Source organism: Halomonas citrativorans (assembly GCF_900163645.1).
Taxonomy (GTDB): Bacteria; Pseudomonadota; Gammaproteobacteria; order Pseudomonadales; family Halomonadaceae; genus Vreelandella; species Vreelandella citrativorans.
On record NZ_FUKM01000048.1, the window covers coordinates 57,672 to 115,342 of the forward strand.

The following is a 57,671-nucleotide window of genomic DNA, read 5'->3' on the forward strand; positions in this document are numbered from 1 at the left end:
AAGACACCTCGGGGGGCTGGTTCCTGTATCACGCTGAAAACCAGCAGGTGGTTGTCGGGCTGATTATGGATCTTTCCTATCAGAACCCCTGGCTTTCGCCGTTTGATGAATTTCAGCGCATGAAGCATCACCCCGCGCTTAGCCAATATCTGGAAGGCGGTAAGCGCGTGGCTTACGGCGCCCGGGCACTCACCAAAGGAGGCTTTAACTGCCTGCCTAAAATGACGTTTGCAGGCGGCCTACTGATTGGCTGTGATGCAGGAACCCTTAATTTCTCCAAAATCAAAGGCCTGCATACCGCCATGAAGTCAGGCCTGGTGGCCGCTGAAAGCGTTTTTGAAGCCCTAAAAGCGGGTGATGAAGGCGCTCAAGAGCTCACTAGTTTTACCCAAAAGTGGGAAGCCAGCTGGGCTTACGAAGAACTGAAAGAGAGCGCAAGTTTTGGACCCGCCATGCATAAGTACGGCACCGTGGGTGGCGGCGCTTACAACTTTGTTAATCAGTTGCTGGGCAACAAGCTGCCCAATGTTCACGACACGACCACTGATTACGGCGCTCTAAAACCGGCGGCAGAGTTTGAAAAAATCAATTATCCCAAGCCTGACGGAAAGCTCTCGTTTGATAAGTCGTCTTCGGTGTTTCTCTCCAACACCAATCACGAAGAGGACCAGCCATGCCACTTGCGCCTGGACGATCCTGACATTCCGATTAAGCACAACTTACCCAAGTACGCCGAGCCGGCCCAGCGTTACTGCCCCGCTGGCGTGTATGAAGTGGTAGAGGATGATGCTGGGCAGCCACGTTTTCAGATCAACTTCCAGAACTGCGTGCACTGCAAAACTTGTGACATTAAGGACCCGGCCCAGAATATTACCTGGGTAGCGCCTGAAGGCGGCGGTGGGCCCAACTATCCCAATATGTAAGCTGTAAACGACAGCGGCAAAAGAGCCACTTGCACCGCCTAATTGTTAGGCGGATTGCACAGGTGGCTCTAATCGCTCAATGGGTGCGCGGCGAGCAATTAAACGTCGCCTGCCTGCTTGAACAAAACGCACATCAATGACCGGGTCAGAGGGATTACCTTCTACCGAGGCAATCTCTCCCTCACCAAAAACGGCGTGATGCAGGCGTTGACCGGGGTAAAAGTGCTCCCCAGGCGCATAAGCGGCTTGGGGCTCCTTCATCTCGGGCACCGTTAACGTAATATCTTCACGTCCTAACCGCTCAAGATAGCGTTTTACAATCGCTGGCGAAGCCGCTTGTAACGCAGCGCTTGTGGGTTCGCTCTTCGCCAAACACTCGGCAATATGCATGCTGTCTTGCCAGGCGCTTTCAGCAATAAAGCGACTTGGACGATGCGAGCCACCATCGTGCATGACCAGAAGCTGCTCTTCTGCGCGAGTAATCGCGACATAAAAGAGTCGGCGTTCTTCTTCAAGACGCTCATCGCTAAGCGGCGTATCCCGGCTATAATGCGGGAAGTCTTCCTCATTGACGCCAGCGACTACCACAAGCGGCCACTCCAACCCTTTGGCACCATGCACGGTTGAAATCAGGACACCCTCGGCCTGGTTTTCAACCGGACGCTCTAATAACGCTATAAAGGCGTCAGGATCAGGCACGCTTTGAGCCTGTTCGATCAGCACATCCAAAAGGCGGACGTCCTCCTCACCTTTATCTCGCCGGGCTGCGGCACGCTTTAACGTTTTTTCAGCGTCGATGCTTTCCACTACATGGCTAAGTAATTTAGCGGATGGCCATGCACTTAGCTTGGGAAGCTCACACAATAACGCCCAGCGTTTTTTTAACGTACGCCGTTGAAGCGGCTTTAGCTCAGTAAGCACGGGGTCATGCCGTTCTGGCCAGTCTTGCGTAGTGGCCAACTGGTAGGCCAAGCGCTGTAGGCGTTCCCGTGCAACAAAAGGGGTCGGCTGAGAGAGTAGTAACAGCAAGTGCTCCGGGTCGTGGAGAAGCTCAGGACGGCGAGATAGTTTTAAGTAACCCACCAACGCCTGCACCAGCGGTAAGCGAAAGACAAAACGATCTTCACGTAGTAAGCGAAAGGGGATGCCGGCCTGCAATAACGCCAGTTGGAACGGCACGGAAAGTGCCCAACTGCGCACTAACAGGCTGACCTGGTAAAAAGCGCGTCCCTGCGCACTCCAATCCATCAAGGTATCCAGCAGGACAGCACTTCCCTGCCCGACCGATACCCGCGTGTCCGGATTATTTGCCGCCGCTAAACAGAGCTGATCGGGACGTCGTTGATTGGCAACAATCGCGTGATTCGCTGTTAATGCCAGCGCATGCCCATGGCGAAACGTCGTTGATAGTGGGTAATCGGTGGGCTGCCCGAAGGTCGCGGTAAAATCCTCCAGCATGGTGTCCGGCCGCGCACCACGCCACTCGTAAATACACTGATTGGCATCCCCTACCGCCATAACCGCAGCCGTGCTTCCCGCTAATACCGCAAGGAGGCGTTGCTGAGCCGCGTTGATATCCTGATACTCATCAATAATAACGTGATCCAAAAAGCCCTCCACGCGCTGGCGTAGCGCACGGTCAGCTTCCAGCGCCAAGAGTGGCCGATAAAGCAAATCGGCGTAGGTCATAAGACCTTCATCCGCTAGCATTCGCTCTGCTTCGTTAAACGCGCCGGGGAAATAATCGGTGTCCGGCTCGTAGTTAAGCCGCTCATAAAGTGCTTGAGGTTCGGCCATTTCTGCTTTGACCAGATTACAAAAATGCGCCAGCGCCTCCAGGCGCTCGCCCTCAATGGCCGCATCGCGCCGCTCAACGCTTTCATGCAGTACATTTAAACTTGCCTGGCGAAGCAAGCGCTCCAACTGCCAGTCAGCCGACAGCAATCGGCGTGATGCGAGCACTCCCCAACGGCACAGACTTTGGGTTAATCGATGCCCCAGCGAGTGAAAAGTACGCACCGCAGGCAGCGCCTGCCCGGAAGGAGCCATGCTTACCAAGCGTTGATGAAAATCATCCCGTGCCGAGCGGTTAAACATCAATATCAGCATCCGCTTGGGCGCAACCCCACCGGCCAGCAGGTGCAGTACTCGTGCTGCCATAGTGGTGGTTTTACCCGCACCGGCGACTGCCGCTACTCTGGCATGGCCGTTTTCATGATGGACAACAGCAAGTTGTTCTGCGGTTAACTTCACAAAGCCTCACTCGGTGCGCCATTACCGCCACCAGCACCGTCCTCAGCATCCACACAGCCGAGTGGAAACCATTCACCGGCACTCCACACACCGACTTCACACTGGCCATTAACCAGCGTTTTCATACTTGCCGCGTCAACCAACTGATAAAAAACATGGCGATGTAATCGGGCGGATAACCCATAACGGACAGCAATTTCCGGCAGCATCTCGCCACCCGGGGTCTCGCTGAACGCCAGAGGGTGTGTCGCGTCAAGGCGCACGACATCTTCAAACTGGGTCGTAAACCACCAGGCATCATCATGAAAGTCGGCCTCAACAGCCACAAAGGGCAAATCGTCTACCTGGAGACACCAACGCTCAACAGGTGTAACCAGGCAGTAGCCTTCCGGGTCGTGGCGCAACAGCGAGGATAGCAAACGCACAACATCAGGACGGGCAAACGGTTGTCCTTCGTGTAACCAGGTGCCGTCTGCTTGAATCACAATATTGATATCGCCAGACAGCGCTGGCTGCCATTGATCCACAGGCGGAATAGTGGCCACACTTTGACGCTGCTGCAGGAGTCGATCAATATTCATTGCATCCGCCTTGCGCTAATACCGCTTAACGTGAAGACACGAGCCCAGACTGCGCCAGGGCCTGTTTAACATGCGCAGGCGCATCCGGCACGGCCGCTTTAAAAAGCTGAAAGAAGTTGGCCGTCGTTTGCATGGCCACTTCGTCGACACTGATACCCCGCGCTTTGGCGATGCACTCTGCCACCTCAACGACCCACGCAGGTTCGTTGGGTTTGCCACGGTAAGGCACAGGGGCCAAGTAAGGACTATCGGTTTCAACAAGAAGACGATCCAGCGGCAGTTGACGGGCCAATTCACGCAGCGACGCCGCGTTATTAAAGGTAATAATACCGGACAACGAAATATAGAAGCCAAGCCGCACCGCTTCACGCGCCATGTCCAAGTCTTCAGTAAAGCAGTGGAGCACACCACCGACGCGTGGATCGCTATATTCTCGCAACAAGGCAAGCGTGTCTTCCTTGGCTTCCCGGGTATGTACGATAACTGGCAACTCAAGCTCGCGGGCAGCAATCAAGTGCTGCTTAAAGCGCTCATGCTGCACCGCAACCAGCACGCTTTCCTGATAGTGATAATCCAGCCCGGTTTCACCAATGGCAATGGCGCCGTACTGCTCTGCGGCTTCTTGAATATCACTCGCCAATGGCTCTTGAACAGGCGTATGCAGCGGATGAAGGCCCGCCGAAATAGCGACGTCGCTATGCTCACGAGCAATCGCAGCGAGGCCTGGCATATCCTCAAGGGTCACTGAAATCGCCAAAAACTGGCTAACGTTTGCAGCTCTCGCCGCGTTTAGCGTGGCGGCGATATCACCACCGTGTGTGTGCTCCGACAAACGATCCAAATGACAGTGCGAATCAACAAACATGAACGTCTCATCAACCAAAAAGAGAAATAAAAAAGGCAGGATAACGCTAAAGCGTCAATGAGGGAGCCGTATGGTCATCAGCTTCCAGCAGCATTTCGATGCGCTCGCGCAGAGCGCTATCCTTGAAGCTAAAGTGAACACCAATTCCCGCGACACGCTGACTACTTACCTCGTCAGGCGATATCCATACGACATCACCCGAAACCGTCAGGCGTTCACACTCACCCGGCAACGTGAGCAATAAAGTGACCTGATCACCCAGCGCATAGGGCGTTTTGGTAGGTACAAACAGACCTCCACGCTCCAAAAACGGCATATAAGCTGAAAATAGCGTAGACGTATCAGGTACGGTGAGGGCAAGGGCTTTCTGAACACTCATATCAACCTCACTCGCCGGTAAACCCATGACCACAGTCGTAAATACATAACTAGAGGTTGATGGTTGAAATCCATAGCCAACGCAATAACGCTATGAGCGCAGTAGCGCTGCCCAACGCACTAACCATGCTTCAAGCACCAACTGCGGGTTTGGGTTGGCCCCAACCGCTAACAGGCGCCGCTGTTCTCGGGCGTAATCCAGCAAACGGAACCAATCCTGTGCACGGCCGTTTTTGACCGCCTGGCGGTAAAGGGGCTCTAAATCGGGATTATGTAGTACGCTTGCTTCACCTGAAATACCCAAACGAATTAAGTCTTCAAGCCACGCGATACCGTACCACAAGATAGCGTCAATCGCTTGGCGGTCCAGCCGTGCGGCCTCCGACACCGGCTCAGCGCCCCGCACCAGTTGCTCAAAGCAGTCATGAATCTGGTGGCGTAATGCCCGCTCTTCAGGCGAGGCTAATTCAGCCGCCAAAAGCGGTAATCCACCCGATACCTGCCACCAAAAGTGCGCCTCTTCCTCACCGCCCAACTTTTCGATTAACCAGCTGCGACACGCAGTGAAAGGTACACTGGGCAACGACCACTGCTGGCACCGGGAGCGAATAGTCGCCAACATGCGAGATGGCACATCAGACAGCAGAATAAACAGCGTTTTAGCACCAGGCTCTTCCAGACTTTTAAGCAACGCATTGGCCGCGGCGATGTTCATGCTCTCTGCCGGTGAAATAACAATCACGCGATAGCCGCCCTGCTGAGCGGTCTGTGAGACAAACCGATTAACATCGCGGATAGGGTCAATACGTATCTGGCGCTTGCCTTCTTCAGGCGAAACCCGCAACAGGTCCGGATGATAACCCGACGCCAGCATGGAACAGCTGTGACACTGGCCGCATGCCAGCCCATTCGGGTTTGCGCACAACATGCGGGCAATTAGCACCTCTGCCAGCTGCTGCTTACCCACGCCGTGAGCGCCGCTTAACAAAATGGCATGGGGCATACGCCCCTCATCTGACAGCCGCACCAACTGCTGCCATGTGGCCTCATGCCAAGGCAGTAGGCCGCTTAACGCCATAGGGCTATCCGTTCGGCGAGCGCACCCAGTATATCGGCTTGCACGCTGGCCAGCGGCTGATGGGCATTAATGAGCGCAAAGCGCTCAGGCTCAGCACTAGCACGCGCCAGGTAGGCGTCACGGACGGCGTGAAAGAACTCGCCCCGCTCCTGCTCAAAGCGGTCACGCTGTTCATTGCGGCTGTTAAGCCGCGACTCCAGGCGCGACTGCGCCGCAGTTAACGGCATATCGAGCAGTAACGTCAGGTCTGGCGTTAGCCCCTTCTGCACAAAGGCTTCAAGCTGGGCAATACGCTCAACCGACATACCACGCCCGCCGCCCTGATAGGCAAAGGTTGCATCAGTAAAACGGTCGCATACCACCCATGCACCGCGCTCCAATGCAGGTACTATTTTTTCGGCCAGATGCTGCGCTCGCGCGGCAAACATGAGTAACAGCTCGGCATCGGCGTGCAATGGCTCTTGGGGAGCAGGGTCCAGCAGTAGCGCGCGGATCGCCTCGGCGCGCGGCGTTCCCCCTGGTTCGCGGGTGCTCACCACGTCAAGACCTTGCGCTTCCAGCGATGCGACCACAAAAGCCATATTGGTGGATTTACCTACGCCCTCACCGCCTTCAAGCGTAATAAAGCGTCCCCGCTTGGTCATTGCCATCCCTTAATCAACGCTTGCATCGTTGAGATCAACTTCATGAAAAACCAACACTTTGGATCAGCGGTTGCGAATATAGCGATTAACTGCATTATTGTGCTCACGCAGCGTACGCGAAAAGTGGTGTGTGCCGTCACCCTTGGATACGAAATAGAGCGTCTCGCCAGGCAGGGGATCGACCGCTGCTTCAAGCGACGCTCGCCCCGGCATGGCAATCGGCGTAGGCGGCATGCCATCAATCACATAGGTATTGTAAGGCGTGGCTTCACGCAGATCGGCATAGGTAATGCGCCCTTGATACCGGTCGCCCATACCATAAATCACGGTCGGATCAGTTTGTAGGCGCATGCCCTGCTCCGTCCGGCGCTTAAAGACACCGGCGATCTCACGCCTCTCTTCAGGCGCGCCTGTTTCACGCTCAATCAGCGATGCCATAATAAGCGCCTCATAAGGCGTCTCAATGGTCAGGTCATCGGAACGTGCGGCCCATACCTTTTCTAAAATGTTTTCCATCCGCACCAACGCTTGGCGCAAAATATCGACGTCACTCATACCCAGGTGGTAGCGGTACGTATCGGGGAAAAACCAGCCCTCTGGAAAGGTGCCTTCTCTATCCAGCAAGGTCATTATTTCTTCATCGCTCAACTCCGCCGTGCGATGCTCCAGCTTGGGCGCGTTATTGAGTAGATCGCGTAGTTGACTGAATGAGCGTCCTTCTGGAAGCGTCAACGGATACGTCACCACTCGGTTACTGCCTAACAGCCCCAGCATTTCAAGCCCATTCATACCGGGCGTTAACTCATATTCGCCCACACGAAGACGGGGAATACGTTCCGGCTGAACCCGAGCCAATACTTGAAAAGCCCAGGCATCCTCAAGAATCCCTTGCGCCTCCAACTGCGCAACCACCTGATTAAAGCCTGCTCCAGCAGGCACCTGATATAAAACAGGGACTTCTAAAGCAAGAGGAGCGTCTAATCGGCTTTGCCAATAAAAATAGCTGCCTGCGACGCCAACGACGCCCAATACCAGAATAATTCCAACAGCGGCCAGTAACCGTTTCAACGTATCACCTCAACAAAATAGGTCAGGGCTTGCGGTATAAGTTGACGCATAGCCAAGCAGACGATGCGCCTGTGTTTGGAACTTATCGGGCTGATTAATCGGCCAACGCTGCAGACAATCCGCATCTTCAGACAATAACGTCGCCACTGGCCATACCCCCTGTACGGAGTTCGCCACCCAAGCGCGCTCAACGGCGGGTAAGGCTTCAAGGGTTAGATTGGCTTCGCGCACAGCGCCTTCAGCAATTAACGCGGCACGCAATGTACCGGCCACGCCACATGTATCGAGTGGCGGCGTAAACAGTTCACCGTGTTGCTGCCAAAACAGGTTCATGCTGGTCGCCTCGATCAACTGCCCTTGAGCGTCCGCCAGCAAACCTTCGGCAATCGACACATCCTGCCACTCTTGTCGTGCCATTACATTTTCGAGGCGGTTCAAATGCTTGATACCAGCCAAAGCCGGTTGGTGAGCCAAGCGTATGCGACAGATACGCACCGTCACGCCGCTTTTCCAGCGCTCAACCATAGGGGCGAAAGAAGTCCGCCGACTTAGTAAACGGGGTGTTGGTGTATCAGGTAATGCATACCCCCTTCCACCACTACCCCGTGTAACAATCAGTTTTAATACTTCAAGCGGTGCTGTGGCGCTTCCCTGCCAAGTGGCATCTATCGCCTCTTGGCAAGGAACTGGAATGCCGAGCCGCTGACACCCCTTCACCAACCGCGCTACGTGGTATGCCCACAGCACCGGTTTACCGTTACGCAGCAGTACCGTTTCGAACACGCCGTCCCCATACGCCAGCCCGCGATCATCAAACGGCACCTGAGGTAGGGTCATCTTGCGTTATACCTTTTTAAACAGCAGCGAGCCGTTGGTGCCGCCAAACCCAAACGAGTTGGACAAGGCAACATCAATGCGCATGTTACGCGCCGTGTGCGGCACATAATCCAGATTGCAGCCTTCCTGAGGGTTATCCAGGTTAATGGTTGGAGGTGCCACCTGATCACGAATGGCCAGGATGCTAAACACCGCTTCAACAGCGCCAGCAGCTCCTAACAAATGGCCAATCATGGACTTGGTAGAACTTACCGCCACATCCTGAGCGGCACTGCCCATTACCCGTTCAACAGCACGGCTTTCTGCAAGGTCGCCAGCGGCCGTGGAGGTTCCATGCGCGTTAATATAGTGCACTTCGGAAGGGTCCATTTGAGCATCTTTAATCGCATTGCTCATGGAAAGCGCAGCCCCGCGACCATCTGCAGGCGGTGCCGTCATGTGATAGGCATCATCACTCATACCAAACCCGACAAGCTCGGCATAGATATTCGCGCCACGTGCTTTGGCATGCTCGTACTCTTCAAGTACCAGTACACCGGCACCATCCGAGAGAACAAAGCCATCGCGATCTTTATCCCAAGGACGGCTTGCTGCTTCGGGATTATCATTACGCGTTGAAAGCGCTCGGGCGGCAGAGAAGCCTCCTAGGCCAAGTGGCGTCGTTGCCATTTCAGCACCACCGCAGATCATGACATCCGCATCACCATAGGCAATCGTACGTGCACTATAGCCAATATTGTGCGTACCGCTGGTACATGCGGTGGTAATAGCGATGTTAGGGCCTTGAAAGCCATGTTGAATCGCCAAATTGCCCGAGATCATATTGATGATGGAGCCCGGCACGAAAAAAGGTGATACGCGACGAGCGCCGCCCTTATTAAGCGCATTGTGGTTATGCTCGATCATGGGCAGGCCACCAATGCCTGACCCCATGGCCACCCCGATACGCGGTGCATTCTCTTCTGTACAGGTAATACCAGCATCCTGAATTGCCTGCGCGCCAGCCGCCATGCCGTACTGAATGAACAGGTCCATTTTGCGGGCTTCTTTGGGATTCAGATAAGAGCTAATATCAAAATTCTTAACCGAACCACCAAAGCGTGTATTGAAGCTACTTGTATCAAAGTGCTCAATGGGCGCTATGCCGCTCTTACCGGCCGTAATATTCGCCCACGTTTCATCCACGCTATTGCCCACTGGGGTCACCAGGCCTAACCCAGTTACCACTACCCTTCTTCGCGCCATTAGCTTTCCTCCAGGCATCCATGGTGACTCGACCCATCCGGGTCATTTTCAGCAGAAATTAGGTGCCTAGTATAACGGAGATTGAACGTTATGTTTACGGTGAAGCACAAAGCAAAAAAGCCGCCCGTTAAAAGGGCGGCTTTTAAGGGGGGTGCTAGCACCACACCCTCGTTTGATGCATCAACTTGCCCTTACTGGTGGGCGTTTACGTAGTCGATGGCTTCCTGAACTGTCGTAATTTTTTCCGCCTCTTCATCAGGAATTTCAGTATCGAATTCCTCTTCCAAAGCCATTACCAGCTCAACAGTGTCAAGCGAGTCAGCACCCAAGTCTTCAGTGAAAGAAGAGCTGTTCTGGATGTCTTCTTCTTTAACGTTCAGGCGCTCTGCTACAACTTTCTTAACGCGCTCTTCAATAGTACTCATTAACGTACTCCAGTCGTTCACATTAGCCGTTTTGGATAACCAGCTATTTGGAAACCGCAAGCCAAAAGCTGCGGGGTAGTTTATAGACGCCCTTAGGCAGACGCAACCGCTAAGCCTAAGGCCATCAACGCATATTCATGCCGCCATTCACATGCAGCGTCTCACCGGTAATGTAACCTGCAGCATCACTGGTAAGAAAACCGACAGCGGCGGCTATCTCTTCCGGGCCGCCCAGACGAGCCAACGGAATTTGCTTCAGCAGCATTTCATGCTGTGCTTCCGGCAACGCTTCGGTCATATCGGTGGCAATGAAGCCTGGTGCTACCGCATTAACGGTAATTGCACGTGAAGCCACTTCACGTGCCAACGCACGGCTAAAACCCTCCATACCCGCTTTTGCAGCCGCATAGTTAGTCTGGCCAAGGTTACCCATGGTCGCCACTACAGAGCTGATGGATACGATACGTCCAAAACGCGCTTTGGTCATGCCTCGCAGGCACGCCTTGCTTACACGATAGACGGACTTGAGATTGGTATCCATCACCGAATCCCACTCATCCTCTTTCATGCGCATCAATAAATTATCACGCGTAATACCCGCGTTATTAACCAAAATTGTCGGCGCACCAAAGCGCTCCGCGATGACCTTAAGCACGTCATCAATGCTCGTCTGGTCCGTCACGTTAAGGCAAAGACCAGCACCTTCAATGCCGTTTTGCTGCAAATCGGCATCAATTTTTTGTGCACCGGACTCACTGGTCGCGGTTCCGATCACGATACGGCCCTGACGGCCCAGCTCGTGGGCAATCGCTCGACCGATACCACGACTGGCACCAGTAACAAGCGCAACTCGGCGTTCTTGCGTCATAATTTTTTGCCTTTAACTATTTGCTTTTTAACCACATAAATAAGCAAGGATAGCGAAAATTTCGGCGAACTAGGCGTCACCAGCCTGCGCTTCACGTGCCAGCTCAAGCGCCGCATCCAGGCTGTCAGGGTCATTGACTGCCAGCCCTTTAGCACCACGGACAATACGCTTGTTAAGCCCTGTCAGCACTTTACCTGGACCACACTCAATAAACACATTAACAGACTGAGCAGCCATGGCTTCAACGCATGCTGCCCAACGCACCGGTTGATAAAGCTGTTCGATCAACCGCGTACGCAGCGTATCAATGTCGGCATGCGCCTGCGCATCTACGTTTTGAATAACCGTGTAACGTGGCGCTCGAAATTCGACACTTTCCATAGCGGCGGCCAAACGCTCGGCTGCTGGACGCATCAGTTCACAATGTGAAGGCACCGAAACCGGTAGCGCCATTGCACGCTTGGCACCCGCCTCCTGACACGCCACAATCGCCCGCTCAACCGCAGCGGCACTTCCAGCAATCACGACCTGGCCCGGTGAATTATAATTAACGGCCGAAACAATATCTCCCTGCGCAGCACTGGCGCAAGCGGCTTCAACCGCATTATCCTCCAAGCCGAGAATAGCCGCCATACCGCCCTCACCGACCGGCACTGCGTCCTGCATGGCTTCGCCACGAAGGCGAACCAGTTGAACGCCTTCAGCAAAGCCCATCACGCCCGCACACACCATGGCGCTATATTCACCCAGGCTATGCCCGGCCATGACAGTAGGTCGAGGCCCTTCAAGCTCCTGCCACACCCGCCAAATTGCAACACTAGCAGAAAGCAGCGCAGGCTGCGTGCAAGCGGTCGCGTTTAGCGTGGCCTCGGGGCCTTCCTGGACGACTTTCCACAAGTCGTAACCAAGTGCATCCGAAGCTTCCTCAAATGTTGTTCCCACTACACTATAGCGTTCGGCTAGCTCACGCAGCATTCCAAGCTGCTGAGAGCCTTGCCCGGGAAAAATGAGGGCAAGGGGTTGAGACATGTCGTTCACCTTTGCTCTTTAGGCATTTGCTCATTTGAGCGATAGGCGTGGCTATGGGTACATCCTGCTGTCACCAATAGCCCGCAAAATAAGTTCTAACCTATTATTATCGAGCACTTTACCTAGTAGCACTCTGCACCCATACCCTACACCATGGTGCACACATGGGCGCCTTTCTTAATAGCTGAAAATTGTATTAACGGCGCTCCCAACGCCCTGCCATACGCGCGGGCAGATTATGCTCCACTTCACGTACAGCGCGCTGGATCGCATAGTAAAAACCCTCTGCCTGGGTACCTCCATGGCTTTTCACCACGATGCCCTTCAAACCAAGCAGGCTTGCCCCATTGTAGCGCACAGGGTTTAATTCTTGCTTTAGATAGCGCAACACAGGCTTGGCCAGTAGACTTGCCAAACGACCGCTTAGACGCGATTCAAACGCCATTTGGACACGCTCAACCAGCATACGAGTCAAACCTTCGCTTGCTTTGAGTACGGCATTCCCGACAAAGCCATCACACACAACCACATCAAGCTTGCCTTCAAAAAGATCACCACCTTCGGCATACCCGTGATAGGCAAAGGCGGACGCATCAGGATATTCGCGCAGAAGCCGGTCTGCTTCGCGCACATTAGCACTCCCCTTTGTGGCTTCCGCCCCCACATTAAGCAGCGCAACACGGGGCAGGCTTACATTATCGACACACTGTGCCATCGCAGCACCCATGACGGCAAAATCAACCAACCGGTGCGCGGGTGAATCCACGTTCGCCCCTAAATCCAGTAAGTAGCAGCGGCGACCGTAACGGGCCGGAATCGCAGTACTAATGGCAGGGCGCGAAATACCTTTAAGCGTTCCCAGTTCACGACGAGCAAGAGCCACCAACGCAGCCGTATTGCCCGCGCTTACTCCAGCAACTGACTCACCCAGCCGAAGGCTTCGCAGCATACACGCCATACTACTCGCCTGGCCGTGTCTAAGCGCCCAGGCAGCACTTGATGCCTGAGAGATGCTTAAAGGGGCATCACTAACCGCTAAACGTGACGCTGCCGCAGCCAAAGGCTGCGGCAAGCGTGAAAGCTCAGCAATAATTTGCTGACGCGGACCAAACAGAGTCAATTCAAGACCAGGATGTTCAATCACTGCTCTTGCAGAGCCTTCGATAACCGCATGGGAGCCTTGATCGCCTCCCATCACATCAATCGCTAGGCGCATGCAGCACCCACTCTACTTGGCCGCTTAACAAGATAGTTAAGGCTTATACCTCAACCACCTTGCGACCACGGTAGAAACCATCTGCAGCGACGTGGTGACGCAGGTGCGTCGTACCGGTTTCTTTGTCCTGAGACAGCGTCGGCGCGCTCAGCGCGTCGTGGCTACGACGCATACCGCGCTTGGAACGAGTCTTACGGTTCTTTTGAACTGCCATGGGTGTTTACTCCAGGGTGTGTAGGGTAAATAACGCTTACTTTTTGCCCTTTAAGGCATTAAGCACTGCGAAAGGGTTCGTGGCCGGCGTCGCTTCTTCTGACGTGCCGTCTGTCTTGCTGACCAGCTGCTCCGCCGAGACATGGCATTCGGTCTCATCGTGATAGACCACCTGCGGCAGACTGAGGATAAGCTCATCCTCAACTACCGTTAGTAGATCCAGCTGTTCTTTTTCCACCAGCACCGGTTCATGACTGGCAGGCAGCTCGGCGGCCAAGGCCTCGTCACTGATCATTCCAAGCAGGAAATCACTGGACACGTCTTGGCTCAGCGGCACCAAGCAACGACGACATGGCAATGCCAGTGTCGCTTGCAAATGGCCACGAATTTCACGACGACCTTGGGCATCCACACCAAACTCAAGGACAACATGACAGTCGCCTGTTTGGTCACCTGCCTCTTCGGCAAGCCGTGGCAACGAATTCAGTGCCACTACGCCTTCTAGTCGTTCGCGGCGGGCTGCAAGCTTATAAGGCTCAACCCGGCTGGGGAGTTGTGAGGTCAACATAGGCGCGCAATGATAGGCACTCCCCCCGCTGGTGTCAAAGCTTCAACACAATTCTTCGTGGTTTATCGCACATTTCCCCATGACTTATCGCCCAAACCAGCAAATTAGGCACGCTCGCTGGCTTTCGCTACACTCCCTTTTTATTCCAAATCGCTTAGGAGAAATGGCGTGCCGCTTACTCAAAACGCATCGCTGGTGCTGGGCTCAAGTTCGCGCTGGCGACGAGAGCTGTTGGAACGCTTACAGCTTCCCTATCAGTGCTATTCACCCGACATTGACGAAACACCTCGCGCCAATGAGTCCTCCAAGGCGCTTGTGCATCGTTTAGCGCTCAGCAAAGCCAACGCCGTGGCGCCCCACTTCCCCAATCACTACATCATCGGTTCAGACCAGGTAGCGCTCTTTGAAGGCGACATACTGGGCAAGCCTCACACGCAGGAACGCGCTTGCGCCAACCTGGCGCGCTTTTCAGGTCAGCGCGTTACCTTTTTAACCGGCTTAGCGCTGCTTGATACCCAAAGGCAACGTCACTATACCCATATAGAGCCTTTCGACGTTGTCTTTCGGCCGCTAACCACACGCGAAATTGAGCGCTATGTCGCCCTTGAGCAACCATTGGACAGCGCTGGCAGCTTTCGAATGGAAGGATTAGGCATCACGCTGTTTGAAGCGTTAGAAGGGCGCGATCCGAATGCACTGATCGGACTTCCGCTTATTGCGCTATGTAGCATGCTGCGTCAAGTGGGCATGGACCCACTCGACGGTTAACGTCAGGCTTATTGTGCTTGGTAGCGTAGCGGCGAGTTAGGCGCCTTAAGGCCAAGCACCTCCGCCGCCACTTGAGTAAAGCGTCGCGTCAGCCGATCAAACGGATCAAGGCGCGGCGTGTAATCTTCCCAACTCGCCTCACCCACCTGATCACGCGCCACTTCTTCCAGACTTGCCAGTTGGTCCACCAAGCCAAGCTCAAGCGCCTGCTCGCCGCTCCAGATAAGCCCAGAGAATATATCGGGCTGATCGCTTAGCCGATCGCCTCGCCCAGCACGAACGTCATCCATAAATTGCTGATGTGTTTGCGTTAAAACACTCTGCCAGAATACCTGCGCTTCTTCATCAAGCGGCTGAAACGGATCCAAAAATGCCTTATTCTCGCCCGCCGTTAACACACGGCGCTCCACACCTATCTGGCTGATCGCATCCTGAAAGCCAAACCCTGCATAAATAACCCCAATCGAGCCCACCAGGCTTGCCGGTGAAGCAATAATTTCATCTGCTGCCGAGGCGATATAATACGCCCCACTCGCACCGATATCCTCGATAACCGCCAGAATCGGCTTATCACCCTGTTCGCGCAGGCGCATGATTTCCGCATAAATACGCTGCGATTGAACCGGGCTACCACCAGGGCTATCAATGTGCAGCACAACGGCTTCGACATTATCGGATTCCCAGGCGCGGTTTAGCCCCTGAATGATACGCTCGGCATTTGCTGGAGCGTCACTGGCGATAACGCCATTAACGTCTACGATGCCTAAGTGACGCTGCAGGGTAGACGCATCGCCCGTTGTCGCCCAAAAGGCGTTATATACAACGGTCGCGACGAACGCCAGTATCAAAAAGAGCGTCATGAAACGGAAAAACAACTTCCAACGCCGTGTACGGCGCTGCTCCGTTAACACGCCACCAATCCAGCGATCCATCATTTCAACCTGAGCCAAGCGCTGCCGCTCACGTAGCGTTTCAGCATCATCGCCTGCCGCCCCCACCGTAGCAGCCTCATCTTTATAAGCCGCCACGTCCGGGCCCTGTGTCCAGCGATCCTGACTTGAATGATCAGGCGTAGGGCTGTCCGCAGACTGTTGGTACCCGCGGCTATCACTGCGGCGCCAATCATCACTCATATATCATCCTTCTTGAGTTTAGGGACGCTAGATGATTGACCATCCACCCAACGTCGCATCCTCTATCCATGCAGCCAGCCAAAAAGATCTTCAACGTTATGAGCGACCCACTTGGGCTGGCTTGCCGCTAGCCGCGCTGGCGTATGAACACCGTAAGTTACTGCCACACGATCCATACCGATGGCCCGCGCCATTTCCAAATCATATTCAGTATCGCCTACCATCACCGCACGCTCCACGGGAACGTCAAGCTCTAGAAGCAACTCATTCAGCATTTGTGGGTGTGGCTTTGAACGTGTTTCATCTGCGGTGCGACTAGCATGAAACCAGCTCCCACTTCCCGTTTCAGTGAAAACCCGGTCAAGGCCACGACGGCTTTTACCCGTGGCAACGGCCAAACGCTGCTGTTCGCGCTCGCGAAGGCGCGCTACGTGCGCCTCGACCCCATTAAAAAACGGCATGGGCGTTGTGTTCCCATGCACAAACTGATGTGAATAGCGCTGACGCAAGCGTTCGGCCTGAGCAGGACCGATGCCCGGGCACAGCTTGGCGATGGCTTCAGGGAGTCCCAGGCCGATAATATCTCTAATTGCCGCGACGTCCAGCTCGCCCCACTCTGCCTCTTGGGCCGCTGCCTGCATGCAGGCAACAATTTTCGACACCGAATCCATCAGGGTGCCGTCCCAATCAAAAATAATCAGCTCGTAACGCATTACCGCCCCTTATTACTTCACTGCCCGTGCATTTATTGCCGAGCACGCTTGAGCACGTCTTCCAGAACTTCTGGCAACGGCGCCTTAACGGTCACTGGGCGGCCGTTGGTAGGTTCCGGAAACGTTAGCGAGCGGGCATGCAGAAACAGACGGCTAACGCCTAGCTGTTTCGTCAAGTGCGCACTTTCACGTGTCGAGTACTTATCATCCCCAAGCAGCGCATGCCCCGCATGAGTCGCATGAACGCGAATTTGATGTGTTCGTCCGGTCACCGGCTCGGCTTCAATCAGCGTGGCTTTCTCAAAGGTTTCAACAACAGCAAAATGGGTGCGCGATACCTTGCCGTTTGGATCCACCCGCACTCTACGCTCACCGTTGCCTGCGTCGAATCGGTCAAGACGCGCGCTTTCATAGGTTTTACGTGCAGGCCAGCGACCACTCACAAGCGCCAGATAACGCTTGTCCATGCCATGTTTTTTTAACGACTCGTTAAGTGTCACCAAGGCATCACGAGACTTCGCCAGCAACAAGCAGCCAGAGGTATCGCGATCAAGCCGATGAACAAGCTCCAAAAAGCTCAAATCATCCCGCACCTGACGCAGTGCTTCAATCAACCCGATTTTAACCCCGCTCCCCCCATGCACCGCCAAGCCAGAAGGCTTATTAAGCACCATCCAGTCAGGGCCTTCCATAATGACGCTACCTACTAACACGTCACGCAAATTATCGCTGACTTCCTTCACCGCCTCACGCGGCGCCAAACGTAATGGCGGCACCCGAACCAGGTCACCCGCCTGGAGACGATAGTCCACCTTGACGCGCTTTTTATTAACCCGCACTTCACCTTTACGTACGATGCGGTATATCAATGCTCTAGGAGCACCTTTCAGGCGAGTCATCAAAAAATTGTCAATTCTTTGACCTGCCTGTTCCGGGGCGATATCCACCCACTGTACTTCACGCCCTTCGGCCATTGCCGCGCACTCCTGCTGTGTCTCTATGATGCCAGGCTAAAAACGGCATTCTAACGTAGACCCAAGGGCATTGCGTCAATTGCTGGTAGTTGTCTTTACTGTTATATTCCAAATCGTTCACTACTAAGCGTGGGCAGCTTGTCGAGTATTACTGTTTTCACAAGTGCTACTACCACGTTTAGCTAAAAGCGCCTGCCCGACTAACACGCAGGCCTGAGCACAAGAAGCGGCGCCAGTGTACGCATTGCCCGAATCTTAACGTATTAAATGCAGTCACTCTGTCGCCCGTATGATGTCGACAGATTTGCTAACGCTTGGCCTAAAACGGCAAGCGAATGCTAAATAAAACGCCACGCTCAGAACTGCCCCGCCTTTTCGTCACAAGGCGCTGGCCACTTCTGGGCGACAAGTTCAACGCTGTGCCGACGGCCGGCGTTGACGAATCGATGAATGCTAGGTGTAGGCGGTGTCAGCAGGGCCGGATGGACGTGACAGCCACCGAAACACGTCCTGCCTCCGCCACGTACTCAACCTGTCAGCCGGGTCGGTTAAAACCTTCCTGGCTTGCCGCGTCAGCATAACCATGCGCCGAGCACAAGCACGCAGCACCCACCGATTCGTCTACGTCACTCCTTAGACGGTCCGTCGGTGCACAACGCTATGCGAGACAACATGAAACGGATGCTTATCAATGCGACCCAACCCGAAGAGCTTCGGGTCGCGCTGGTTGATGGACAACGCCTGTACGATTTGGATATTGAATCAGGTGCACGAGAGCAGAAAAAAGCCAATATTTACCGCGGCAAGATTACCCGCGTGGAACCTTCCCTTGAAGCGGCCTTCGTTGACTTTGGCGCAGAACGCCATGGCTTTCTACCGCTCAAGGAAATCTCCCGCGAATACTTTATCAAAGATGTATCTGGCCGCCCCAGTATCAAAGAGGTGCTGAAAGAGGGTCAGGAAGTTATCGTGCAGGTGGACAAGGAAGAGCGCGGCAACAAAGGCGCAGCCTTAACGACCTTCATTAGCTTGGCAGGCCGCTTTTTGGTGCTTATGCCCAACAACCCTCGTGCAGGCGGTATTTCTCGCCGCATTGAGGGTGAAGAGCGCAGCCAGCTAAAAGACGCCATGGGTCAGCTCACCGTACCTGACAAAATGGGTCTCATCGTGCGTACGGCGGGCATTGGTCGTAATCCCGAAGAACTTCAGTGGGACCTGGATTATCTGGCTCAGGTGTGGGAATCAATCACCACGGAGGCCGCCAAGCGCCCTGCTCCGTTCCTGATTTACCGCGAATCCAACGTTATTATCCGGGCCATGCGGGATTACCTGCGCCAGGATATCGGCGAAGTGCTCATTGACAGCCCTGAGATTCATGCTGAAGCGCTAGGCTTTATTCGCCAGGTAATGCCTTCGTATCAGCAAAAAATCAAACTCTATGCGGATGAAGTGCCGCTTTTCTCACGCTTTCAAATCGAGTCCCAAATCGAAACAGCCTATCAGCGTGAGGTAAAACTCCCGTCTGGCGGCTCGATCGTTATCGACCACACCGAAGCACTGGTTTCAATCGATATCAACTCCGCCCGGGCGACCCGCGGCAGCGATATTGAAGAAACCGCCCTTCAGACCAACTCTGAAGCGGCCGATGAAATCGCCCGCCAGCTGCGCCTTCGTGACATTGGCGGCCTGGTGGTGATCGACTTTATCGACATGGGTCCGGCACGCAATCAGCGCGAAGTCGAAAACCGCATGCGCGATGCCTTGAAGCTTGACCGCGCACGGGTACAGATTGGTCGCATTTCACGCTTTGGCTTGATGGAGATGTCACGCCAGCGCCTGCGTCCTTCACTAGGCGAAACCAGCGGCGTGGTCTGCCCGCGCTGTATCGGCCAAGGCACCATCCGTGATGTACGCTCGCTTTCACTCTCGATTATGCGCCTTATCGAAGAAGAGGCCATGAAAGAGCGTAGCGCACAAATCCGTGCGATTCTGCCAGTACCTGTCGCTACCTACCTGCTCAATGAAAAACGTAGCGTACTGGCCGATATTGAGTCGCGCCAAGGGGTACGCGTTGTACTGCTACCTAACCCGGAAATGCATACGCCTCATTATGACGTGCAGCGTTTACGCGATGATCATATAGATGAAGATGACACACAAACACTGTCAAGCTTCGAGCTATCTACCGATACCGAAGTAGGTAAAGAGCCCAACCCCAACTTCGCGCCGCCCACACAGCGCGCTGAAGCGGCAGTTAAGAGCATTGCTCATAATGCACCCGCACCCGCCTCGCTACAGACGGATGAGCCAGCAGCAGCCAAGGCCACCGCGCCCACAACCAATGATGAGCAACCCAGCGTTATTGGGCGCTTTATCCGCGGGTTTGCAAAGCTACTGGGCAGCGATGACAACAGCGCAGCCGAAGCCCCTGCTAGCAAGCCAGCAGCGCCTGCGCCACGTAAACAAGCCGAGCGCAGCCAACAGAAACCGGCCCCATTAGGCAGTGAGACGAAACAGCGTCCTGCCCGTAGCGAGCGCACCGAAAACAGCAAGGCAGATCAGCGGCAAACCCCGTCGCGCAATGCCAATGCCGATGTCAGCGAAGAAGCCAACGATAAGCGCAGCGGCCCTTCTCGCACTCGCAATCGTCGCCGAAACCAGCAGCAGGACGATGCTAAAGCGCAGGAAAGTGGCAGCAAAAACAGCCGCCAGAGCCAGAAAGAGGCATCTCCCGCAAAAGACGAAAATCTTGATACATCGAAGAAAGCGCCTCAGAAAGAGTCGCGTCGAGATGCTCAGCGCGACAATAAACCTGCAAAAGAGGCTTCGCACAACGACGCAGAGCAGCCAACTGCCCAGGATGATGGCAAACCGAAACGTACGCGCAACAACCCGCGCAACCGTTCACGCAAGCTGGCGGTTAGCCCCCAGGCGGAAGCCGAGCAGTTAAAACTGCAGGCCCAAGCAGCCGAAGAGGCAACGCACGCAGGCGCCACGGCCCCAGCAACGGAAACGCCCGAAACTGAAGCACCGAAGCAGGAAGTAGCTCCCGAAAGCCTTTCTGAAGCCTCTGCGCAGTTGTCTGAAACGCAAGCTGAAGCTTCGCCTGCCAGCAGCATTGCGGATAGCAATCACGCTGACAGCCAATCGCATCAAGCGACCGCTGAGGAAAACACTCAGGGAACCGTTCAGGAGCTTTCTCAAGCACTATCTCAGGAACCAGCTCAGGAAAGTGCCAAGCCTCAAGACACGGAAAACACCGACGTTAGCGCTGCTGACGAAGCGACTCCGGTAGCGGCAGTCGAACCCGCCGAAACACTTAAAGCGGAACAGCCCTCTCCGACAGTCGCCGAGCATGACGTTGCGCCAGCTGAAGCAACAGCACCGGCCCAACAAGAGACGCCCGTAGCTGCCGAGCCTGAAAGCGCACCGGTCACGGAAGATGAGCCGAAAACGGCAGATGAACTGAAGAGTGACGATGTCATATCTCTTCCGCACCAGATCGATGAAAAGCTCGAAAGCGACGCAAGTAGCGACGCCGATACTACGCTCGCGCCATCGCCCACTGAATTGGCCGAAAGCGGCGTTGCCGATGAACCCCAACAGTTGGCACCGGTAAATGAGTTGGCAGACGCTACACCTGTTCAGGAATCCGTAGAAAGCAGAACACCTGCGGATAACGTACCCCAGGCAGATGCACAGACTGACGACACTACCGCTGACGTTGCGCCACACGCCGCTAAATCGGTAGACGCACCTATCGCCGAAGAAGTGGCTGAAGAAGCACCCAAGCCGCGTCGTCGCCGTACCCGTGCGCATAACGATCCTCGTGAGCTGCGCAAGCAGGCACAAGAAGCCAGCAAAGAGTAATTTGCTGACTGCGCAAAAAACCAAACCCCGCCTCGGCGGGGTTTTTTATGCGTCAGTGCCCACGCATTTATCAGCCTTGAACCAAACGTGGCTCTGGCTCCAGCCGTACATTAAAACGAGCATGCACATGGTCGATAATCTTGCCTGCAAAGCGCAGCAATCCCTTACGGTCGCCGCCGCCCAAATGAACCAACACTAACGCCTGGCGGTCATGCACGCCAAATGCGCCCTCACGCACGCCTTTAAGACCGCACTGATCAATCAACCAACCGGCTGCCAACTTGGTCTTTCCTTCGCCTAAAGGGAAATGCGGCATGTCAGGATAGCGGGCCAATAGCGCCTGCCCCTGCTGATCTGAAACAATGGGATTCTTGAAAAAACTGCCTGCATTGGCAAGCTGCCTCGGGTCTGGCAATTTTTCCTGGCGAATAGCTGCCACTGTCTCTGCAACATCCAACGGGGTGGGCGCATTCGGCAAGCGCGAGGCAAGATCGCCATAGTGAACTTTCGGTGCGGGCTGCCTGGAAAGCCGCAATACCAGCCGAGTAATCACGACACGATCACACAGCGCACCCTTGAAAACGCTATCGCGATAACCAAACGTACACTCAGCATTCTCAAGCCAACGCGTTCTTCCTGTCGCAATTTCCATGATCTGCACGGCCTGAAGGCTATCGGCGAGCTCAACGCCATAGGCGCCGATGTTTTGCACGGGGGCTGCGCCACAATCACCAGGAATCAGCGCCAGGTTCTCAATTCCCCAGAGCCCTCGGGCCGCCATATTGAGCACCAGTGTATGCCAGTTAACGCCAGCCCCCACATGTGCCAGCACATTATTACCCGCCGAGGTCAGCCACCACTGTCGTAGCGCCGGGCGTATCGCAATCCCTGTTAAGCGCGGCGGCAAAAGCACGTTGCTCCCTCCGCCCAAAAGCGTTACCGGCCAGCGCTGATGATGGGCGATAGCAAGCGTAGCGCGTAAGGCGCCTAGCGTGGTGGGTTCAGCGTAATAATCAGCCACGCAGGGCAAACGTAACGTATTGGACGATGAAAGATCCACGTGTTCGTTAATGATACAAGCCGAGTTTTTAAGGACTGAAGCTGTCACACGCGGTCACTTTTCAGGTGCTGGATTAAACCTTGCGACGCCGTTTCGATCATATCAAGCACGTTTTCAAACCCCTGTTCACCGCCATAGTAAGGGTCTGGAACCTCTGCTCCCGACGTTCCAGAGAACTCCAGAAAAAGCCCGACATAAGCGTTGCTTTCGGCAGGTTTTAAGGCACGCATTGCCCGCAGGTTATCGTTATCCATGCCCAGTACATAATCGAATTTCAGAAAATCTTCTGGGGTCAGCTGCCGGGCACATAGCTGGCTCAGGTCAATACCTCGCTGCTTGGCTGCTGATTGAGCGCGCGAATCGGGTGCTTTCCCGATGTGCCAAGCACCTACTCCGCAAGAGTCAATGCTGACACGTCCACTCATACCTGCGTTTTCCAGCGCGCGTTGAAAAATGCCCTCGGCAGTGGGCGAGCGACAAATATTCCCTAAACAGACAAAAAGTACCCGCGTCACAACGCGCTCCCTGTACGTTGAAAAGTATTAACCAGATGGCGCTAACAGAGCGCAAACACGAGCTAAATCTTCCGCCGTGTCGACACCTGCTGGGTTAACCTCACACGCCAACGCCACCTGAATTAAATGGCCATTCTGCAAAGCGCGCAGCTGTTCAAGCTGCTCTAACTGCTCCAGCATTGAGGCTGGCCAGTCCCGATAGGCGGCTAAAAAGCTCGCGCGGTAGGCATAAATTCCGATATGGCGCAGCCATGCATCCGTTTCAAGCAATGCAGGCTGCTGCTTGAACTGCTCACGATCCCAAGGGATGGGCGCACGTGAGAAATACAGCGCCCGCCCCTGTAATGAGCGCACTACTTTGACCACATTGGGATTAAAGAGTGACGCTACATCGTTAATAGGCTCAGCCAGCGTCGCAATGGAGGCTTCTGCGTCATCGGCCAAGCGCAGTGCCACCTGATCGATTAACGCGGGCGGAATGAGCGGCTCGTCACCCTGCACATTCACCACTAGCTCGTCTTCACCCAAAGAAAGGATCTGGGCGACTTCGGCAAGCCGATCAGTACCCGAAGCGTGATCATCGCGCGTCATGACGACCTCAGCCCCATAAGGCAGCATCGCATCACGGATACGTTCATCATCGGTCGCAACAACGACACGAACCGCCTGGCTTTGACAGGCGCGCCGCCACACATGGGCAACCATAGGCTCACCAGCAATATCCAGCAGCGGCTTACCTGGCAACCGGGTCGAACCATAGCGAGCAGGCACGACGGCTATAAATGCAGGAAACGCCATTACAGGTCTCCCGTGCGACCTGGTGAGGTTGGGAGCTTTTCGTCAGCGTCCATTACCCGGGCTTCCTCAGGCAGCATAACCGGGATACCTTCTTGTATCGGATACGCTAGCCCGTCATAAAGACAAATCAGTTCCTGCGCTTCGCGGTCGTACTTAAGTTTGCCGTTACATAACGGGCAAACCAGCATTGCTAGCAGTTCCTTATCCATTTATGCATCCCCTTCAGGACAGGGCTGACAGCTTGGCTGCCAGCCAGTGTTCAAATTCTAATGGAAGCGTTGCCTCCACTTCTAATATCCAGCTATTGGCTGGCGCAATTCCCATGCATTTCACCGCATCTTTGGCGGTCATGACCACGGGCCGCTGTTTCGCCGGAGTAAATATATCCGCACTAAAACGCTGGTGGTCTGCCAGCGCCAGCATCTCGCCGCTTACGCCTAAATCACGCAATGTATTAAAAAAGCGCGCAGGGTGCCCGATACCGGCCACGCCAAACACCGGCACGCTAAAAGGTAACGGTGTCAGCGGAAAGCGCTCGCCATCATTTAGGCGCCGCCAACTTATCGGCATTAGCTGCATGGAAGTGGCGCTCACCGAAAGTGATTGGCGCATGTCTCCCTTCGCTATTTCACCATTCACTATTTCACCATTAACAACCACCGCATCTACACGCGCTAAACGTTCGGGCGACTCACGCAGTGGCCCTGCAGGCAGACAGCGACAATTACCCAATCCTCGTGCACCATCAATCACCACGATCTCTATGTCTCGCTCAAGCGCCAGGTGCTGCAGCCCGTCGTCACTCAAAATAATATCGCAACCGAGATCGACCAACGCTTGAGCGCCACGCGCACGCTTGGGGTCTGCTACCACGGGCAACAAGGTTTGCTGAGCCAACATAACCGGCTCGTCACCGCTTTGCGCGGGATCCGTCGATGGCGTTACCTGGAGCGGGTAGTGCTCGGCTTTACCGCCATAACCACGCGTGACGATACCCGGCGTCCAACCTTGTGCGACCAACCAGCGGCTTAACCAGGCCACTAATGGCGATTTTCCGGTTCCACCCAGGGTGATATTACCCACCACGATGACCGGCACTGGCGCACGCCATGTGGCCTTTTGGCCATTCATGTACGCAGCTTCTCGACGCGCCATGGCATGCTTATAAAGCGCGCCCAATGGCCTTAGCGGCAATAGCCAAGGGCTATTGTGATAGCCCGCTTCAAGCCAGCGCTGAGCCAGCGTCATTATGCTTCCTGAAACTGAAGTTGATACAGCGCAGAGTAGGCACCACCTTTGTCCAGAAGCTCTCGGTGCGCTCCTTGCTCAATAATACGCCCCTGGTCCATCACCAGAATCCGATCTGCACGCTCAATCGTGGACAGACGATGGGCGATAACGAGTGTCGTGCGTCCCTGGCAGACGTGTTCCAGCGCTTTTTGAATATAACGCTCAGACTCGGTATCCAGAGCGGAGGTTGCCTCGTCCAAAATCAATATCGGGCTATCTTTAAAAATCGCCCGGGCGATCGCCAGGCGCTGACGTTGCCCACCCGATAGCATGACCCCATTTTCACCCACCACCGTTTCATAACCTTGTGGCAGCTTATCGATAAATTCGCTGGCATACGCCGCCTTGGCGGCAGCTTCAATTGCCTGACGATCAGGATTCGCCGTGCCATAAGCAATATTATCGGCCACCGTGGCGTTAAAGAGCGTCACTTGCTGTGTGACCAAGCCAATCTGCTGGCGCAATGGGCCTAACGCATACTCATTAATATCCACACCGTCGATTAAGATGCGCCCTTCATTAAGGCGATAAAAGCGTGGCAATAGGCTAACGAGGGTTGATTTTCCGCTACCTGAGCGACCCACAATCGCCACCATCTCACCTGGCGAGACGTGCAAATTGATGTCATGCAGCACGCTTGGCTGGTCGTCGGCATAGCGAAAGCCAACATTTTCTAGCATTAGCTCGCCCGTTAGACGCTTGGGCACACGCTGACCGGTGTCTTGTTCCGGTGCTGTATCCATCAACCCAAAGAGTTCTGAAGCGGCGGCAAGTCCTTTTTGAATTTCACTATTAATTTCGGTGAGCTGGCGTACCGGTTTGATCATCAAGGCAGCCGCGGTAATAAACGCGACAAACTCACCTGGCGTCATATTGGCCATTATCGCCGGCGCCATTGCCAGCCACACCAGCAGCGCCATGGATATCGCTACCAGCATAAGAATAATCGGAGAGCTTATCGCCCGCGTCATTGCTTCTTTCATGCTCTGTTTACGGTTCTCTTCGCTTACACGTGCAAACCGCTGCTTTTCATAATCCTCAGCGCCGTAAGTGCGCACAACGCGGTAGCCCGACAAGCCTTCAGAGGCGACATGGGTGACATCGCCCATTGAGCTTTGTATGCGTTTAGAAATACGCCGAAAGCGCTTGCTGACATAGCTCACTACCACGCCAATAATGGGTGTAACGCCTAAAAACAGTAGGGTTAGCATCCAGTTCGTCCAGAACAGATAACCCACTAGGCCCACAACAAACAGGCCTTCACGCAAAATAACGGTGACAGCGTTCGTTGCAGCACCCGCCACTTGCTCTACATGGTAGGTCACGCGCGAAACAAGGTGGCCGCTTGAGTGCTGGTCAAAAAACCGCCCAGGCAGATGCAGCATGTGGGCAAAAACGTCGCAGCGCAGCGTGTGGATTACATAGCGTCCTACATACGCCATATAGTAGGTACTTAGAAAAGTGCCTAAACCACGCGAAGCAAACATTAAAATGACAAACAGCGGAAGAAACAGCCGAAAAGCAGCATCAGGGTTTTGGATGCCGTCGATTAACCGTTTCATCATTTCAGCAAGTGCCGTACTTGATGCGGCATACACCACAAACCCAACAGCGGCCAAGCCAAATGCTTGCCAGTGTGGTTTTACATAGCTAAGTAGCCGTTTATAAATAACCCAACTTGAATCGGTCACACGCGCTCCTGGCAATAGTGTGCAATGCTCTGGATTCTACCTTATGGCGAGGCGCATCAACACCGCTTAACGCCACCATGTTGAACACTGCCGGATGGCCAACGCATTGGTGTAATAGACACAGGATGATCTTTTTGAAGCCAAAACCGCAGAGCCCCATCGTGCCCGGTACTCCACAGGCAGCTCTTATAAGCTCGAAAGCGGCGTACCACATCATCTACCGGATGCTGGAAAGCATTGTTGCGACCTGCACTGAAAATCACATGCAAAGGCGTCGTATGTTGGACAAACTGAACACCTGAACTCGTGCGGCTACCGTGATGCCCGGCGACCAATACGCTAAGCGGCACATCAATATCTTTTAGAAAACGCCGCTCTATATCACGACTGACATCCCCGGTAATTAATAATCGATGTTCTCCCGCACTGACTTCCAGCACGCAGGAACGGTCATTGGCCGAGTAATCATTGGACCCGGCAGGCGGCCATAAAAATCGATACGTGATTCCATCGCGTTGCCACTGCTGGCCACGTTCGCATGGGGTGGCCGTAACCGGTAGGGTTTCACCTAAAGGCGCACGCCAGTGCGTGACGGCATGGCTCTCTAGTAGCGCACCTATACCGCCTGCATGGTCACTGTCGGCATGGCTAACAATCACCTCATCAAAGCGCTGGCCTGGCGACCACAATGTTTGCAAGGGCATAAAGCCTGCCTGAAAACGTGGGCCAGTATCGTATAAAAGCCGGTACTGCTGGCTACGTAGCTCGATAAGCTGGCCTTGGCCCACATCATGTACCGTTACACGCAACGTACCTTTAGGTATTTGCTCCAGCGGAAGCCACCAGGCAAGTGATACCACCAGGAACGTAGCCCCCACTTTCAACCAGGACACCACGCCAGGCAGCCCCCAGCATAAGGCCAACAAAAGAAGAGCGCCGCTTAATGGGTACACTAGCGCATGATCAGGTTCCCACAGTGGCCATCGTTCTGACGTAACGGTCAGGAAAACGTAAAAAACCGACAGCGCTTGTTCAAACAACCACCACATGCCCGTGCCCAGCCACGCCAGCGGTGAAAATATCCAGCCCAGCAGCGCCAACGGCACCATAATTGAACTTACCCAGGGCACGGCGATTACATTAATAATGGGCGCGCCCGGCGCCATACGTCCAAATGCGATCAGCACGGCGGCGGCCATGAGTGGGGCCAGTAACAGCTGGGAACGCAGCAACGCCCAGCACCAGCCTTTAACACCGTTTGGACGCGTGCGCCCTTGCCAAATAATGATCAACCAGGCAACAGCCACAAACGATAGCCAGAGCCCAGGGCGCCATAAAGAGAGCGGATCAAGCAGCAGAATAATGGCAAGCGCCAGCCACCAGGCCTGCCAAGTGGCTGGGGAGTGTCGACCACTGAGCACCCATAGCCCTACCAGTGTCATGACCATGGCGCGCATGGCGGGCGGCTCCATACCGGCCAAATAGGCATAACCGATGGTGACCAGCGCGGCCACCCACCAAGGCCACACGCACATTCGCCAGTTCAAAGGCATTGTTAGCCGTGCGATGAGCTTTGCCAGCAACAGCGCAAACCCGGCCACCAGCCCCACATGCAAGCCTGAAATAACCACCAGATGCGTCGTTCCCGTGGCATTGAGTAATGACCAGTCGTCCTGGGTTAGCTGGCTGCCCTCCCCCAGCGTTAAGGCTGCGAGCCAGCGGCGTGTTCGTTCACCGAGTGGCTGTCTCTCCAACACATCAAGCGCCAGCTTTCGTACAGAAAACCCAGCCGTGGCCAATTGCGTCGGCGCTGGCTCCTGGCGTACATACCCCGTTGCATGAATGCCTTCACGCCAGAGCCACTGTTCAAAATCAAACGTGCCAGGGTTGGAAAATCCGCCAGGCGGGCGCAGACGCAGCGTCATTCGCCACTGCTCCCCTGCATAGTAAGCCGGCGCGTTATACGCCGTTACACGGACCTTGTTAAGCGCATCGCAAGCGGGGCGATGCTTAGGCCCTTCACAGGTTCTTATCGCTAACAGTAGTCGCTGTGCATCACCCAACGGGGTTGCGCTCAGCACTCTTGCTTCTACAACGACATCTTCACCGTTGAGACCTTCGGGCAAGCGGCTACCCCACTCCTGATGAATACCGACCACCACCCAGCCGCCCAGCAATAGCCAGAAAGCCGCCTTGGCGCGCCAGATAGTCAGTAGCAGTGCGCCCAACAAACCAATGCCAACAAAGGGGCTCATTACCCCTGTTATACCGCTTAATCCCGCGATTATTGCCCCTAACAGTGCCGCTAGCGCTGCCGGTATCGCTATGCCAAACGGCATACGACTCTCCTTAGCTTAAGAACTTCACATACTTGGCATAGCCGAAGCGCTACGCGATATGGATAATAGGGTGCACTAATAGGCAAGAGTACCTGACATGCCGCGCCGGTTCCTGCAGCGCTACATGCCCAAACCCGACACGCTACGGCGACAGCGGTCGCTACGCTTTATTGCACCGCTAATTGCCGACCCCGGGCTGTGGCTTTTAACTCGGCGAAGCGTTGCCAACGCCTTTAGCGTTGGCTTGTTTTGCGCCATGCTACCGATTCCATTTCAAATGGTAGTCGCTGCCGTGGGCGCTCGCCTAAGCCGTTGTAATCTAGCGCTTTCAGTAGGTCTTGTCTGGATTACCAACCCGCTCACCATGCCGCTGATTTTTTATTTTAACTATCGAATTGGCACATTTATTCTCGGTGCTCCGGTACGTGAAGCGCCCACGCGTATTTCAACGCGCTGGATTGCCGAACAAATGCACGATATTTTACCGCCATTGGTTGTTGGCTCATTTATTACGGCCATTGTGCTAGCAGTGGCCGCTAATATCGGCATTCGCCTTATCTGGCGCTGGCACGTCTCTTATAATTGGAAACGCCGCCGCCTAAATAGGCAGCGGCGTCGGGCATGTATCGAATCCGAGTTCGATGATTAAGGCGTGCGAGGCTGCTCAACCAGCTTGCCCGCATCCAGTTTAAGCACCCTATCCTGATGTGCGGCTAGCCCCACATCGTGCGTCACGATAACAAACGCACAAGCGCTCTCTTTGGCCAACTCATCCATCAAGGCTAGAATCGTGGCTGCCGTCGTTTGATCCAGGTTACCGGTAGGCTCATCCATTAGCACCAGGCTTGGGTCTGTTACCAAGGCACGCGCAATGGCGACCCGCTGGCGCTCACCACCGGAAAGCTCGCCTGGCTTATGATCAGCCCGCGCCTTCATCCCTACGCGCTCAAGGATCTGCATAGCGCGTTTTTCAGCGGTTTTTTTCGACTGACCACGGATAATTAACGGTAACGCTGCATTCTCAACGGCGGTAAATTCTGCCAGCAAATGGTGAAACTGGTAAACAAACCCAATGTAGCGATTACGAAACGTCCCCAAGGCCGCTTCGTTTAAGTTGGAAAGTGGCTCACCAGCGATCACCACCCGACCATCGCTTGGGCGATCCAGCCCGCCCAGCAAGTTAAGGAGCGTGGTTTTACCCGACCCAGAACTACCCACAATCGCCACCCGTTCGCCCGCACGAACGGAAAGTTCAAGCTTATCAAGCACGGTCAGGTCTTGTGGCCCTTCGCTATATACCCGCGTTAAATCCTGGCAATCCAACATAACAGGCGGCTCGTTCGCTCCCCCTGCTGCGGCTGGCGTAGCGTTGGACGGCGTGGAAGTTGACTGCATAGACGTTAACGGCCCAGTAGTAGACATGGAAGCATCCTTATTCATAGCGCAGAACATCCGCCGGTTGAACGCGAGCAGCGCGCCAGGCTGGGTACAGCGTGGACAAAAACGTTAGACCGAAGGCTGCTAACACAATATTGCGCACGTCATCCCACCTAAGCTGGGACGGCAAATCGCTGATAAAGTAAACGCCTGCATCCAGAAACTTAATCCCAAAGGCCGCTTCAAACCAACCGATCAGATCAGATACTGTCAGCGCCAGCAGTATGCCCACAGCAACGCCAATCGCAATACCAATCAAGCCAATGGCCATCCCTTGTACGATAAAGATGCCCATGATCGAGCGTGGCGTAGCGCCAATGGTACGCAAAATAGCGATATCGGCACGCTTGTCGGTAACCACCATGACCAGGGTAGAAACAATATTAAACGCCGCAACGGCAATGATCACTGTTAGCAGCAGTGCAATCATGCGCTTTTCCATCTGAATGGCCTGAAAAAGGTTGCCATGCGAGTACGTCCAATCGGTGCCGCGGTAGCCTGGACCCAGATCGTTTACAATGGCTTGGGTCTCGCTGCCCGCAATAAACAGATCATCAAGCTCAAGGCGCAAACCACCTACCGCGTCGCCAAGGCGCGCAAGGGTTTTCATATCTTCGATATTGGCGTAAGCGAGATTGGCGTCCAAATCGGCGCCCACGCTGAAAATACCGCTAACGGTAAAGCGCTTTAACCGTGGGAATACACCCGCTGGGGTAATAGAAGCTTCCGGCACCAGCAGCGTCACTCGATCGCCTACACCTACACCCAGCTGGCGAGCAAGCATAGAGCCAAGCACCACATTCCACTCATCTGGCACTAATTCAGCCAACGTTCCTTGGCGCATATGCTGACCAATAATCGAGACTTGGTCTTCCCAATCGGGATCAATACCGTTGACCATGGCTCCCTGGTTACGACCACCCGCGGAAAACATGCCTTGCTGTTCAACATAAGGTGCAGCACCAATCACGTGCTCACGCTGAGTCAATCGGTCTGCCAGCGCCTCCCACTCCACCAGGCCCTCGGTTGCTTCAATTTTTGTGTGCGGCACCATTCCTAAAATACGAGTACGCAGCTCATGGTCAAAGCCATTCATAACCGATAACACCAGGATGAGTACCGCCACACCCAGCATTAAGCCCAGCATCGATGTTAGTGAAATAAAAGAAATAAAGTGGTTCCGGCGTTTGGCGCGCACGTAGCGCAGCCCCACCAGAAAAGGCAAACGATCAAGCATGGCATCATTCCTTATTAATAAGCGCTCATGGTACGGTTTTTTTAGCCACACTGCATGTGCAAACGGGCATTAGAGTAACAGACCCCAGGCCCGTTCCCTGAAACCACGTAACGCTTGCAAGTTCTTCGACGACGCCCTACATTGCGCCCATTTGCGCTGGCTAAATCGGTGAGCGTTTTACTTCAAATAACGTTACCAAGAGACTTCATAACCTTGGCCAATATGACATATCACCTGCTGCCGGAATGGCACCCCCAGGACGGTCTACAGCTGACCTGGCCACGCCCTGATGGCGATTGGGCATCGCTTCTATCGCGTATAGAAGCAACGTTTGAGCGCATCGTGCTGGCAACCGTTCGTTACCAGCAGGTAGTGATCAGCATGCCAGATCAAGCCACCTGTGACCGCGTACGCAAAACGTTCGATGCCTATGGTGTGCCTGCTCACCAGCTGTTGCTGATCGTAGCACCTACCGATGATACCTGGGCGCGTGACCATGGCCCGATTAGCGTTGTTGATGATGAAGGCCAGCCGCTACTGCTGGATTACACCTTCACCGGCTGGGGCGGAAAATTCCCGGCCAGCAACGATAATCAGCTGACGCAGGCGTTAGCCGATGCAGGCGTCTGGGCATGCCCAGTGGCTTCACGCGACATGGTATTGGAAGGCGGGGCTATCGAAACCGATGGCGCGGGCACGCTGCTGACGACCGAAGCCTGCTTGCTCAACCCTAATCGCAACCCGCATTTAACACGCCAGGACGTTGAAGCCTTGCTAGGCGATGATTTCGGCGTCGATCGGGTGCTTTGGTTAACCAACGGGCACCTGGAAGGTGATGATACCGACAGCCACGTTGATACATTGGCGCGATTCTGTAACCCATCGACCATTGCTTATGTGCGCTGTGATGACCCACAAGACCCGCACTACACAGCCTTACAAACCATGGAGCAAGAGTTAAAAGCATTTCGACAACGCAACGGCGAGCCTTACCAGCTTGTACCCCTGCCTTGGCCACAGGCATGCTTTGACCCTGAAGACGGCCATCGGCTGCCAGCCACTTATGCCAACTTTTTGATTATTAATGAAGCGGTGCTGGTGCCAACCTACGGCGACCCGGCTGATGCGTTAGCACTGAGTGCGCTGGCCGAAGCGTTTCCAGACCATGCTCTCATTCCCATTGAGTGTTCGAGCGTTATTCGTCAACATGGCAGCTTACACTGCCTGACCATGCAGTTGCCCAAGGGCACGCTCACCACCTCTTTTAATCAGTAAGGAGCCAGGATGTCTACCAAGGTGACCTCTGACCTAACGGTTGGCGTAGTGCAACAGTTTGCTTGGCCCGATAAAGCACAGAGCCTGGCAGCCAGTGAAGTGGGCATTCGTGATGCCGTAAAACGTGGCGCCCAGCTTGTCATGCTGCAAGAGCTGCATGCTACCCACTACTTCTGCCAGTATGAAGATCCGGCCCTGTTCGACCTGGCCGAACCGCTGGATGGCCCGACCGGACAGCACCTGGCCGCACTTGCCCGAGAATTGGATATCGTGCTGGTCGGCTCGCTGTTTGAGCGACGCGCACCAGGGCTTTATCACAATACTGCGGTGGTATACGACCGAGATAAAGGCCGGGTGGGTCAGTATCGGAAAATGCACATCCCTGATGATCCAGGCTTTTATGAGAAGTTTTACTTCACCCCTGGTGACCACGATGCGAGCCGCGCAGAAGGTTTTACACCAATTGACACTTCGCTTGGCCGTTTGGGCGTGCTGGTGTGCTGGGATCAGTGGTACCCGGAAGCGGCTCGCCTGATGGCCTTGGCCGGAGCAGACTTGCTGCTCTACCCCACGGCGATTGGGTGGGATCCTAACGATGATATTGCGGAACAAACTCGCCAAAAAGATGCCTGGACATTAATCCAGCGCTCGCATGGCGTCGCCAATGGCTTACCGGTGATTGTTGCCAATCGCGTGGGGTTTGAAACCGATCATTCAGGCGTGGGCGATGGCATTCAGTTTTGGGGAGGCAGTTTTATTTGTGGGCCTCAGGGCGAGCTACTTGCCCATGCCGGTGAAGATGATGAACAACTGGTTGTGACCATTGATATGGCGCGCTGCGAAAATACTCGCCGTATCTGGCCTTATCTGCGTGATCGCCGTATCGATGCCTATAGCGATCTAACCCGCCGCTTTCGCGACTAGGCGTTATCGCTCTATAGACCACTGCTTAACGTAGCGATCTTTTACGGAAAACGCCTGCCAAAATCATCTGGCAGGCGTTTTTTCTAGTACCTATTTCTGCACGTGCCTCAGCGCTTACTTATGCCATTACGTCAGTAGTAACAAACCTCTTACTTCCAGAAATCGCGAATCGAAGCGATGCCTTGGGCGCCTACGGCACGGGCGTGATTGGCATCAAAGCGTGTCATTCCACCCAGCGCAAAGACCGGCATACCGGCACGCTCAACCAGTTGTTGAAAATCATGCCAGCCCATCGGCGCTACTTCCGGATGTGAAGGCGTAGTGCGAAGCGGTGACAGCGTCACAAAATCACACCCCAGCAGCGCCGCTTTGGAGAGCTGAGTTTGGTCATGTGTCGAGGCAGAGAGCCACTTTTGCTCGGCAATCGGGCGTCGATCCAGCTGCATCAAACGCTCGCTGGTTAAATGAATACCATCGGCATCCACGTGCTCAAGCAGCGCAGGCTCGCCGTTGAGTAGAAGCTTGGCGCCATACTCATGGCACATACGCAAGGCGCGTTCGGCGCGCTTAAGATAAGCGGCTTCATCAAGCTGCTTGGCACGCAGCTGCACTAAGCGAATGTTGTCTTCTTTCAAGGCCCGCTCCAGGAGCGTATCAAAACGCGCCTCGTCAGCCTCTTCTTTTGTAATCAGGTATTCAGTGGGCAGCATCACAGCACGCAGGATCGGCAGGTTGGCCGCCGGGAACGGATAATTAGCCAACTCCTCCATCGGCACCCAACGCACGGCTTGGCCTTCGCGACCAAAGGGCTCGCCAGCGAACTCGTGAACCTGCCAAACATCTAACAAAATATGCTTGTCAGGATACTCGTGATGCACACGGATCAAGGGCTGCGCACGTACAATCTCAACACCAAGCTCTTCGTGCAGCTCGCGCTTAAGGCCCTCAAGTCCTGTTTCATAAGGCGCGAGCTTCCCACCCGGAAACTCCCACAAGCCACCCTGGTCGACATTCGAGGGCCGACGTGCAATCAGCACTTTCTTCTGATCGGCACTGATGATGGCTGCTGCCGCAACATGAACTCGTCGTTTTACCATTACATTCATTACGTCTTTATCCACTGTGTGCGCACCGGCGGATCAGTGCCGGTGCTTACTCGCTGCGTGAGCCCTTTTATGACTGCCAAACCCAGCCGGGTGACTGGCTAACTAGCTACGATAGTCTGCGTTGATCGACACATAGTCATGGGAAAGATCAGAGGTCCATACAGTGGCACTCTCCTGACCGCGCCCTAAACTGATGCGAATCGTAATCTCGTCTTGCGCCATTACTGCACTGCCTGCGGCTTCCGTATACCCAGCCGCACGACCACCTTCTTCGACCAGACGAACATCTGCCAGGTCAATGACAATGCGGTCCACGTCAAAATCAGCCACAGGCGCTCGACCTACTGCGGCCAGAATACGCCCCCAGTTAGCATCAGAGGCGTAAAGCGCTGTTTTCACCAAGGGTGAGTGGGCGACGGTAAACGCGACATCTAGCGCTTCCTGACGACTTTCTGCGTCATCAACCTGGAGCGTCACAAACTTTGTCGCGCCCTCACCATCACGGATGATCGCCTGAGCCAAGCTCGTCATTACCTGCTGCAATGCATCACGGAAGACGGCGATATCCTCGTTGTCTTCAATCGCCGCTCCCGTGCCTGTCGCTGCCAGCATGCACGCATCATTGGTTGAAGTGTCGCTATCCACGGTAATGCAGTTAAACGAGGCATCCACCGTCTCGCGTAACAAACGATCCAGCAATGACTGTTCAATAGCGGCATCCGTGACGACAAAGCCCAACATGGTCGCCATGTTGGGTTTAATCATGCCTGAGCCTTTAGTGATGCCATTGATAGTAACTGACCCGTTACTAACCTTCGTGGTAACACTGGCGCCTTTGGCCCGAGTGTCGGTGGTTAAAATCCCTTCACCGGCATGTTGCCACGCCTGACTATTGTCAGCACCTGACGCAAGCGCTGGCGTGATGCCGGCTAAAAGGCGCTCCATGGGAAGTGGTTCACCGATAACCCCCGTTGAGAAAGGCAGCACCTGATGCTCGGCAACGCCAGCTTGCTCTGCTACCGCTTTACAGCTGGCGTAGGCATCATGAAGCCCCTGTTTGCCGGTGCCCGCATTCGCATTACCGGTATTAATTAGCCAGTAACGCGGCGCCTGGCCCTGCTCGCGGCAGCGCTCAACATGCGCCTTGGCAACCGACACCGGGGCAGCGCAGAAGGCATTACGCGTGAACACACCAGATACGGTTGCCGAGGCGGGTAGCTCAATAACTACCATGTCACGACGACCCGGCTTTTTAATACCCGCCATTGCACTTCCCAAGCGCACCCCAGCCAAGGGGGGCATCACCGGAAAGGGACTATTTCCCACCGCCATGATCGTCTCCTCTACCTAAATCCAGACCGCTTCTGATTAGCTTAATTTGCCGCAGCACTGCTTGTACTTCTTACCTGAACCACACACACACGGATCGTTGCGGCCGACTTTCGGCCCTTCACGACGGACAGGGCGTGCGTCCTGCTCAGTGCTTTCCACATCACTGTTTTCACCGCTTAATCCGCTTTCACTGGAAGAAGCATTATCGTGACGATTCGCGGCCGCAGCTTTTTCGCGGGCCAACTCTTCACGCCGCTTTTGCTCCAGCGCATCAACTTCTTCAGGCTGACGTACCTGAACATGGCTCAGAATACGGGTGACATCCGCTTTAATATTGGTCAGCAGGTGCTGGAACAATTCAAACGATTCACGCTTGTACTCTTGCTTGGGGTTCTTTTGTGCGTAGCCGCGTAAATGGATACCCCGACGCAGGTGATCCATCGACTGCAAGTGCTCTTTCCAACGCGTATCCAGAACCTGAAGCATGACCTGCTTTTCAAAACGACGAATCAGGGTCGCGCCTGCGGCATCCACCTTGGCCGCATAAGCGTCACGGTGCATGTTTTGCAGACGCTCGCGCAACTTCTCTTCGCTAAATCGCTCATCATCAGCGGCCCACTGGACCACCGGGGCATCCAGGTTGAATTCTGTCTTAAGGTGCATTTCAAGCCCAGCCAAATCCCACTGCTCGGCTAGACTCTGCGGCGGAACGAAGTCGTTAATGGTGTCTTCCATGACTTCTTCACGAATACCCACGACAGCTTCTGAAATGTCATCAGAGGCTAGAACCTCATTGCGCTGCTCGTAAATAACCCGGCGTTGGTCGTTTGCCACGTCATCATATTCAAGCAACTGCTTACGAATATCGAAGTTACGCCCTTCCACTTTCTTCTGGGCACGCTCAACAGCGTTAGATACCATTTTGTGCTCAATGGCTTCGCCGCGCTCCAGGCCCAATGCCTGCATGAGACGCTTAACGCGGTCAGAACCAAATAGCCGCATCAGGCTATCTTCCAACGACAGGAAGAACCGCGTTGAACCTGGATCGCCCTGACGGCCAGAACGCCCACGCAACTGGTTATCAATGCGCCGAGACTCATGGCGTTCCGAACCAACAACATGCAGGCCACCGGCTTCCAGCACACCATCGTGACGCTGCTTCCACTCGGCTTTTAATGCATCAATCTGCGCCTGGCTTGGGTTTTGTAGCTTGGCAACGTCAGCCTCCCAGTTGCCCCCCAGCATAATATCGGTACCTCGACCGGCCATGTTGGTGGCAATAGTGATCGCGCCAGGACGCCCCGCCTGGGCAATAATTTCCGCCTCACTCTGGTGCTGCTTGGCATTCAGGACATTGAACTTCAGTCCTGCTTCGCGCATCAAGTGCGCCAGATATTCAGACGTCTCGATGGACGCCGTACCTACCAGCACCGGGCGGCCTGCCTCTGTTTCGACCTGAACGTCTTTAATAATCGCCTCGTACTTCTCTTCGGCGCTAAGGTAGACCAGGTCGTTAAGGTCTTTACGGGCTAACGGGCGATTGGTGGGGATGACGATAACATCAAGCCCATAGATCTGACGGAACTCAAAGGCTTCCGTATCGGCAGTACCGGTCATGCCTGCCAGCTTTTCATACAAGCGGAAATAGTTCTGGAAGGTGGTGGATGCCAGTGTCTGGCTCTCGCGCTGAACGGTAACCCCTTCTTTGGCTTCAACAGCCTGGTGAAGTCCTTCAGACCAACGGCGACCGGGCATCGTCCGTCCAGTATGCTCATCAACGATGACCACCTGGTCTTCCACTACGATGTAATCAACATCCTTGTTGTAAAGATGGCGTGCCCGCAGCGCAGAATGCATGTGCTGCAGTAAATTCAGGTTTTGAGCGGCGTAAAGCGATTCACCCTCTTTAAGAAGGCCTTCCGCCTGCATCAACTCTTCAACCCTGTTATGCCCCTGCTCGGTCAGTTCAACCTGCTTTTGCTTCTCCTCCAGCACAAAATCGCCGGTTGCAGGTTGGTCGTCATCTTCCGAGACCTCACCCTCTTCCAACTGCTGGGCAAGCTGATTAACGACGCTATACAGATTGGTATTTTCATCCACCGCGCCAGATATGATCAGCGGCGTACGCGCCTCATCAATCAGGATCGAATCCACCTCATCGACAATGGCATAGTGCAGGCCACGCTGCACCTTATCCTCCAAAGAGAACGCCATGTTGTCGCGAAGGTAGTCAAAGCCAAATTCGTTATTGGTACCGTAGGTAATATCACACCGATAAGCATGGCGTTTCTCCTCCCCGGTTTGACCGGAAAAGATAACCCCAACAGAAAGCCCTAAAAACTCATACAGCGGGCGCATCCACTCGGCATCACGGCGGGCAAGGTAGTCATTGACGGTGACAACGTGTACGCCCTTTGCAGGTAGCGCATTGAGATAAACGGCCAGCGTTGCTACCAGCGTTTTACCTTCGCCGGTTTTCATTTCAGCAATACGACCACGGTGCAGGGTCATGCCCCCCACCACCTGTACATCAAAATGCCGCATACCCATGACGCGCTTACTGGCCTCTCGCACAATCGCAAACGCAGAAGGCAACAAACTATCCAGTGCCTCGCCGTTTTCCAAGCGCAAACGCAGCTCCGCTGTCTTACCTTGTAATTCAGCGTCGCTTAATCCTTCAAACTCAGCTTCGAGCGCGTTCACACTACGAACGTTTTTGTGCATGCGCTTTACTTCACGGTCGTTCTTGGAGCCAACAACCTTGCGTAACAAATTATTAATCATGAAATTTCCAAATCATCTTGAGCGAACCAATGGGTTTCGCCCTGTTCCGTATAAGGCAAGTAAAGTACGTTTTAGCAAACCGTGAGTTAAGCGGGCGGACCGCGCTGGGTAAGCACATCACGTGCGGCTACCCGGCGCTTTATAAAGACATAAACAGGTAAAAAGTGGCGCTGCACCGCGATACGTTTAAATCGCTGCCGCCAACCGCGCAATGCACGCCGCCTTTTGGCGATCCAATGCGATTGAGCACGTAAAATAGCCGGCACCCACAAACACACGCAGACGTGACGCTCAGCGCCCCGCATGGCATCAAAAGGCACTAAACTATTGGGCAGCAAGCAGCTTACCAGGAGCCCCGCCAGCCACCAACGCGCCAAGCCATAGCGACGGTTACGTCGCGGCAAAGCAGAAAAGGTGTTAAGCGTGGAAGACATGCTGTGGATTGGCTCCTGAGCGTGTTAGGCTCTGCAAATAAGTAATGCATCCGCGCGGATGCCGCTACTTGGCTATATATTGAGGGGTTATCCCAGGATTCAAGCGTATGAGTATAAAGGTTAAGCGTTCTCGCGCACAGCCCATCGCCCGTCTGCTAAACAAGTCAGGGGATATTGGCCAATTAATGCGTCAGTCTCGCTTGATAGATCAAGCCCAGTGTCATGTAAGAGCCCACCTGCCAGAAGAGATGCGCCCACATATCTTTGTCGGCGGCTTTCGCGATGGGCGCTTAACCCTGATCAGTGGACAGGCAAGCTGGCTGACATGGCTGCGCTTTGAACAGCGGCGGCTGTTGACGCTGTTACATCAACTGCCCGGCTTTGAGGCTGTGAATGGCTTTACCTTTAAAGTGCGCCCCGTCCGCCCAGTTGAAGCACCTTTGCGTAATACCCGACACTTGTCCGCCAGCGCGGGAAAAACGCTCAGCGAGTGCGCAAGCGACACGCACAATCCTGCGCTGCGTAAAGCGCTAGAGCGCCTTGCATCTCACGCACCAAAATAAGCGTGCCGCGCACATTGCGCACTTCTCAAATGCCAGAAACGCAAAAGCACCGCCTGGGCGGTGCTTTTTTCATCAAGGCCAGTTATCGAGCTTGAGCACTACCAAAGGTGGAACCTGGATAGCGCGTCATAGCTAATATCTGACGCTCCTGCTTGGCAATCAGGCCATTGCAGGCGCTGCGTACGAAATAGGCGCAACGGCTTTTTCATCTTCAAACGTCACGATTTCATAAGCATCAGGCTGTGCCATCAATTCACGGCAAAGCTGATTGTTCAGAGCATGTCCGGATTTTGTACCGTGAAACTCACCAATCAGGCTGTAGCCTAACTGATACAAATCGCCGATAGCATCCAGCACCTTGTGTTTGACGAACTCATCTTCGTAACGCAAACCGCCTTCATTGACGATGCGATAATCATCAACCACGATCGCATTATCCAGGCTTCCCCCCAGGGCCAGGTTATTAGAGCGCAAAAACTCCAAATCCTTCATAAACCCAAAGGTGCGCGCCCGAGAAACCTCTTTCACAAAAGAGGTCGTCGAAAAATCGATAAGCGCAGTTTGTTTCTGCTGTTCGAAAACCGGGTGGTCGAAGTCAATGGAGAACGAGACTTTGAACCCCTGGTGCGGAAGGAAAACGGCCTCTTTATCGCCATCTTTAACCGCGACGCGATGTTTGATGCGTATAAATTTCTTTGCTGCATCCTGCTCAAGAATACCCGCCGATTGAATTAAAAACACAAACGGGCTGGCACTACCGTCCATAATCGGTACTTCGGGAGCACTTAGGTCAACATAAGCATTATCGATGCCTAGTCCTGCAAACGCTGACATCAAATGCTCAACCGTTGCCACTTTCACACCTTCGTGTGAAAGTGCGGTGCAAAGTGTTGTGTCTTCCACTAACTCTGCGCGTGCGGGTATATGTACCACAGGCTCCAGATCGGTTCTAACAAACACAATCCCGGTGTTTGTCGGCGCCGGACGCAAAGCCATGTGGACTTTTTTGCCGGAGTGCAGACCCACTCCAGTGGCGCGGATGACGTTTTGTAGGGTGCGTTGTCTGATCATGGGCAGTGGTCGAACTCTAATGACGGTAGTACCGTAGGGGAAGGAAAGTTATCAAACAGTGTTCACTTTAACAGCAAACGAGCGTTTTAACCAATAAAACACTCGTTTGCTGGCCCAGTAAACCTATTGAAACAATCAATCGGCCTGACGGCGCAAGAAAGCAGGTATGTCCAGATAGTCATCAGCATCGGCTGAGCGACTCTTTTCTGGACGCGGTTTGGGCGCGTGTTCCGGCGCCTCTGCACGGGCAGTTGCTTGCTGACGCATTACGGTAGGCTGCTGTAGCTTACGGTAATCAGAAGAGTCAGCAGAAGAGCGACGTGCAGGTTCGCGTGTTGTCGCTTTGGCAGTTTTCGCGCCATCTAACCCAGCAGCAACAACAGTAACACGCAACTCATCCGACATTTCCATATCGATGGAAGTTCCCACGACAATGGTCGCTTCTTGTGAAGCAAACTCTTGCACGGTGGCACCTACATCATTGAACTCGCCAATCGACAGATCCGGCCCTGCCGTAATATTGACCAGAATGCCTCGCGCGCCATGCAGATCGATATCTTCCAGAAGCGGGCTACGGATAGCTTTTTCTGCTGCTTCGCGGGCGCGGTTCTCGCCTGTAGCACCGCCCGTACCCATCATCGCCATGCCCATTTCAGACATAACAGTACGCACATCAGCAAAGTCGACGTTGATAATACCAGGGCTTGTGATCAGCTCGGCAATACCTTGAACAGCGCCAAGCAATACATCGTTGGCAGCGCTAAACGCAGTTAACAGCGTCGCGCTTTTACCCAGTACGGATAAAAGCTTTTCGTTGGGTATGGTGATCAGCGAATCAACATGCTGAGAGAGCTCTTTCATTCCCTCTTCGGCAGCGCGCATACGCTTGGGGCCTTCAAACGGGAAAGGCCGCGTAACGACAGCTACCGTTAAAATACCCAGTTCTTTGGCAACTTGCGCAACCACTGGCGCGCCGCCGGTGCCTGTACCACCGCCCATACCAGCGGTAATAAAGACCATATCGGCGCCTTCAAGTAGCTCAGCGATTCGGTCACGATCTTCCATCGCGGCCTGACGGCCTACTTCAGGGTTGGCGCCAGCACCGAGCCCCTTGGTGATTTCACCACCTAGCTGTAATACTGTTTTTGCGGATACGCGTTTAAGTGCCTGGGCATCGGTATTGGCGCAAATAAATTCAACGCCTTCAATGTTACTTTCAACCATGTGATTGACGGCATTGCCGCCACCACCACCAACACCGACTACTTTTATGACCGCACTACTTGAGGGTGCGTTATCTATCAATTCAAACATAAGCCCCGTCTCCTGAACCGCGCTTGCGGCCCTGTCAGAAATTTCCTTTGAACCAGCCCTTAATTCTGGCCAGCGCCGAATGGTCTTCCTTGATATCACGCCGAGAGAGCTCGTTGCGACCTTTGTGAGGCGCAATGACTCCCCCGTGGCTTTCTAGACCCTGCCCATGCCGCGCTGCTTGCAACGCATAGTGCAATAAGCCGACACCTGTCGCATAAATGGGATTTCGCACGACATCCGCTAAACCTTTAACGTTTTGCGGACAAGCAATACGAACCGGCATGTGGAATATCTCTTCTGCCAATTCGCCGACCCCTTCCATACGTGAGGTGCCACCAGTGAGCACAACACCAGCGGCAACCATGTCTTCATAGCCACTGCGACGTAATTCGTCTCTAACCAGTGTAAATAGTTCTTCATAGCGTGGTTCGACCACTTCAGCGAGCGCCTGACGCGACAAGTCGCGTGACGGACGATCACCCACACTAGGAACCTTAATCATTTCATCGCTTGCGGCCAATTGCGTTAAGGCACAAGCGTATTTAACCTTGATCTCTTCTGCGTGCTGCGTCGGTGTACGTAGCGCCATGGCAATATCGTTGGTGACCTGATCACCAGCAATCGGTATAACGGCCGTGTGCCGAATGGCACCTTCAGTAAAGATGGCCATATCAGTGGTTCCACCGCCGATATCCACCATGCAAACGCCTAATTCACGTTCGTCTTCGGTCAACACTGCCATGCTGGATGCCAGCTGTTCCAGGATAATTGCGTCGACGTCCAAACCACAGCGTCGAACACATTTCTCAATATTCTGTACCGCGTTGAGTGCTGCCGTTACCAAATGAACTTGCGCTTCTAAACGTACACCGGACATGCCCAAGGGCTCGCGAATACCGCCTTGTGCATCAATTGCAAATTCCTGGGGCAGTACATGTAAAACGCGCTGACCTTCTGAAACCGCCCTTGCCCTCGCTGAATCAATAACGCGATCAATATCAGAAGGAGTAACTTCACGCTCTTTAATAGCTACCACACCATCTGAGTTCATCGAGCTAATATGACTACCCGCAATGCCCACATATACCGAGTGAATATCGCAGCCAGCCATAAGCTCGGCTTCTTCCACAGCGCGCTGAATAGATTGAACGGTTGATTCAATATTAATGACAACGCCTCGCTTCATACCCCGTGACGGGTGCGAGCCGATACCAGCAATTTCAATGCCGCCATCATCGGTAGGTTGACCGACAATTGCGACGACCTTGGACGTTCCAATGTCCAGCCCGACCACCATATTCGATGCATTGGGTGAGCCTGCCATGAGTCGGGAATTCTCCTTGTAAACTTTTTAAAATTAAAATAAATAGGGATACTTAAACCAACTTATTCTTTGCCTATTATAACTTGGCACCTGGTAAGCGCTGATAGCTCAGTAGCGCTGATGAGAAGTTTAAATCTACAAAATCACCGGTTGCCCATAGTATAGAAACAATTGGCATAATACGACCAGCCCAAGCCCACAATAATGGGCTTGAAGTGTAATTTAAACCCCATTAATGCGTTTTTACGCGCTGGCGGCGACTTATCATGGCTAAAGCGCGTTAATTAAAACTTGAGTTAGTCTTCAGATGCCTCAAAATCACTCTGACCATGCCAGGCAACAGCGACACCGTTAGGATAGCGTAGATCAATATAACGAATATGCTCACTATACCTTGATAATTCGCGCTGCCAGGACGCCGCTAACCGTGCCAAACGCACTTCATGCTCGCGCCGGCCCAGCATAATCCAGGCACCGTTACTTAGCTGTACACGCCATGCACCGCGCGGTTCTAATCGAAACTGAGTAAGTGCCAGCGACAAGTTTGCGAAATAAGGTGTTAGGCGATGATAGTAACTTAGCACCTCCTCACTGCTTCCGTTAGGGCCCGCAAGATCAGGAAGACCTGAAGGCACCGCCAGAGGTGCAAAAGCAAAGGGCTCGCCTTTAGGGTTAAGCAGAAAGTCATCATTCCAGCGCGCGACGGGCACTTGTTCCACCAGTTCAAACACCAGCGCATTAGGCCACTCACGAGAAATACGCACTTCTTTAAGCCAGCCTATCTCCAGAGCCCGATTACGCAGCACGCCTAAATCAGCCGATAACCAAGTGGTACCTTGAACCAAAGGGGCAAGCTGAGTACGTAGGTAATCTGCACTTACGTAATCCCACTCCCCACGGATGGAAACACGCTCGATGGGACGATCAAGCCATAGCCATAGCGCGCGCCCTCCTGCCACTAACAGTAACGCCAGAAGCAGGATGCCAAACCAGGCATTACGCCTTTTCATAAGGCCTCATCATGATGCGTTCTGCTTTCCGGCAGAGTGGAGTATCTGCACCACCAGGTCATCAAATTCGATGCCCGCATAGGCAGCGGCCTGAGGCACCAAACTGTGATCGGTCATGCCAGGCACGGTATTAACTTCCAATAGCCAGAACTGGCCATTGGCATCCCGCATCACGTCCACACGCCCCCAGCCTTCACACCCAATGGCCGCAAACGCGTGCTGGCACAGCGTTGCCAGCTGTGCTTCCTCTTCGGCGGTAAGCCCACAAGGAAGATGGTACTGGGTCGTATTGGAAACGTATTTGGCTTCATAGTCGTAGAATCCGCCAGGCACTTCGACCCGAATAGCGGGCAATACACGCTCATCCAACAGCGCCACCGTATACTCTTCACCGACCACAAAGCGCTCGGCCATCACTCGGGCATCAAATTGTGCCGCTTCGCGATAGGCAGCCTCAAGCGCTTCCTGGCTTTTAACTATACTGATCCCAAGCGTGGAGCCTTCATGTACTGGCTTAACCATCATCGGCAACCCAAGCGTGGCGACCACTCCGGCCCAGTCTGCATCAGCCGTCAGCATAATGCTTTCCGGTGTGGGCAGCCCAATGGCTTGCCAAACCTGCTTGGTGCGCTGCTTATCCATTCCCAGTGCTGACGCCATAACGCCACTACCGGTATAGGGAATCCCCAAGAGTTCAAGCGCGCCCTGCAGCGTACCGTCTTCACCACCACGACCATGCAGAGCGACAAATATCGCCGATGGTGCCAGCGCCTCAAGTCCGACTAACCCCTTATCGCGTAAGTCATAACCTTCTGCGTTAATCTTTTGGCGTTTTAGCGCCTCGAGTACAGCGGCACCACTTTTAAGGGAAACCTCACGCTCAGCAGAAGAGCCGCCGTAAACCACCACCACACGTGAGCAATCAATATTGACGTCCTTCAGGCTCACAGTTCCACCTCACTCATTTGCAGCTTCGCCTTGGCTAAGCTGAGCGAGATACCACCTACGTCGCCCGCCCCCTGGGTAATTAGAATGTCGTCGGGTCTCAGTACATTCGCCAATAGCGCTGGCAGCTCCTGCTTATGTTCAACAAAAAGCGGGTCTACCTCACCGCGCTGACGAATCGAACCTGCAAGCGTGCGCCCTTCAGCGCCTGGGATAACCGCCTCGCCCGCGCTGTATACGTCTAAAAGTACCAGCGTATCTACCTGGGAGAGTACTCGAACGAAATCTTCATAGAGATCCCGGGTCCGGCTGTAGCGGTGGGGCTGATAAAGCATCACTAAACGACGCTCAGGCCAGCCAGCGCGGACTGCTCTGATGACCATATCCACTTCGCGTGGATGATGACCATAATCATCCACTAACATAATCTTGCCGGGCGCTTTAGGCGCAGGGAAATGGCCATGCACTTGAAAGCGCCGCCCTACCCCAGCAAACCCCGCCAGACCGCGCAGAATAGCCTCGTCACTCACGCCTGCATCCGTAGCAACAACAATCGCTGCCATCGCATTAAGCGCATTGTGCTGACCAGGCATGGCAAGGCGCACGTTTAAGGGCGCGGCCTTACCAGGCCGCAAAGCCGTAAAGGAAACTTCACCACTTTGCTGCACAAAATCGGTAATCCGATAATCGGCATCTTCTTCAAAACCGTAGGTAACGAACTGGCGCTTGATCTGAGTTCGCAGTGCCCGCACATGCGGGTCATCGATACACAATATAGCCAACCCGTAGAACGGCAGGTTGTGTAGAAATTCGATAAAGGTATCTTTTAATCGTTCGAAATCACCACCATAGGTGCTCATATGGTCAGCATCAATATTGGTAACTATCGACACCATTGGCTGCAAATGCAGGAATGAAGCGTCAGACTCATCAGCCTCTGCAACCAGATAATCCCCTTCACCCAAGCGCGCATTGGTACCGGCACTGGTCAACTTCCCGCCGATGACAAAGGTCGGGTCCAGGCCGCCTTCGGCTAACAACGTCGCCGTTAAGCTGGTCGTGGTTGTTTTTCCATGGGTACCGGCAACCGCAATGCCGTGACGAAATCGCATTAACTCTGCCAGCATCTCGGCACGACGCACCACGGGGACACGGTGCTCATGTGCCCAGCGAATTTCAGGATTGGTCGTATCAACGGCGCTTGAGACAACCACAACGTCGGCCCCTTCGACATTCTCCTCGGCATGGCCAATCTCAACCCGAATACCACACGCGCGAAGCCGCTCAATAACCGAAGAGGCTTTCATATCGCTGCCACTGACGCTGTAACCTTGATTGGCCAATACTTCGGCAATACCACACATGCCCGCGCCGCCGATACCGACGAAATGAATATGCTGAATACGGCGCATGCCCGGGCCGCTTGAGCTTATGCGTTGCAGCGACGATTGGGTTACTGAGTCGGTCACACGTTTTCTCCTTTGTGTAGTATCGCCAGGCATCCTTCGGCTAATCGCTCTGTGGCATCCAGGTGCGCTGCCTGGCGTGCACGGGAAGCCATCAGCGCCAGCGTAGCGGGCTCTAACAGATCATTTAAATAGTGCGTTAAACGCTCAGGCGTCAGCGCGGACTGCACAACGCATAGCGCAGCACCCGCATTAACCAGTACATTGGCATTGACTCGCTGGTGATCATCGACCGCAAAAGGAAACGGAACAAGAAGCGATGGCTTTGCCGCAGCCGCCAACTCTGCAATCGTTAACGCCCCGGCTCGACAAACCACCAAATCAGCCCAATCATACGCCGCGGCCATATCATCAATAAACGGGGAAACATCGGCCTGTATGCCATGTTCGGCGTACCCTTGTGCCGTTTGAGCTTCCCGCGACTTCCCGGCCTGGTGGCGTATTTCCGGGCGCTTACCAGGTGGTAGCGCAGCAATCGCTTGGGGCAAGCGTTCATTTAATGCCACAGCACCTAATGACCCCCCCACCACTAACAAGCGCAGCGGACGCCCTTGTAATGCCTCAACCGTACGCGGCACTTGGCCAAGTGTCGCTATATCTTCACGCACGGGGTTGCCAATGACCTCTGCCCGCGTGCCGAACGCTTCAGAAAAGGCTGCATAGCTGCGCGTCGCCAGGCGGGAAAGCACTCGGTTAGTTAAACCGGCAACTGCATTTTGCTCATGAACGACCAGCGGAATACCCGATAGCCACGCAGCAAGCCCGCCCGGACCACTGGCAAAACCACCGAGGCCAACCACCAACTGCGGCTTAAAGCTTTTTATGACGTCACGTGCTTGCCAAATAGCTCGGCTAAGGTTCACAGGCGCTTTAAGCCAGCCGGTCACACCATTACCGCGCAACCCACTCACGGCAATGGTATGCAGCTTAATACCGGCCTCGGGCACCAGCCGATTTTCAATACCTCTGGGGCTACCCAACCACTCAACGTCAATGTTTTGCGCCATAAGCGCACGCGCAAGGGAAAGCGCGGGGATCACATGCCCGCCCGTTCCTCCTGCCATGATTAAAACACGCCGATGTGCGTTCACCGTCACAAACGACTCCTTGAAAATTATTTCGATAACCGCGGTTCATGGCGCGGTTTATAGGGGGTTGGCGCACGGCTCGGCCGCTGTCGTGTTTCTGCATCAACCCGCAAAAGCAGACCAATCATCATGCCAATAACCAATAAGCTCGAACCACCATAACTTATCAGCGGCAAGGTCAGCCCCTTGGTGGGCAGTAGCCCCGAGCTTACCGCCATATTGATAAATGCCTGGGAGGCAATAACAAAACAGATACCGTAACTTACGTAAGCACCAAAAAGATGGCCCGCAAGTTCAGCCTTCCGGCCAATCCACATGGCGCGACTAATCAATAGGGTAAACAGCAGGATAATCGCAATAGCGCCAATCATGCCTAGCTCTTCGGCAATAACGGCAAAGATAAAGTCGGTATGCGCCTCGGGTAAATAGTGCAGTTTCTGGACACTATTTCCTAACCCGGTGCCCGTAACATGTCCACGACCAAAGGCAATCAGCGCTTGGGTCAACTGATAGCCGGTTGCGAACTGGTCTGCCCACGGATCCAAAAAACTGGTCCAACGCGCCAGACGATAAGGCTCCAATGCCACCATCATGACCGCACCAGATCCCAAAACAGCACCGCTGCCAATAAGTAAAACGAGCGATGCACCACTCATCATTAACATGCCAATGACACACGTGGTGTAGACCACCATGCCACCAAAGTCGGGCGCTAAAAACAGCAGTCCTGCTGGTAGCGCCAACACCGCAATGGGGCGCCACATGGTAAAAACACGGCGGCGTAAATCATAGGTAAAACGCGACATAAACATCGCCATGTAAAAGATAAGGCCTATTTTACCAAGCTCAGATACTTGAAGACTAGGCAGCGGGCCCGGCAACGCTATCCAGCGCTTACTGCCGTTAATTTCCTGACCAAACAGCAACACGCCTACCAACAATGCTATGCTTATTAAAAAAATCAGTGCCGCATTCTGGCGCCATACTTCAAGGGGTACGCTAAGCATAAACAGGCAGCCTAACGTTGAAATGAGTAAGAAAATCCCATGCTGACGGAAATAGTAGAAGCTATTCTCCAGCAGCCCTATTGAAGCCGAGCTGACCATCACCCAGCCAATGCCTGCAAGCGCCACAGCGGCTGCAATGAGCCAGATATCACAGGGGGAGTTTCGCGTCGTTAATACAGTATGCAAGCGCTTTAATCGGCTCATAAGGATACTCCCGCCGCACTGCTTTCCACCCAGCGACGAAAAGCATCACCTCGAACCTGGTAGTTGGGAAACTGGTCCAGGCTTGCACAGGCAGGCGACAGCAACACACAGTCGCCAGGCTCTGCCTGGCTAAATGCGGCCTCCATTGCCTGCGTTAAGTCGTTTACCTGCTGGACCGGCACATGCGCCGCTACCGCGTCTGAAATTCGATCACTATCAGCACCAAATAGCAGTGCCAGCCGCGCACAGCGCGCCAACGGCACCGCTAACGGCGAAAAGTCAGCGCCTTTACCTACACCACCCGCCAACCAAATCAAGCGGCCTGTTAACGTAGCGCCAACCCCTTCAATAGCGGCTAATGTTGCCCCAACATTGGTGCCTTTCGAGTCGTTTATCCATGTCACCCCATTAATACAGGCCACTGTTTCGCTCCGGTGAGGCAACCCCATAAAGGCTTTCAAGGCTTCTACCATGGTAAATGCATCAAGCGCCAACGCCTGCCCCATTGCCAGCGCTGCTAATGCATTCGTATAGTTGTGCTGGCCAGCCATCTTCAATTCACTCGCCGAAACCCATGACGTCTGCCCCTGCATGAGCATAAGCTCGGCCCCTTGCCATACCAGCCCCCAGTTGCTGTCTGTGGGCGGGTTCGCTGAAAAACTGACAATGCCTGGCCCTGCTTGAAAAGGCCAGGTCAGGGGGTCGTCCTGATTGACAACCGCATACTGCGCGCCGTTAAAAATACGTTGTTTTGCCAAACGATAGGCCGACATATCACCATGCCTATCCAAATGATCTTCGCTAAGATTCAAGAAAGCCGCGACTTTCGCACCCAAGGCAGGCGTGGTTTCAAGCTGAAAACTGGAAAGCTCAAGAACGTACAACTCTGCATCCGGTTGCTCGGCCAATAAATCCAGCGCGGGCGTCCCCAGGTTGCCACCAACCGCCGCTCGCACACCAGCCGCCTTGGCCATCTCACCCAGTAGCGTGGTAACCGTGGATTTCGCGTTTGAACCCGTGATAGCCGCAATGGGAGCCTGGGTCGCGCGAACAAATAGCGCCATTTCACCAATCAAAACAGGCTCGCCAGTATGCGGGTTAACGCGCCCAGCTAGGCTTTCAAGACCCGGCGAATCGGGGCCAACGCCTGGGCTAAGCACTACTTCATAAGCGTCCGTAAAATCGAGCGTCGTCAGAGGGCCACATATGACGTCAACGTTTGGATGGGCTGCATAAAAAGCGTCAAGCCCCGGCGGCTCGCTGCGTGTATCGACGACCATAAACGGCGTATGCGTGCGTGCCAGGTGGCGGCATATTGCTCGGCCTGAAAGGCCTAAGCCAACGACCACCGTGACACCCTTGGGTACTCGCACCATCTCTGGCTCCTTTGCGTTTTACGCTTAAGGCTATAACGCTCAGCGTCACCGCACCGATTAACGAACCTTGAGCGTCGCGAGGCCCAACAGCACCAGCACAACGGTAATGATCCAGAAGCGCACAATAACGCGCGGCTCAGGCCAACCTTTTAACTCGAAGTGGTGATGCAGCGGCGCCATACGGAAAATACGCCGCCCCGTCAATTTGTAAGACCCGACTTGCAGGATCACCGACAACGTCTCCACCACGAAGATACCACCCATAATAAACAGGACGATCTCCTGGCGAACGATAACCGCCACAACCCCCAACGCAGCCCCTAAAGCAAGCGCACCTACATCTCCCATAAACACCTGGGCGGGGTAAGTGTTAAACCATAAAAAGCCGAGACCCGCACCCGCAATCGTGGCGCAGAAAATAGCCAGTTCACCGGTGCCGTTTATAAACGGGATATGCAGATAGTTGGCGAAGACTGCATTACCGCTAGCGTAGGCAAATACAGACAATCCCATCGCCACCAGCACGGTCGGCATAATGGCCAAGCCATCCAGGCCGTCGGTTAAATTCACGGCGTTAGAACTACCCACAATCACCAGGTAGGTTAATACGATATAGAACACGCCAAGCGGCAGTGCGACGTCTTTAAATAACGGAACCAACAAGCTGGTTTCAACGGGCGTGGTTGCGGTGAAAAACAGCACTAACGCAGCGCCAAGGCCTACCACCGACTGCCAAAAGTATTTCCAGCGTGCAGGCAGACCACGCGGGTTCTTTTCTACCACTTTCCGGTAATCATCGACCCAGCCTATCGCGCCGAAGCCCAGCGTAACGGCCAATACCACCCATACGTAGCGGTTGGTTAAATCACCCCATATGATGGTGCTGATGCCGATGGCCAGCAGGATCATCACCCCTCCCATAGTGGGGGTGCCCGCTTTTGAAAGATGTGACTGCGGGCCATCATCACGCACAGCCTGGCCTATCTGGCCTTCCACGAGTCGTCGAATGACCCACGGCCCTAGCCAAAGGCAAAGCATTAGTGACGTTAACGCGGCAAGAATGACACGCAGGGTGAGATAGTTAAAAACCTGGAAGCCCGTATAGTATTGAGCTAAAAAATTTGCCAAGTAAAGTAACATGAACGACGTTTACCTTATTTCATCCGAGCGCAGCGCAGTAATGATCTTTTCCATACCAGCGCTACGCGACCCTTTAACCAACAACGTGGCATTGGGCGGCAAAGTATTAATGACATGACGCACTAGCGTCTCGTGGTCGTCAAAATGCTGCCCGCGACCAAAGGCGTCACAAGCTGGACGCGCGTTATCACCCAACGTCAACAGCCCGTCGATGCCAAGCTCAGCCGCGTAACGGCCTACTTCAGCGTGCAGTTTTTCCGTTTCGTCTCCCAGCTCACCCATGGCGCCCAGTGCGCACCAACGTGGCGCGGGGAAACGCATTAACGTCTCCATAGCGGCGTTGACCGCCCCAGGGTTGGCATTATACGTATCGTCTAACAGCGTGGCACCGTTAAGCCCCGAAACGATACTTAGCCTTCCTTTCAACGCGCGCAGGGTCTGCAGACCTTCAATCACATCCGTGGGCGTTACGCCTATCGCTAATGCGGCCGCAGCCGCGGCCAGCGCATTGCTAACGTTGTGCTTACCTGGCATGGCAAGCTGCACATCACCCAACGGTTTGCCATGTTGAACAAGCGTGAAAGCATACCGCCCCTGAGAGTCACAGGAAAGCGCCGAGGCATGAACATCCGCGGTACTATCAAACCCAAAACTGATCACACGGCGCGGCGACGCACAGGCAGCCCAAAAGGGGTAGTAACGATCTTCACGATTGAGCACCGCGATGCCCTGTTCGCTTAGGCCATTCAGCAGCTCGCTTTTGGCTTGGGCAATATGACCCATGCCTCCAAATTCGCCAACATGTGCGCCCGTTACGTTGGTAATCACCGCCACATCCGGTACGGTTAATCGACTGGACCAGGCGATTTCGCCCAAGTGATTTGCGCCTAACTCAATCACGCCTGCTTGATGCTCGGGCGCTAAGCGTAAAAGCGTGAGGGGTACACCAATATCGTTATTAAGATTGGCTTCCGTGGCCAACACGTTACCCAGCGGCGATAACAGCGCAGCCGTCATCTCCTTAACCGTCGTTTTGCCACTATTCCCCGTGATACCGACTAACGGGATAGCGCACTGACGACGCCACGCCCCAGCTAAAAGCCCAAGCCCAAGGCGCGTATCAGGGCATGCCAGCTGAGTCAGTGCACTTTCAACCGTAGCCTCAACCAGTGCTGCCGCCGCGCCTTTTTCGCGGGCCTGTTCGATAAAATCATGACCATCGAACCGCGGCCCTTTGAGCGCGATGAATAAGCAACCAGGAACAATCTGCCGAGTGTCCGTCACAATGGACGTAAATGCGCGCGATGCATCGCCGGCTGGCACTGTAACTCCCAGCACTCTGGCGGCATCGGCCAGTGTCCAGTTCATTGTGCACTACCCCGCAATGCAAACGCCTTCATGACTTCATCTTCATCGTTATAAGCGTGGCGAACGCCGTTGATCTCCTGATAGGCCTCGTGGCCTTTCCCAGCAACCAGAATCACATCGTTTTGAGCTGCCTGTTGAATCACCTGGCTAATCGCGTGGCGACGGTCCGCTATTTCGAGCAGTGTTGCCGTTGAGGCGAGACCGGCGATAATGTGCTGACGAATCTGCTCTGCTGACTCCCCCCGTGGATTATCGTCGGTCACTACTACCACATCAGCCAGCGCCTCAGCCGCTTTTGCCATTTCTGCGCGCTTGCCTGTGTCGCGCTCACCGCCACAGCCAAACACACACCACAGCTTGCCCGCCTTACTTAAATGGGCGCGCAGCGCTGTGAGCGCATTGTGTAATGCATCGGGAGTGTGGGCATAGTCAATCACCACGCCCGGCATGCCTTTTGCGTGATAAAGCGCCATACGGCCAGGCACCGGGGCAAGTGCAGCGGCAGCCTCAAAAAGTGAGTTAATCGAATGGCCCCATCCATAAAGCGTCGCCATGGCCAACAACACATTATCCAGGTTGAAGCGCCCGACCAGACCCAGCACTAACATGCGTTCGCCTTCGGGCGTGGCAATAAGCGCTTGCTGGCCTGTTTCGCTTGTCTGAACGTCCATCACCCGTAGCGTTACGGCCTCACCCTGACCGACCGCCAATACGCGCACGCTTTGATCACAACCAGCCAGCATCAATCGCGCCAGAGGATCATCGGCATTAACCACTGCAAGCTCAAGCTCGCTACGTCTGAATAGCTTCGCCTTGGCCGCTGCATAAGCCGCCATGCTGCCATGATAATCAAGATGATCTCGCGTTAGGTTGGTAAACACGCCCACCTTTATGTTGGCAGCATTTAAACGATGTTGATCAAGGGCATGGGAGGAAACCTCAAGCGCTACTCGCTTAATGCCCTGAAGCGCCAGCTCTCCAAACGCCGCCTGCAAGGCTAATGGCCCCGGCGTGGTGAGCCCGGTATCCACTAGCTGGCCTGGGCGGCCTACACCCAGCGTTCCTACAACACCCGCCGGAATACCCAGCGCTTCGCTAAGTTCTGCAATGTAATGAGTAACAGAGCTTTTACCATTGGTACCGGTGACGCCAATAACCTCAAGGTCATCCGGAACATTAAAAAGTTGCTTACCCAACTCTCCCAAGCGGACAGCCAGGTGTGGCAAGTAGAGCACACGCCCATCCCAGGTAGCATGGCGCTCCTTGGTATGCGCCAGCACCAGCGAAGCGCCCTGCTCAAGCACTACGGTAATAAAATCGCGCCCGTCACGCTGACTACCTGGAACAGCTACAAATATATCGCCGACTTCCAGCGCGCGTGAATCGGTGGTCAGACATAAAGACGCGGGTAGTTCGGGTAGCGGCTGCTCAAACGAAGCACCCGGCCATACTTTGCTCAGCGCGCTCCATACATCGGTGGGAGCCAACGTCATGCCATCTCCTTAGCCATTCTTACTCGTCAACTTCATGGTCTGGCGGTACGTCCAACAAGCGCAATGCGTTGCCTGTCACGCTTGAAAAGACCGGAGCGGCCACTGCACCGCCATAAAACTCACCCGCTTTAGGGTGATCAATCATCACCACGGTTACAATACGCGGGTCGGAAATAGGCGCAATGCCTGCAAATACGCTGCGATAAGCATCCGTGGTATAACCGCCCTGCCCGGACTTACGCACGGTACCGGTTTTGCCTCCCACACGATAACCTTCAACGCGTGCGCGCCGACCACCGGTATAGGCGGCAACGGATGTCTCCAGAATATTCAGCAAATCATTGGCAACGGCGGGCTCAATGGCAGGCAGCCCTTGGGGCGGTTCAGAAAGGCGTAATAATGAAGGCGGTAAGCGCATGCCACCATTAGCCAGTGCGGTAAAAGCACTGGCTAATTGAACAGCCGAGACAGACAGGCCATAGCCGTAAGAGAGCGCTGCCCGCTCACTACGCGACCAGCGCACCGGGGCCGGAAGACTACCGGTTGTCTCCCCTGGAAAGCCCGTCCCAGGCGATTGACCCAGCCCTAATTGGTTATATTTTTCCCAGATAGCCGTATCGCTTAACTGCAGCGCTAAACGAGACATGCCCACGTTGGATGAGTGCTCCAAAATACCTGCAAGCGTTAACTCGCCATAATCGCGAAAGTCACGGATGGTAAATTGATCGAGACGCATCCAGCCAGGCGATGTATTCACAACGGCATCGCGATCAACAATGCCGCTTTCAAGAATGGCAGCCATGGCCAGTGGTTTCATAACAGAGCCTGGCTCAAACACATCAACCAGCGCCTGGTTGCGCAACCCACGTGGATCAAGCCCGGTACGATTATTAGGGTTATAAGAAGGCAGGTTAGCCATCGCCAACACCTCGCCGGTGCGGGCATCCATCATTACAAGCACGCCACCATCGGCTTCATGCTTAGCCACCGCCGCTCGAAGCTCCCGGTACGCCATATATTGAATACGCTGATCAATTGAAAGCACCAAGTCACCGCCTGGCTGCGCTTCACGTATGACGCCTAACTCGCGCACCAAACGCCCACGGCGATCTTTAATCACGCGGCGCTGGCCAGGATGACCGGCCAGGAAAGGTTGATAAGAGAGCTCCAACCCCTCCTGCCCCATATCATCTACATTGGTCACGCCAAGTATCTGTGCGGCGACCTCGCCAGCAGGGTAGTAACGCTTGTACTCGCGCTGGGGATACACGCCGGGCGTGCGTAAATCCAGAATCCGCTGGGCCGCTTGTGGCGTCATCTGGCGGCGAAGATACATAAACTCACGGCTGCTATAAAGCTCGACCCGTGCCTCAAAGTCATCCGGCGACATGCCTAGCGCCTGCGCCAGCATTACGCGCTGAATACCATCTTCGGGTAGCTCTTGAGGATTGGCCCACAGCGTAACAACCGGTGTTGAGATCGCAAGTGGCTCACCGTTTCGATCCGTGATCATGCCGCGGTGCGCAGGGATGGCTTCATGGCGAAGTGTTCGCGCATCTCCCTGGCTCTGTAGAAAGGGTCGGTCAATCACCTGTAGCAGTGTGATGCGCCCAATAAGGATGCATGCCACTACACAAAATACGATCAATATAAAGTAAAAACGACCGTTACCTAACGGGGGGGCAACAGGTAGATGACGGGGCATCCCTCCCCGACGTTCGCCTCTCATGGTCGTATCACCTCAACATCGTGCACATCAGGAATACGCATATCCAAGCGCTCCGTCGAAATTTGCTCAATACGAGCGGGTGTCGACCAAGCGCCCTCTTCCAAAAGCAACTGCCCCCATTCGGTCTGCAGCTGATTTTTCTCCTGCTCAAGCTGTTGCAGCTGAGCATACTGAACGCGCGTTAAATGAGTAACAACAACGGTGGCTAACCCACTAACAATGCAGGCAAAAAAAAGCAGGCAAATGACCAGCGGCCACGTGCGAAAACGTAGTTTAAAGGGCCATTCGGTGCGTAGCGTTGAGCTCCAACGCTCAATCCGATCCATGCTCATGGTTATACTCGTTTTCGGGCAGCCCGCATAACGGCGCTGCGCGCACGTGGATTGCCGACTACCTCTTCATCACTAGGACGTACGCCTTTGCCCAACGCTTCAAGACGGCGGTTTAACTGATCATCACGGATAGGCATACCACGCGGTAGATGCGAATCGCCACGGACATAATGACGTATAAAGCGTTTTACACGGCGGTCTTCTAGCGAGTGGAAACTGATAACCACAAGATGACCACCGGGCGCCAGCGCTTCAAGGGCTGCGTCTAAGGCAGCATCAAGTTGATCTAGTTCACCATTTAGATAAATTCGTAACCCTTGAAATGCTTTGGTCGCAGGATGCCGCCCCTTTTCCCAAGCAGGATGGGCTT

53 protein-coding genes (2 of these 53 cut by a window edge) are annotated in these 57,671 nt (G+C 54.3%); 7 read left to right on the forward strand and 46 right to left on the reverse strand.

The window, feature by feature from the left end; genetic code table 11:
* Positions 1 to 923, forward strand: the 3' portion of a protein-coding gene (locus CZ787_RS11445) for an electron transfer flavoprotein-ubiquinone oxidoreductase (RefSeq protein ID WP_087109265.1). Its footprint begins 742 nt before the window's first position; the window shows 923 of its 1,665 coding nt (coding positions 743–1,665); its start codon lies beyond the left edge, outside the window; its stop codon occupies positions 921 to 923.
* Positions 924 to 968: 45 nt separating this feature from the next.
* On the opposite strand, the gene CZ787_RS11450 is transcribed toward CZ787_RS11445, so the two are convergent.
* The 15 genes from CZ787_RS11450 to CZ787_RS11520 all read right to left on the reverse strand — a co-directional run bounded on the left by CZ787_RS11450 (position 969) and on the right by CZ787_RS11520 (position 14,191).
* Entirely contained in the window at positions 969 to 3,176 is a 2,208-nt protein-coding gene (locus CZ787_RS11450; RefSeq protein WP_087109267.1) for an ATP-dependent helicase, read from the reverse strand.
* A complete protein-coding gene (locus CZ787_RS11455; RefSeq protein ID WP_087109269.1) occupies positions 3,173 to 3,757 on the reverse strand; it encodes a DUF1285 domain-containing protein in 585 nt (194 codons plus the stop codon). The genes CZ787_RS11450 and CZ787_RS11455 overlap by 4 nt, the downstream gene beginning before the upstream one ends.
* Before the next feature lie 25 nt (positions 3,758 to 3,782).
* The gene (locus CZ787_RS11460; protein WP_087109271.1) at positions 3,783 to 4,622 is read right to left on the reverse strand and encodes a TatD family hydrolase; all 840 of its coding nucleotides are present in this window, start codon (positions 4,620 to 4,622) and stop codon (positions 3,783 to 3,785) included.
* Between the two features lie 46 nt (positions 4,623 to 4,668).
* A complete protein-coding gene (locus tag CZ787_RS11465) occupies positions 4,669 to 5,001 on the reverse strand; it encodes a PilZ domain-containing protein (protein WP_087109273.1) in 333 nt (110 codons plus the stop codon).
* 90 nt (positions 5,002 to 5,091) lie between these two features.
* Positions 5,092 to 6,078, reverse strand: a complete 987-nt coding sequence (locus CZ787_RS11470; RefSeq protein WP_087109275.1) for a DNA polymerase III subunit delta' — start codon at positions 6,076 to 6,078, stop codon at positions 5,092 to 5,094.
* Positions 6,069 to 6,722 carry a dTMP kinase gene (gene tmk / locus CZ787_RS11475; protein ID WP_087109277.1) on the reverse strand — a complete coding sequence of 218 codons (654 nt, stop codon included), beginning with the start codon at positions 6,720 to 6,722 and terminating at the stop codon, positions 6,069 to 6,071. The genes CZ787_RS11470 and tmk overlap by 10 nt, the downstream gene beginning before the upstream one ends.
* 63 nt (positions 6,723 to 6,785) lie before the next feature.
* A complete protein-coding gene (gene mltG / locus CZ787_RS11480) occupies positions 6,786 to 7,790 on the reverse strand; it encodes an endolytic transglycosylase MltG (RefSeq protein ID WP_087109279.1) in 1,005 nt (334 codons plus the stop codon).
* Positions 7,791 to 7,799: 9 nt separating this feature from the next.
* A complete protein-coding gene (pabC, locus tag CZ787_RS11485) occupies positions 7,800 to 8,627 on the reverse strand; it encodes an aminodeoxychorismate lyase (RefSeq protein WP_087109281.1) in 828 nt (275 codons plus the stop codon).
* A 6-nt stretch (positions 8,628 to 8,633) separates the two neighbouring features.
* A complete protein-coding gene (gene fabF / locus CZ787_RS11490) occupies positions 8,634 to 9,872 on the reverse strand; it encodes a beta-ketoacyl-ACP synthase II (protein WP_087109283.1) in 1,239 nt (412 codons plus the stop codon).
* Between the two features lie 191 nt (positions 9,873 to 10,063).
* Entirely contained in the window at positions 10,064 to 10,297 is a 234-nt protein-coding gene (acpP, locus tag CZ787_RS11495; RefSeq protein WP_008956801.1) for an acyl carrier protein, read from the reverse strand.
* 124 nt (positions 10,298 to 10,421) lie between these two features.
* Complete coding sequence (gene fabG / locus CZ787_RS11500; protein ID WP_087109285.1) at positions 10,422 to 11,165, reverse strand: 3-oxoacyl-ACP reductase FabG; 744 nt, start codon at positions 11,163 to 11,165, stop codon at positions 10,422 to 10,424.
* A 69-nt stretch (positions 11,166 to 11,234) separates the two neighbouring features.
* The gene (fabD, locus tag CZ787_RS11505) at positions 11,235 to 12,194 is read right to left on the reverse strand and encodes an ACP S-malonyltransferase (RefSeq protein ID WP_087109287.1); all 960 of its coding nucleotides are present in this window, start codon (positions 12,192 to 12,194) and stop codon (positions 11,235 to 11,237) included.
* Between the two features lie 196 nt (positions 12,195 to 12,390).
* Positions 12,391 to 13,410, reverse strand: a complete 1,020-nt coding sequence (gene plsX, locus CZ787_RS11510; protein ID WP_087109289.1) for a phosphate acyltransferase PlsX — start codon at positions 13,408 to 13,410, stop codon at positions 12,391 to 12,393.
* Positions 13,411 to 13,453: 43 nt separating this feature from the next.
* Positions 13,454 to 13,624, reverse strand: a complete 171-nt coding sequence (gene rpmF / locus CZ787_RS11515; protein WP_087109291.1) for a 50S ribosomal protein L32 — start codon at positions 13,622 to 13,624, stop codon at positions 13,454 to 13,456.
* 36 nt (positions 13,625 to 13,660) lie between these two features.
* Complete coding sequence (locus CZ787_RS11520) at positions 13,661 to 14,191, reverse strand: YceD family protein (RefSeq protein WP_087109293.1); 531 nt, start codon at positions 14,189 to 14,191, stop codon at positions 13,661 to 13,663.
* Between the two features lie 168 nt (positions 14,192 to 14,359).
* Here CZ787_RS11520 and CZ787_RS11525 point away from each other — a divergent pair, with 168 nt between their 5' ends.
* On the forward strand, positions 14,360 to 14,959 hold the full coding sequence (locus CZ787_RS11525; protein WP_087109295.1) for a Maf family protein: 600 nt from the start codon (positions 14,360 to 14,362) through the stop codon (positions 14,957 to 14,959).
* Positions 14,960 to 14,967: 8 nt separating this feature from the next.
* Here CZ787_RS11525 and sppA read toward each other — a convergent pair whose 3' ends face one another.
* From sppA to CZ787_RS11540, 3 genes are all read right to left on the reverse strand, one after another.
* A complete protein-coding gene (gene sppA / locus CZ787_RS11530) occupies positions 14,968 to 16,092 on the reverse strand; it encodes a signal peptide peptidase SppA (RefSeq protein ID WP_087109297.1) in 1,125 nt (374 codons plus the stop codon).
* Between the two features lie 62 nt (positions 16,093 to 16,154).
* Positions 16,155 to 16,805 carry an HAD family hydrolase gene (locus CZ787_RS11535; RefSeq protein ID WP_087109300.1) on the reverse strand — a complete coding sequence of 217 codons (651 nt, stop codon included), beginning with the start codon at positions 16,803 to 16,805 and terminating at the stop codon, positions 16,155 to 16,157.
* A gap of 32 nt (positions 16,806 to 16,837) precedes the next feature.
* The gene (locus CZ787_RS11540) at positions 16,838 to 17,779 is read right to left on the reverse strand and encodes an RluA family pseudouridine synthase (RefSeq protein WP_087109302.1); all 942 of its coding nucleotides are present in this window, start codon (positions 17,777 to 17,779) and stop codon (positions 16,838 to 16,840) included.
* A gap of 672 nt (positions 17,780 to 18,451) precedes the next feature.
* On the opposite strand from CZ787_RS11540, the gene rne reads away from it, so the two are divergent.
* Complete coding sequence (gene rne / locus CZ787_RS11545) at positions 18,452 to 21,649, forward strand: ribonuclease E (RefSeq protein WP_087109304.1); 3,198 nt, start codon at positions 18,452 to 18,454, stop codon at positions 21,647 to 21,649.
* A gap of 70 nt (positions 21,650 to 21,719) precedes the next feature.
* Here rne and murB read toward each other — a convergent pair whose 3' ends face one another.
* From murB to CZ787_RS11580, 7 genes are read right to left on the reverse strand one after another with little or no spacing between them, the layout of a single operon-like run.
* Entirely contained in the window at positions 21,720 to 22,757 is a 1,038-nt protein-coding gene (gene murB / locus CZ787_RS11550; protein WP_254908616.1) for a UDP-N-acetylmuramate dehydrogenase, read from the reverse strand.
* Positions 22,754 to 23,224 (reverse strand): low molecular weight protein-tyrosine-phosphatase, encoded by a 471-nt coding sequence (locus tag CZ787_RS11555; RefSeq protein WP_087109307.1) that lies wholly within the window; start codon positions 23,222 to 23,224, stop codon positions 22,754 to 22,756. The genes murB and CZ787_RS11555 overlap by 4 nt, the downstream gene beginning before the upstream one ends.
* Positions 23,225 to 23,251: 27 nt before the next feature.
* A complete protein-coding gene (kdsB, locus tag CZ787_RS11560; RefSeq protein ID WP_087109309.1) occupies positions 23,252 to 24,022 on the reverse strand; it encodes a 3-deoxy-manno-octulosonate cytidylyltransferase in 771 nt (256 codons plus the stop codon).
* On the reverse strand, positions 24,022 to 24,231 hold the full coding sequence (locus CZ787_RS11565; RefSeq protein ID WP_087109311.1) for a Trm112 family protein: 210 nt from the start codon (positions 24,229 to 24,231) through the stop codon (positions 24,022 to 24,024). Before CZ787_RS11565 ends, kdsB begins: the two co-directional genes overlap by 1 nt.
* A gap of 13 nt (positions 24,232 to 24,244) precedes the next feature.
* On the reverse strand, positions 24,245 to 25,270 hold the full coding sequence (gene lpxK, locus CZ787_RS11570) for a tetraacyldisaccharide 4'-kinase (protein ID WP_087109313.1): 1,026 nt from the start codon (positions 25,268 to 25,270) through the stop codon (positions 24,245 to 24,247).
* A complete protein-coding gene (gene msbA / locus CZ787_RS11575) occupies positions 25,270 to 27,003 on the reverse strand; it encodes a lipid A export permease/ATP-binding protein MsbA (protein WP_087109315.1) in 1,734 nt (577 codons plus the stop codon). Before msbA ends, lpxK begins: the two co-directional genes overlap by 1 nt.
* Before the next feature lie 56 nt (positions 27,004 to 27,059).
* A complete protein-coding gene (locus CZ787_RS11580) occupies positions 27,060 to 29,342 on the reverse strand; it encodes a DNA internalization-related competence protein ComEC/Rec2 (RefSeq protein WP_087109317.1) in 2,283 nt (760 codons plus the stop codon).
* Between the two features lie 97 nt (positions 29,343 to 29,439).
* Between CZ787_RS11580 and CZ787_RS11585 the strand changes: the two genes are divergently transcribed.
* Positions 29,440 to 29,991, forward strand: coding sequence for a DUF2062 domain-containing protein (locus CZ787_RS11585; RefSeq protein ID WP_087109319.1), 552 nt, complete (start codon positions 29,440 to 29,442; stop codon positions 29,989 to 29,991).
* Here CZ787_RS11585 and CZ787_RS11590 read toward each other — a convergent pair.
* Positions 29,988 to 30,668, reverse strand: coding sequence for an ABC transporter ATP-binding protein (locus tag CZ787_RS11590; RefSeq protein WP_087109321.1), 681 nt, complete (start codon positions 30,666 to 30,668; stop codon positions 29,988 to 29,990). The two genes, CZ787_RS11585 and CZ787_RS11590, sit on opposite strands and share 4 nt — an antisense overlap.
* Positions 30,669 to 30,774: 106 nt before the next feature.
* Positions 30,775 to 32,016 (reverse strand): lipoprotein-releasing ABC transporter permease subunit, encoded by a 1,242-nt coding sequence (locus tag CZ787_RS11595; RefSeq protein ID WP_087109323.1) that lies wholly within the window; start codon positions 32,014 to 32,016, stop codon positions 30,775 to 30,777.
* A 222-nt stretch (positions 32,017 to 32,238) separates the two neighbouring features.
* On the opposite strand from CZ787_RS11595, the gene CZ787_RS11600 reads away from it, so the two are divergent.
* Both CZ787_RS11600 and CZ787_RS11605 read left to right on the forward strand, forming a co-directional pair.
* Positions 32,239 to 33,291: an agmatine deiminase family protein gene (locus CZ787_RS11600; RefSeq protein ID WP_087109325.1), complete on the forward strand. Its 1,053-nt coding sequence runs from the start codon at positions 32,239 to 32,241 to the stop codon at positions 33,289 to 33,291.
* 9 nt (positions 33,292 to 33,300) lie between these two features.
* Positions 33,301 to 34,215 carry a carbon-nitrogen hydrolase gene (locus CZ787_RS11605; protein ID WP_176372214.1) on the forward strand — a complete coding sequence of 305 codons (915 nt, stop codon included), beginning with the start codon at positions 33,301 to 33,303 and terminating at the stop codon, positions 34,213 to 34,215.
* A gap of 149 nt (positions 34,216 to 34,364) precedes the next feature.
* Here the strand turns inward: CZ787_RS11605 and CZ787_RS11610 are convergent, their stop codons facing one another.
* The 4 genes from CZ787_RS11610 to CZ787_RS11625 all read right to left on the reverse strand — a co-directional run bounded on the left by CZ787_RS11610 (position 34,365) and on the right by CZ787_RS11625 (position 39,871).
* The gene (locus CZ787_RS11610) at positions 34,365 to 35,312 is read right to left on the reverse strand and encodes a Nudix family hydrolase (protein WP_087109327.1); all 948 of its coding nucleotides are present in this window, start codon (positions 35,310 to 35,312) and stop codon (positions 34,365 to 34,367) included.
* 111 nt (positions 35,313 to 35,423) lie between these two features.
* Complete coding sequence (gene argJ, locus CZ787_RS11615; RefSeq protein WP_087109329.1) at positions 35,424 to 36,653, reverse strand: bifunctional glutamate N-acetyltransferase/amino-acid acetyltransferase ArgJ; 1,230 nt, start codon at positions 36,651 to 36,653, stop codon at positions 35,424 to 35,426.
* 36 nt (positions 36,654 to 36,689) lie between these two features.
* On the reverse strand, positions 36,690 to 39,437 hold the full coding sequence (gene secA / locus CZ787_RS11620) for a preprotein translocase subunit SecA (protein WP_087109331.1): 2,748 nt from the start codon (positions 39,435 to 39,437) through the stop codon (positions 36,690 to 36,692).
* 86 nt (positions 39,438 to 39,523) lie between these two features.
* On the reverse strand, positions 39,524 to 39,871 hold the full coding sequence (locus tag CZ787_RS11625; protein WP_087109333.1) for a hypothetical protein: 348 nt from the start codon (positions 39,869 to 39,871) through the stop codon (positions 39,524 to 39,526).
* A gap of 107 nt (positions 39,872 to 39,978) precedes the next feature.
* Here CZ787_RS11625 and CZ787_RS11630 point away from each other — a divergent pair, with 107 nt between their 5' ends.
* Positions 39,979 to 40,434 (forward strand): DUF721 domain-containing protein, encoded by a 456-nt coding sequence (locus tag CZ787_RS11630; protein ID WP_087109335.1) that lies wholly within the window; start codon positions 39,979 to 39,981, stop codon positions 40,432 to 40,434.
* Positions 40,435 to 40,593: 159 nt separating this feature from the next.
* On the opposite strand, the gene lpxC is transcribed toward CZ787_RS11630, so the two are convergent.
* From lpxC to rsmH, 15 genes are all read right to left on the reverse strand, one after another.
* On the reverse strand, positions 40,594 to 41,505 hold the full coding sequence (gene lpxC, locus CZ787_RS11635) for a UDP-3-O-acyl-N-acetylglucosamine deacetylase (protein ID WP_087109337.1): 912 nt from the start codon (positions 41,503 to 41,505) through the stop codon (positions 40,594 to 40,596).
* A 135-nt stretch (positions 41,506 to 41,640) separates the two neighbouring features.
* Positions 41,641 to 42,819, reverse strand: coding sequence for a cell division protein FtsZ (ftsZ, locus tag CZ787_RS11640; protein WP_087109339.1), 1,179 nt, complete (start codon positions 42,817 to 42,819; stop codon positions 41,641 to 41,643).
* Positions 42,820 to 42,853: 34 nt separating this feature from the next.
* A complete protein-coding gene (gene ftsA / locus CZ787_RS11645; RefSeq protein WP_087109341.1) occupies positions 42,854 to 44,143 on the reverse strand; it encodes a cell division protein FtsA in 1,290 nt (429 codons plus the stop codon).
* Positions 44,144 to 44,439: 296 nt separating this feature from the next.
* Positions 44,440 to 45,153 carry a cell division protein FtsQ/DivIB gene (locus CZ787_RS11650; RefSeq protein WP_087109343.1) on the reverse strand — a complete coding sequence of 238 codons (714 nt, stop codon included), beginning with the start codon at positions 45,151 to 45,153 and terminating at the stop codon, positions 44,440 to 44,442.
* Between the two features lie 9 nt (positions 45,154 to 45,162).
* Positions 45,163 to 46,101: a D-alanine--D-alanine ligase gene (locus tag CZ787_RS11655; RefSeq protein WP_087109345.1), complete on the reverse strand. Its 939-nt coding sequence runs from the start codon at positions 46,099 to 46,101 to the stop codon at positions 45,163 to 45,165.
* Entirely contained in the window at positions 46,098 to 47,510 is a 1,413-nt protein-coding gene (murC, locus tag CZ787_RS11660; protein ID WP_217883873.1) for a UDP-N-acetylmuramate--L-alanine ligase, read from the reverse strand. Before murC ends, CZ787_RS11655 begins: the two co-directional genes overlap by 4 nt.
* Positions 47,511 to 47,563: 53 nt before the next feature.
* Positions 47,564 to 48,661, reverse strand: a complete 1,098-nt coding sequence (gene murG, locus CZ787_RS11665; RefSeq protein WP_087109349.1) for an undecaprenyldiphospho-muramoylpentapeptide beta-N-acetylglucosaminyltransferase — start codon at positions 48,659 to 48,661, stop codon at positions 47,564 to 47,566.
* A 17-nt stretch (positions 48,662 to 48,678) separates the two neighbouring features.
* Positions 48,679 to 49,863 carry a putative lipid II flippase FtsW gene (gene ftsW, locus CZ787_RS11670; RefSeq protein WP_087109351.1) on the reverse strand — a complete coding sequence of 395 codons (1,185 nt, stop codon included), beginning with the start codon at positions 49,861 to 49,863 and terminating at the stop codon, positions 48,679 to 48,681.
* Positions 49,860 to 51,239 carry a UDP-N-acetylmuramoyl-L-alanine--D-glutamate ligase gene (murD, locus tag CZ787_RS11675; protein ID WP_087109353.1) on the reverse strand — a complete coding sequence of 460 codons (1,380 nt, stop codon included), beginning with the start codon at positions 51,237 to 51,239 and terminating at the stop codon, positions 49,860 to 49,862. The genes ftsW and murD overlap by 4 nt, the downstream gene beginning before the upstream one ends.
* Positions 51,240 to 51,296: 57 nt before the next feature.
* Entirely contained in the window at positions 51,297 to 52,379 is a 1,083-nt protein-coding gene (mraY, locus tag CZ787_RS11680) for a phospho-N-acetylmuramoyl-pentapeptide-transferase (RefSeq protein ID WP_087109356.1), read from the reverse strand.
* A 9-nt stretch (positions 52,380 to 52,388) separates the two neighbouring features.
* Positions 52,389 to 53,747: a UDP-N-acetylmuramoyl-tripeptide--D-alanyl-D-alanine ligase gene (locus CZ787_RS11685; RefSeq protein ID WP_087109358.1), complete on the reverse strand. Its 1,359-nt coding sequence runs from the start codon at positions 53,745 to 53,747 to the stop codon at positions 52,389 to 52,391.
* On the reverse strand, positions 53,744 to 55,240 hold the full coding sequence (locus tag CZ787_RS11690; RefSeq protein WP_087109360.1) for a UDP-N-acetylmuramoyl-L-alanyl-D-glutamate--2,6-diaminopimelate ligase: 1,497 nt from the start codon (positions 55,238 to 55,240) through the stop codon (positions 53,744 to 53,746). The genes CZ787_RS11685 and CZ787_RS11690 overlap by 4 nt, the downstream gene beginning before the upstream one ends.
* Before the next feature lie 19 nt (positions 55,241 to 55,259).
* On the reverse strand, positions 55,260 to 56,969 hold the full coding sequence (locus tag CZ787_RS11695; protein WP_087109362.1) for a peptidoglycan D,D-transpeptidase FtsI family protein: 1,710 nt from the start codon (positions 56,967 to 56,969) through the stop codon (positions 55,260 to 55,262).
* A complete protein-coding gene (gene ftsL / locus CZ787_RS11700) occupies positions 56,966 to 57,301 on the reverse strand; it encodes a cell division protein FtsL (protein WP_087109364.1) in 336 nt (111 codons plus the stop codon). Before ftsL ends, CZ787_RS11695 begins: the two co-directional genes overlap by 4 nt.
* A 2-nt stretch (positions 57,302 to 57,303) precedes the next feature.
* A protein-coding gene (gene rsmH / locus CZ787_RS11705; protein WP_087109366.1) for a 16S rRNA (cytosine(1402)-N(4))-methyltransferase RsmH crosses the window boundary here: on the reverse strand, positions 57,304 to 57,671 show its 3' end. 589 nt of this gene lie beyond the right edge of the window; 368 of the gene's 957 nt are visible here — the last part of the coding sequence; its start codon lies off the right edge, out of view — the gene reads right to left on this strand; its stop codon occupies positions 57,304 to 57,306.

Excerpts from the sequence above, each read along its gene's own strand:
- CZ787_RS11455 (WP_087109269.1), bottom strand. The coding sequence starts at position 3,757 with ATGAATATTGATCGACTCCTGCAGCAGCGTCAAAGTGTGGCCACTATT.
- CZ787_RS11460 (WP_087109271.1), bottom strand. The coding sequence starts at position 4,622 with ATGTTTGTTGATTCGCACTGTCATTTGGATCGTTTGTCGGAGCACACA.
- CZ787_RS11465 (WP_087109273.1), bottom strand. The coding sequence starts at position 5,001 with ATGAGTGTTCAGAAAGCCCTTGCCCTCACCGTACCTGATACGTCTACG.
- CZ787_RS11470 (WP_087109275.1), bottom strand. The coding sequence starts at position 6,078 with ATGGCGTTAAGCGGCCTACTGCCTTGGCATGAGGCCACATGGCAGCAG.
- tmk (WP_087109277.1), bottom strand. The coding sequence starts at position 6,722 with ATGACCAAGCGGGGACGCTTTATTACGCTTGAAGGCGGTGAGGGCGTA.
- pabC (WP_087109281.1), bottom strand. The coding sequence starts at position 8,627 with ATGACCCTACCTCAGGTGCCGTTTGATGATCGCGGGCTGGCGTATGGG.
- fabF (WP_087109283.1), bottom strand. The coding sequence starts at position 9,872 with ATGGCGCGAAGAAGGGTAGTGGTAACTGGGTTAGGCCTGGTGACCCCA.
- acpP (WP_008956801.1), bottom strand. The coding sequence starts at position 10,297 with ATGAGTACTATTGAAGAGCGCGTTAAGAAAGTTGTAGCAGAGCGCCTG.
- fabG (WP_087109285.1), bottom strand. The coding sequence starts at position 11,165 with ATGACGCAAGAACGCCGAGTTGCGCTTGTTACTGGTGCCAGTCGTGGT.
- fabD (WP_087109287.1), bottom strand. The coding sequence starts at position 12,194 with ATGTCTCAACCCCTTGCCCTCATTTTTCCCGGGCAAGGCTCTCAGCAG.
- plsX (WP_087109289.1), bottom strand. The coding sequence starts at position 13,410 with ATGCGCCTAGCGATTGATGTGATGGGAGGCGATCAAGGCTCCCATGCG.
- rpmF (WP_087109291.1), bottom strand. The coding sequence starts at position 13,624 with ATGGCAGTTCAAAAGAACCGTAAGACTCGTTCCAAGCGCGGTATGCGT.
- CZ787_RS11520 (WP_087109293.1), bottom strand. The coding sequence starts at position 14,191 with ATGTTGACCTCACAACTCCCCAGCCGGGTTGAGCCTTATAAGCTTGCA.
- sppA (WP_087109297.1), bottom strand. The coding sequence starts at position 16,092 with ATGAGTGATGATTGGCGCCGCAGTGATAGCCGCGGGTACCAACAGTCT.
- CZ787_RS11535 (WP_087109300.1), bottom strand. The coding sequence starts at position 16,805 with ATGCGTTACGAGCTGATTATTTTTGATTGGGACGGCACCCTGATGGAT.
- CZ787_RS11540 (WP_087109302.1), bottom strand. The coding sequence starts at position 17,779 with ATGGCCGAAGGGCGTGAAGTACAGTGGGTGGATATCGCCCCGGAACAG.
- rne (WP_087109304.1), top strand. The coding sequence starts at position 18,452 with ATGAAACGGATGCTTATCAATGCGACCCAACCCGAAGAGCTTCGGGTC.
- kdsB (WP_087109309.1), bottom strand. The coding sequence starts at position 24,022 with ATGGCGTTTCCTGCATTTATAGCCGTCGTGCCTGCTCGCTATGGTTCG.
- CZ787_RS11565 (WP_087109311.1), bottom strand. The coding sequence starts at position 24,231 with ATGGATAAGGAACTGCTAGCAATGCTGGTTTGCCCGTTATGTAACGGC.
- lpxK (WP_087109313.1), bottom strand. The coding sequence starts at position 25,270 with ATGACGCTGGCTCAGCGCTGGCTTGAAGCGGGCTATCACAATAGCCCT.
- CZ787_RS11580 (WP_087109317.1), bottom strand. The coding sequence starts at position 29,342 with ATGCCGTTTGGCATAGCGATACCGGCAGCGCTAGCGGCACTGTTAGGG.
- CZ787_RS11585 (WP_087109319.1), top strand. The coding sequence starts at position 29,440 with ATGCCGCGCCGGTTCCTGCAGCGCTACATGCCCAAACCCGACACGCTA.
- CZ787_RS11590 (WP_087109321.1), bottom strand. The coding sequence starts at position 30,668 with ATGTTGGATTGCCAGGATTTAACGCGGGTATATAGCGAAGGGCCACAA.
- CZ787_RS11595 (WP_087109323.1), bottom strand. The coding sequence starts at position 32,016 with ATGCTTGATCGTTTGCCTTTTCTGGTGGGGCTGCGCTACGTGCGCGCC.
- CZ787_RS11600 (WP_087109325.1), top strand. The coding sequence starts at position 32,239 with ATGACATATCACCTGCTGCCGGAATGGCACCCCCAGGACGGTCTACAG.
- CZ787_RS11605 (WP_176372214.1), top strand. The coding sequence starts at position 33,301 with ATGTCTACCAAGGTGACCTCTGACCTAACGGTTGGCGTAGTGCAACAG.
- CZ787_RS11610 (WP_087109327.1), bottom strand. The coding sequence starts at position 35,312 with ATGGTAAAACGACGAGTTCATGTTGCGGCAGCAGCCATCATCAGTGCC.
- argJ (WP_087109329.1), bottom strand. The coding sequence starts at position 36,653 with ATGGCGGTGGGAAATAGTCCCTTTCCGGTGATGCCCCCCTTGGCTGGG.
- secA (WP_087109331.1), bottom strand. The coding sequence starts at position 39,437 with ATGATTAATAATTTGTTACGCAAGGTTGTTGGCTCCAAGAACGACCGT.
- CZ787_RS11625 (WP_087109333.1), bottom strand. The coding sequence starts at position 39,871 with ATGTCTTCCACGCTTAACACCTTTTCTGCTTTGCCGCGACGTAACCGT.
- CZ787_RS11630 (WP_087109335.1), top strand. The coding sequence starts at position 39,979 with ATGAGTATAAAGGTTAAGCGTTCTCGCGCACAGCCCATCGCCCGTCTG.
- lpxC (WP_087109337.1), bottom strand. The coding sequence starts at position 41,505 with ATGATCAGACAACGCACCCTACAAAACGTCATCCGCGCCACTGGAGTG.
- ftsZ (WP_087109339.1), bottom strand. The coding sequence starts at position 42,819 with ATGTTTGAATTGATAGATAACGCACCCTCAAGTAGTGCGGTCATAAAA.
- ftsA (WP_087109341.1), bottom strand. The coding sequence starts at position 44,143 with ATGGCAGGCTCACCCAATGCATCGAATATGGTGGTCGGGCTGGACATT.
- CZ787_RS11650 (WP_087109343.1), bottom strand. The coding sequence starts at position 45,153 with ATGAAAAGGCGTAATGCCTGGTTTGGCATCCTGCTTCTGGCGTTACTG.
- murC (WP_217883873.1), bottom strand. The coding sequence starts at position 47,510 with ATGCGCCGTATTCAGCATATTCATTTCGTCGGTATCGGCGGCGCGGGC.
- ftsW (WP_087109351.1), bottom strand. The coding sequence starts at position 49,863 with ATGAGCCGATTAAAGCGCTTGCATACTGTATTAACGACGCGAAACTCC.
- murD (WP_087109353.1), bottom strand. The coding sequence starts at position 51,239 with ATGGTGCGAGTACCCAAGGGTGTCACGGTGGTCGTTGGCTTAGGCCTT.
- mraY (WP_087109356.1), bottom strand. The coding sequence starts at position 52,379 with ATGTTACTTTACTTGGCAAATTTTTTAGCTCAATACTATACGGGCTTC.
- CZ787_RS11685 (WP_087109358.1), bottom strand. The coding sequence starts at position 53,747 with ATGAACTGGACACTGGCCGATGCCGCCAGAGTGCTGGGAGTTACAGTG.
- CZ787_RS11690 (WP_087109360.1), bottom strand. The coding sequence starts at position 55,240 with ATGACGTTGGCTCCCACCGATGTATGGAGCGCGCTGAGCAAAGTATGG.
- CZ787_RS11695 (WP_087109362.1), bottom strand. The coding sequence starts at position 56,969 with ATGAGAGGCGAACGTCGGGGAGGGATGCCCCGTCATCTACCTGTTGCC.
- ftsL (WP_087109364.1), bottom strand. The coding sequence starts at position 57,301 with ATGAGCATGGATCGGATTGAGCGTTGGAGCTCAACGCTACGCACCGAA.